This is a genomic window from Vibrio salinus (assembly GCF_021272385.1).
In the GTDB taxonomy this organism is placed as follows: Bacteria; Pseudomonadota; Gammaproteobacteria; order Enterobacterales; family Vibrionaceae; genus Vibrio; species Vibrio salinus.
The window spans coordinates 979,641-1,037,311 of sequence record NZ_JAJSDZ010000005.1 but is presented as its reverse complement, the minus strand read 5'-3'; the positions used below and the strand labels follow the sequence as shown (position 1 = coordinate 1,037,311).

Annotated in this window: 52 protein-coding genes (2 of these 52 cut by a window edge); 39 read left to right on the top strand and 13 right to left on the bottom strand. The window is 34.9% G+C overall.

The window, feature by feature from the left end:
- The 26 genes from ubiT to LRQ06_RS04775 form a co-directional block, all read left to right on the top strand.
- A protein-coding gene (gene ubiT / locus LRQ06_RS04900) for a ubiquinone anaerobic biosynthesis accessory factor UbiT (RefSeq protein ID WP_232765308.1) crosses the window boundary here: on the top strand, window positions 1–213 show its final stretch. 333 nt of this gene lie to the left of the window's left edge; only the last 213 of its 546 coding nucleotides appear in the window; the start codon falls outside the window, past its left edge; its stop codon occupies window positions 211–213.
- Window positions 197–673, top strand: a complete 477-nt coding sequence (locus tag LRQ06_RS04895; RefSeq protein WP_232765307.1) for a GNAT family N-acetyltransferase — start codon at window positions 197–199, stop codon at window positions 671–673. The genes ubiT and LRQ06_RS04895 overlap by 17 nt, the downstream gene beginning before the upstream one ends.
- Window positions 670–1,089, top strand: a complete 420-nt coding sequence (locus tag LRQ06_RS04890) for a DNA polymerase III subunit psi (protein ID WP_232765306.1) — start codon at window positions 670–672, stop codon at window positions 1,087–1,089. Before LRQ06_RS04895 ends, LRQ06_RS04890 begins: the two co-directional genes overlap by 4 nt.
- A gap of 183 nt (window positions 1,090–1,272) precedes the next feature.
- Window positions 1,273–2,439, top strand: coding sequence for a nucleotide sugar dehydrogenase (locus tag LRQ06_RS04885; protein ID WP_232765305.1), 1,167 nt, complete (start codon window positions 1,273–1,275; stop codon window positions 2,437–2,439).
- Window positions 2,440–2,602: 163 nt separating this feature from the next.
- Window positions 2,603–3,043, top strand: coding sequence for a ribosomal protein S18-alanine N-acetyltransferase (gene rimI, locus LRQ06_RS04880; protein WP_232765304.1), 441 nt, complete (start codon window positions 2,603–2,605; stop codon window positions 3,041–3,043).
- Window positions 3,044–3,558: 515 nt separating this feature from the next.
- Window positions 3,559–4,959, top strand: a complete 1,401-nt coding sequence (locus LRQ06_RS04875; RefSeq protein WP_232765303.1) for an undecaprenyl-phosphate glucose phosphotransferase — start codon at window positions 3,559–3,561, stop codon at window positions 4,957–4,959.
- 53 nt (window positions 4,960–5,012) lie between these two features.
- A complete protein-coding gene (locus tag LRQ06_RS04870; protein WP_232765302.1) occupies window positions 5,013–5,579 on the top strand; it encodes a polysaccharide biosynthesis/export family protein in 567 nt (188 codons plus the stop codon).
- Window positions 5,580–5,618: 39 nt separating this feature from the next.
- Window positions 5,619–7,820, top strand: coding sequence for a GumC family protein (locus LRQ06_RS04865; protein WP_232765301.1), 2,202 nt, complete (start codon window positions 5,619–5,621; stop codon window positions 7,818–7,820).
- A gap of 69 nt (window positions 7,821–7,889) precedes the next feature.
- On the top strand, window positions 7,890–8,534 hold the full coding sequence (locus LRQ06_RS04860; RefSeq protein ID WP_232765300.1) for a hypothetical protein: 645 nt from the start codon (window positions 7,890–7,892) through the stop codon (window positions 8,532–8,534).
- Window positions 8,531–8,932: a VanZ family protein gene (locus LRQ06_RS04855; protein WP_232765299.1), complete on the top strand. Its 402-nt coding sequence runs from the start codon at window positions 8,531–8,533 to the stop codon at window positions 8,930–8,932. The genes LRQ06_RS04860 and LRQ06_RS04855 overlap by 4 nt, the downstream gene beginning before the upstream one ends.
- Window positions 8,933–8,941: 9 nt before the next feature.
- Window positions 8,942–10,171, top strand: a complete 1,230-nt coding sequence (locus LRQ06_RS04850; RefSeq protein ID WP_232765298.1) for an O-antigen ligase family protein — start codon at window positions 8,942–8,944, stop codon at window positions 10,169–10,171.
- Complete coding sequence (locus tag LRQ06_RS04845) at window positions 10,164–11,504, top strand: oligosaccharide flippase family protein (protein ID WP_232765297.1); 1,341 nt, start codon at window positions 10,164–10,166, stop codon at window positions 11,502–11,504. Before LRQ06_RS04850 ends, LRQ06_RS04845 begins: the two co-directional genes overlap by 8 nt.
- Window positions 11,494–12,444 (top strand): glycosyltransferase family A protein, encoded by a 951-nt coding sequence (locus LRQ06_RS04840; RefSeq protein ID WP_232765296.1) that lies wholly within the window; start codon window positions 11,494–11,496, stop codon window positions 12,442–12,444. The genes LRQ06_RS04845 and LRQ06_RS04840 overlap by 11 nt, the downstream gene beginning before the upstream one ends.
- On the top strand, window positions 12,441–13,538 hold the full coding sequence (locus LRQ06_RS04835) for a glycosyltransferase (RefSeq protein ID WP_232765295.1): 1,098 nt from the start codon (window positions 12,441–12,443) through the stop codon (window positions 13,536–13,538). The genes LRQ06_RS04840 and LRQ06_RS04835 overlap by 4 nt, the downstream gene beginning before the upstream one ends.
- An 18-nt stretch (window positions 13,539–13,556) precedes the next feature.
- Entirely contained in the window at window positions 13,557–14,102 is a 546-nt protein-coding gene (locus tag LRQ06_RS04830) for a serine O-acetyltransferase (RefSeq protein WP_232765294.1), read from the top strand.
- A 143-nt stretch (window positions 14,103–14,245) separates the two neighbouring features.
- On the top strand, window positions 14,246–14,782 hold the full coding sequence (locus tag LRQ06_RS04825; protein WP_232765293.1) for a serine O-acetyltransferase: 537 nt from the start codon (window positions 14,246–14,248) through the stop codon (window positions 14,780–14,782).
- A 1-nt stretch (window position 14,783) separates the two neighbouring features.
- Window positions 14,784–15,806 (top strand): glycosyltransferase family 4 protein, encoded by a 1,023-nt coding sequence (locus tag LRQ06_RS04820; RefSeq protein ID WP_232765292.1) that lies wholly within the window; start codon window positions 14,784–14,786, stop codon window positions 15,804–15,806.
- 25 nt (window positions 15,807–15,831) lie between these two features.
- On the top strand, window positions 15,832–16,584 hold the full coding sequence (locus tag LRQ06_RS04815; protein WP_232765291.1) for a heparin lyase I family protein: 753 nt from the start codon (window positions 15,832–15,834) through the stop codon (window positions 16,582–16,584).
- Window positions 16,577–17,023, top strand: a complete 447-nt coding sequence (locus tag LRQ06_RS04810; RefSeq protein WP_232765290.1) for a glycosyltransferase family protein — start codon at window positions 16,577–16,579, stop codon at window positions 17,021–17,023. Before LRQ06_RS04815 ends, LRQ06_RS04810 begins: the two co-directional genes overlap by 8 nt.
- Before the next feature lie 2 nt (window positions 17,024–17,025).
- Window positions 17,026–17,493, top strand: coding sequence for a glycosyltransferase (locus LRQ06_RS04805; protein ID WP_232765289.1), 468 nt, complete (start codon window positions 17,026–17,028; stop codon window positions 17,491–17,493).
- A gap of 25 nt (window positions 17,494–17,518) precedes the next feature.
- Window positions 17,519–18,037: an acyltransferase gene (locus tag LRQ06_RS21095; RefSeq protein WP_308218813.1), complete on the top strand. Its 519-nt coding sequence runs from the start codon at window positions 17,519–17,521 to the stop codon at window positions 18,035–18,037.
- Window positions 18,034–18,795, top strand: a complete 762-nt coding sequence (locus LRQ06_RS04795) for a polysaccharide deacetylase family protein (RefSeq protein ID WP_373054806.1) — start codon at window positions 18,034–18,036, stop codon at window positions 18,793–18,795. Before LRQ06_RS21095 ends, LRQ06_RS04795 begins: the two co-directional genes overlap by 4 nt.
- A gap of 627 nt (window positions 18,796–19,422) precedes the next feature.
- Complete coding sequence (locus LRQ06_RS04790; RefSeq protein WP_232765287.1) at window positions 19,423–19,902, top strand: hypothetical protein; 480 nt, start codon at window positions 19,423–19,425, stop codon at window positions 19,900–19,902.
- 87 nt (window positions 19,903–19,989) lie between these two features.
- Window positions 19,990–21,375, top strand: a complete 1,386-nt coding sequence (locus LRQ06_RS04785; RefSeq protein ID WP_232765286.1) for an O-antigen ligase family protein — start codon at window positions 19,990–19,992, stop codon at window positions 21,373–21,375.
- Between the two features lie 160 nt (window positions 21,376–21,535).
- Window positions 21,536–22,510 (top strand): porin, encoded by a 975-nt coding sequence (locus LRQ06_RS04780; RefSeq protein ID WP_232765285.1) that lies wholly within the window; start codon window positions 21,536–21,538, stop codon window positions 22,508–22,510.
- A gap of 66 nt (window positions 22,511–22,576) precedes the next feature.
- On the top strand, window positions 22,577–23,197 hold the full coding sequence (locus LRQ06_RS04775; protein ID WP_232765284.1) for a DUF2057 family protein: 621 nt from the start codon (window positions 22,577–22,579) through the stop codon (window positions 23,195–23,197).
- Between the two features lie 58 nt (window positions 23,198–23,255).
- On the opposite strand, the gene LRQ06_RS04770 is transcribed toward LRQ06_RS04775, so the two are convergent.
- On the bottom strand, window positions 23,256–24,794 hold the full coding sequence (locus LRQ06_RS04770; RefSeq protein WP_232765283.1) for a polysaccharide deacetylase family protein: 1,539 nt from the start codon (window positions 24,792–24,794) through the stop codon (window positions 23,256–23,258).
- Window positions 24,795–25,035: 241 nt separating this feature from the next.
- On the opposite strand from LRQ06_RS04770, the gene LRQ06_RS04765 reads away from it, so the two are divergent.
- Entirely contained in the window at window positions 25,036–25,479 is a 444-nt protein-coding gene (locus LRQ06_RS04765) for a low molecular weight protein-tyrosine-phosphatase (protein WP_232765282.1), read from the top strand.
- Window positions 25,480–25,557: 78 nt separating this feature from the next.
- Here LRQ06_RS04765 and LRQ06_RS04760 read toward each other — a convergent pair whose 3' ends face one another.
- The gene (locus LRQ06_RS04760; protein ID WP_232765281.1) at window positions 25,558–26,529 is read right to left on the bottom strand and encodes an NAD-dependent epimerase; all 972 of its coding nucleotides are present in this window, start codon (window positions 26,527–26,529) and stop codon (window positions 25,558–25,560) included.
- Window positions 26,530–26,788: 259 nt separating this feature from the next.
- Here LRQ06_RS04760 and LRQ06_RS04755 point away from each other — a divergent pair, with 259 nt between their 5' ends.
- Window positions 26,789–28,270, top strand: a complete 1,482-nt coding sequence (locus LRQ06_RS04755; protein WP_232765280.1) for a NosD domain-containing protein — start codon at window positions 26,789–26,791, stop codon at window positions 28,268–28,270.
- A gap of 22 nt (window positions 28,271–28,292) precedes the next feature.
- Here LRQ06_RS04755 and LRQ06_RS04750 read toward each other — a convergent pair whose 3' ends face one another.
- The 6 genes from LRQ06_RS04750 to LRQ06_RS04725 all read right to left on the bottom strand — a co-directional run bounded on the left by LRQ06_RS04750 (window position 28,293) and on the right by LRQ06_RS04725 (window position 37,487).
- A complete protein-coding gene (locus tag LRQ06_RS04750; protein WP_232765279.1) occupies window positions 28,293–29,489 on the bottom strand; it encodes a hypothetical protein in 1,197 nt (398 codons plus the stop codon).
- 30 nt (window positions 29,490–29,519) lie between these two features.
- A complete protein-coding gene (locus tag LRQ06_RS04745; RefSeq protein WP_232765477.1) occupies window positions 29,520–30,299 on the bottom strand; it encodes an outer membrane lipoprotein-sorting protein in 780 nt (259 codons plus the stop codon).
- Window positions 30,300–30,393: 94 nt separating this feature from the next.
- Complete coding sequence (locus LRQ06_RS04740; RefSeq protein ID WP_232765278.1) at window positions 30,394–32,751, bottom strand: efflux RND transporter permease subunit; 2,358 nt, start codon at window positions 32,749–32,751, stop codon at window positions 30,394–30,396.
- Between the two features lie 131 nt (window positions 32,752–32,882).
- On the bottom strand, window positions 32,883–34,226 hold the full coding sequence (gene prsR, locus LRQ06_RS04735) for a PEP-CTERM-box response regulator transcription factor (protein WP_232765277.1): 1,344 nt from the start codon (window positions 34,224–34,226) through the stop codon (window positions 32,883–32,885).
- Between the two features lie 144 nt (window positions 34,227–34,370).
- A complete protein-coding gene (prsK, locus tag LRQ06_RS04730) occupies window positions 34,371–36,443 on the bottom strand; it encodes an XrtA/PEP-CTERM system histidine kinase PrsK (RefSeq protein WP_232765276.1) in 2,073 nt (690 codons plus the stop codon).
- A 147-nt stretch (window positions 36,444–36,590) separates the two neighbouring features.
- A complete protein-coding gene (locus LRQ06_RS04725; RefSeq protein ID WP_232765275.1) occupies window positions 36,591–37,487 on the bottom strand; it encodes a PEP-CTERM sorting domain-containing protein in 897 nt (298 codons plus the stop codon).
- Window positions 37,488–38,068: 581 nt separating this feature from the next.
- Between LRQ06_RS04725 and LRQ06_RS04720 the strand changes: the two genes are divergently transcribed.
- Entirely contained in the window at window positions 38,069–38,980 is a 912-nt protein-coding gene (locus tag LRQ06_RS04720; RefSeq protein WP_232765274.1) for an N-acyl amino acid synthase FeeM domain-containing protein, read from the top strand.
- A gap of 65 nt (window positions 38,981–39,045) precedes the next feature.
- Window positions 39,046–39,921: a ThiF family adenylyltransferase gene (locus tag LRQ06_RS04715; protein WP_232765273.1), complete on the top strand. Its 876-nt coding sequence runs from the start codon at window positions 39,046–39,048 to the stop codon at window positions 39,919–39,921.
- Window positions 39,922–39,983: 62 nt separating this feature from the next.
- Here LRQ06_RS04715 and LRQ06_RS21185 read toward each other — a convergent pair whose 3' ends face one another.
- From LRQ06_RS21185 to prsT, 3 genes are read right to left on the bottom strand one after another with little or no spacing between them, the layout of a single operon-like run.
- Window positions 39,984–40,394, bottom strand: a complete 411-nt coding sequence (locus LRQ06_RS21185; protein ID WP_373054805.1) for a VanZ family protein — start codon at window positions 40,392–40,394, stop codon at window positions 39,984–39,986.
- 3 nt (window positions 40,395–40,397) lie between these two features.
- A complete protein-coding gene (locus tag LRQ06_RS04710; RefSeq protein ID WP_232765272.1) occupies window positions 40,398–41,162 on the bottom strand; it encodes a S1 family peptidase in 765 nt (254 codons plus the stop codon).
- Window positions 41,163–41,201: 39 nt separating this feature from the next.
- Window positions 41,202–44,015: an XrtA/PEP-CTERM system TPR-repeat protein PrsT gene (gene prsT, locus LRQ06_RS04705; RefSeq protein WP_232765271.1), complete on the bottom strand. Its 2,814-nt coding sequence runs from the start codon at window positions 44,013–44,015 to the stop codon at window positions 41,202–41,204.
- A gap of 214 nt (window positions 44,016–44,229) precedes the next feature.
- On the opposite strand from prsT, the gene LRQ06_RS04700 reads away from it, so the two are divergent.
- The 7 genes from LRQ06_RS04700 (at window position 44,230) to LRQ06_RS04670 (ending at window position 53,012) form a co-directional block, all read left to right on the top strand.
- The gene (locus tag LRQ06_RS04700) at window positions 44,230–45,396 is read left to right on the top strand and encodes a GNAT family N-acetyltransferase (protein ID WP_232765270.1); all 1,167 of its coding nucleotides are present in this window, start codon (window positions 44,230–44,232) and stop codon (window positions 45,394–45,396) included.
- Between the two features lie 4 nt (window positions 45,397–45,400).
- Window positions 45,401–46,888 carry an oligosaccharide flippase family protein gene (locus LRQ06_RS04695; protein ID WP_232765269.1) on the top strand — a complete coding sequence of 496 codons (1,488 nt, stop codon included), beginning with the start codon at window positions 45,401–45,403 and terminating at the stop codon, window positions 46,886–46,888.
- A gap of 79 nt (window positions 46,889–46,967) precedes the next feature.
- Entirely contained in the window at window positions 46,968–48,755 is a 1,788-nt protein-coding gene (locus tag LRQ06_RS04690) for an arsenate reductase/protein-tyrosine-phosphatase family protein (RefSeq protein ID WP_232765268.1), read from the top strand.
- Window positions 48,737–49,702: a polysaccharide deacetylase family protein gene (locus LRQ06_RS04685; protein WP_232765267.1), complete on the top strand. Its 966-nt coding sequence runs from the start codon at window positions 48,737–48,739 to the stop codon at window positions 49,700–49,702. Before LRQ06_RS04690 ends, LRQ06_RS04685 begins: the two co-directional genes overlap by 19 nt.
- Window positions 49,702–50,691: a glycosyltransferase family 2 protein gene (locus LRQ06_RS04680; protein WP_232765476.1), complete on the top strand. Its 990-nt coding sequence runs from the start codon at window positions 49,702–49,704 to the stop codon at window positions 50,689–50,691. The genes LRQ06_RS04685 and LRQ06_RS04680 overlap by 1 nt, the downstream gene beginning before the upstream one ends.
- 58 nt (window positions 50,692–50,749) lie before the next feature.
- The gene (locus tag LRQ06_RS04675; protein WP_232765266.1) at window positions 50,750–51,517 is read left to right on the top strand and encodes a hypothetical protein; all 768 of its coding nucleotides are present in this window, start codon (window positions 50,750–50,752) and stop codon (window positions 51,515–51,517) included.
- A 16-nt stretch (window positions 51,518–51,533) separates the two neighbouring features.
- Window positions 51,534–53,012, top strand: a complete 1,479-nt coding sequence (locus LRQ06_RS04670; RefSeq protein WP_232765265.1) for an oligosaccharide flippase family protein — start codon at window positions 51,534–51,536, stop codon at window positions 53,010–53,012.
- Window positions 53,013–53,017: 5 nt separating this feature from the next.
- Here LRQ06_RS04670 and LRQ06_RS04665 read toward each other — a convergent pair whose 3' ends face one another.
- Entirely contained in the window at window positions 53,018–53,764 is a 747-nt protein-coding gene (locus LRQ06_RS04665) for a sulfotransferase (RefSeq protein WP_232765264.1), read from the bottom strand.
- A 32-nt stretch (window positions 53,765–53,796) separates the two neighbouring features.
- Entirely contained in the window at window positions 53,797–54,738 is a 942-nt protein-coding gene (locus LRQ06_RS04660) for a hypothetical protein (protein ID WP_232765263.1), read from the bottom strand.
- 436 nt (window positions 54,739–55,174) lie between these two features.
- On the opposite strand from LRQ06_RS04660, the gene LRQ06_RS04655 reads away from it, so the two are divergent.
- Window positions 55,175–56,299 (top strand): glycosyltransferase, encoded by a 1,125-nt coding sequence (locus LRQ06_RS04655; protein ID WP_232765262.1) that lies wholly within the window; start codon window positions 55,175–55,177, stop codon window positions 56,297–56,299.
- Between the two features lie 89 nt (window positions 56,300–56,388).
- Window positions 56,389–57,671: the 5' portion of a putative O-glycosylation ligase, exosortase A system-associated gene (locus LRQ06_RS04650; protein ID WP_232765261.1), read on the top strand. Its footprint extends 19 nt past the window's final position; the window shows 1,283 of its 1,302 coding nt (coding positions 1–1,283); the start codon lies at window positions 56,389–56,391; its stop codon lies beyond the right edge, outside the window.

The window sequence follows — 57,671 nt, the reverse complement described above, 5'->3', positions numbered from 1 at the left end:
ACTCTGTTTTTTCAGCGTAGGTTGGTCATTGAAGGGGATACAGAACTGGGGCTAGAAGTAAAAAATTTACTTGATAATGTGGATTTTGATGGATTACCAAAATTGATGCAAATATCAATAAAAGAATTGGCTGACTTCGTGTATAAAGGGCTTGAAAATTCATCATCACCGCAACCCGGTAAGGAACGAAAACCGAATGCTTATACGAACTGAAGCACCTGCTGATATTTTGCTTATTGATAGCTTGTTGAAAGAGCATGCGAATGACGATAGATTAGCCGGTGACATAATGACAATGAGGGAAAATGCTTCTTTGACTTTATCTCTTGTTGTCTGTAGTGATGAGGGGAAGGTTATCGGACATGTTGCTTTCAGGCCGGTTATATGTGACGGTGTGGAAAGTACCTGGCAAATTATGACGCCGATAACCGTGAGTTCTGAACATATCGGGGAAACAGATATTAAGATTTCGTTGATTCAGGAAGCCATGAATACTCTGGGGGAGTTAGGATATCCAGCGTGTTTTGGATCTGAAGGCGATGAGAAATACCAAGAGTTTGGCTTCAGTCCATATGGCAACGAGTTGTGGGGATATGAGTATTATCTGGGTGAAATAGAGTCCAAGCCGGACTGGTTTGGCTGGGTAGTCAATGGGATGATTGAACATAAATGAAAGACAATCTTTGCTATTTAGATGAAATGGGACTCGATAACTGGATTCTGTCATACCCTGAAAGACTGATAAATTACGATGTCCATAAGGTGAAACCGGATAGCCGAGTGGATGTGTTATTTATTTGTCCTGTTAAACCGGCAACCTCAGAAGAGATCACTTTACTGGAAAAAATAGCAGGTAGTTTTCAGGTTCAGTTGCAGAATATCCGGCATGTTTACCCGGAAAAGTTAAATTTGGTCGATTATGAGAGCCTTGAATGGATCTGGTTTTCAGGATGTCGTACTCAGAAGCCATTCATAGGTTCTCATAAAATTCTGGAATCGTCTTTATTGTCAGACATGAACCATAATACTCAGGCGAAGCGTTATCTTTGGCAGCAGATTCAGGTTAATTTGGGTAGGGATGGCGTTTAACTAATTGATTACAAAATGGAATTCAAAGTTGATTTTCAATGAAATTAGTCTCAGAACTTTTACACGTCGTAAATTTCCAGAATATTAGTACATTTTCCTCTTTTCTTATAGTATTGGCCCTCGGTACTATTGGTGTCTTATTTTTAATAATCACAACAACAGTTGTCAGGTAGTGAGGTTGATATGAAAATTGCTGTAGCAGGGACGGGTTACGTTGGCCTATCAAATGCGATGTTATTAGCACAACATAATAAAGTTGTTGCTTTGGATCTTATTGAGGAAAAAGTGACGATGTTAAATAACAAGCAGTCACCGATCGTCGATAGAGAAATCGAAATGTTTCTCTCTGAAAAAAATCTTGACTTCAAGGCCACGTTAGATAAAGAAGAAGCATATGTTGATGCTGATTATGTGATCATTGCTACCCCAACGGATTACGATCCCAAGACCAATTATTTTAATACCTCTTCTGTGGAAGCTGTTATTAATGATGTGATGTCTATTAATCCTAATGCTGTCATGGTAATTAAATCTACGGTTCCAGTTGGCTATACGCAAAAAATAAAAGAACAATTAAGTTGCGATAATCTGATCTTTTCACCTGAATTTTTGAGAGAAGGTAAGGCCCTGTACGACAACCTGTACCCTTCCCGTATTATTGTTGGTGAGCAAAGTCAGCGGGCTGAAAAATTTGCTCATTTGTTAATGCAAGGGGCTAAGAAAGAGAACATTGAAGTCTTGTTTACCAATTCGACCGAAGCGGAAGCGGTTAAGTTATTTTCAAATACCTATCTGGCGATGCGAGTGGCTTACTTTAATGAGTTGGATTCGTATGCGGAAGCGTATGGACTGGATAGTAAGCAGATCATTCAGGGAGTATGTTTAGATCCTCGTATAGGAAGTCATTATAATAATCCTTCATTTGGTTATGGTGGTTATTGTTTGCCGAAAGATACTAAGCAGTTGCTGGCCAATTATGATGCGGTACCAAATAATATTATCGGTGCTATTGTCGATGCAAACCGGACCCGTAAAGATTTTATTGCGGACAGTATTTTGAAACGTTCCCCTAAAGTGGTAGGGATTTATCGTTTAATTATGAAAGCTGGATCTGATAATTTCCGGGCTTCATCTATCCAGGGCATCATGAAACGGTTGAAAGCTAAAGGTGTTGAAGTTGTTGTTTATGAGCCTGTTATGAAAGACGATTTGTTCTTTAATTCCCGGGTGATTCGAGATATTGAAGAGTTTAAACAGATGTCTGATGTCATCGTCTCTAATCGTATGGCGGATGTGCTTTCCGAGGTAGAAGATAAAGTGTATACGCGTGATCTGTTTGGTGCCGATTAAGATTATTTGTTAATTACAGAGATAGTCATGGGCAAATGGATACCCATGGCTATTTTTTTGTTTGTGATAAGTAAAGAAAATTTCTGGAAGAATACTTTGCTTTAGTGAGAGTTTGTATTAAATCTTTTCTCTGATTTGACTGGTAGGTAGAGTACTCAATTATATGATTTCCATTATTCCAACCAAGCCGTGCCATCTTGACCGGATTTGGCAAATTGAACAGCTTGTTCATTCTCATCCATGGTCAAAAGCAAGTATTAACAATCTGAGTAGTCGAGGGGCGATCCACCATGTCATTCTGGAAGAGGATTTGGTGATTGGTTATTTTTATGCTCAGAACATTGTTGACGAAGTCAGTTTGCTTAACATTGCCATTGCCAAAGAGTGTCAGAACAGAGGATTTGGCCGACGACTACTTCAGTTTTTGACTGAATACAGTGAGCAGAAAAAAGCGGAAAGTATATGGCTTGAAGTTAGAGCCGGTAATCAGAATGCGGTTCACCTCTATGAATCTGTCGGGTTTAATGAAATTGACCGGAGAGAAAATTATTACCCATCAGATAAGGGAAGAGAAGACGCTATTATAATGACGCTTACACTTTAAATGCGAGATGGAATAAAACTTTCTTACACTTTTTTCTGATTTATTTTCATAAAAAAGAAAAAAAGCAACTATTTGACATTTATAAATTCGGTCATTGCCATGATTTTTTCCCACCTATCTCTCTATGATATCAAAGTCTTTAATTTCTTATATTAGAGACGTGTCAATTTTTTAACTTTTAGAAACTATCTGAATTACGTTCAGATAATGAATGAAATTGACCGTAATTGTCTCGATTTTAAAACATGCCATACTTTAAAGCCACTCTCCCTTGCACAATTCTTGAAAAGAATGTGACTGATCACTCATAATGGAGGCCAATAAATCGAGGCTAAATATAGTCAGATTTAAGACATGAAAAAATGACAAATAATTACAATTTCGTTAACAAGGTCAGCATTTGAAACGATTATGAATAGTCATTAAAAAATTCAAATTTTAAAAATAAGCTCGTGGGATGCTGTGAACCCGAGGGCGGTAGCGTGTTAAATCAGTTGAAGAGTTTGGTGTGAAAGATGGCATATGGTAGTCGAATAAAATATTATGGTGAAGAATCGTCAGTTGCTTTTAAGATTTTTGATCTTTTCTTAATTGCTAGTTGCCTTTTCGCTATTGCAGAAGGGTACGTCGGTCAGTTTAATTCTCATTACCAATCTATCCTGGGTATTTTCCTTATTTCTTACTTTTTAACGTCAGAAATTCTGGGGATTTACAGACCGTTACGCTATTCGTCGTTAAGGAAAACCTTTTCCCTCATTTGTACATCATGGCTGGCCAGTATCATTATTGGACTAATGATCGGATTTGTTCTGAAGGTGACCGATGAATATTCACGAGTCGTTTTATCCTGTTGGTTTGTTACTGTACCTTTTGTTTTATTGAGTTGGCGTTGGGGATGTACCGGGTTGTTGGGACTGCTAAAAACACCGAATAATTATAAAAAGAAAACGATAATAATAGGGGCGACTAAAGCAGGATTACAATTGGCTAATGAGCTTAAAAAGACAAAAGATAAACGGAATGTGTTAGTCGGAATTTATGATGACCGGTCAATTGACCGAATAGGGCTTATGTTACCTGCGGCAATGAGAGGTAATATTGATGATGCAATTAATTTAGCAAAAAGCCATACCATTCAAAATGTGTATATCGCTTTACCCATGGAAGCATCGAAAAGGATAAAACAAATCTTAAATGCTTTTTCTGACGCGAATGCTCATGTCCATGTCGTTCCAGATTTTTTTACCTTTGATTTGATGCAAAGTCGTTTTAAATCAGTAGGTAATGTTATGACTCTTAGTGTGTATGATACACCTTTCTATGGTTTCACGTCATTGGTGAAACGAATTGAAGACATCATTCTTGCTTCTATTATTACTCTTCTTATTAGTCCAGTTTTATTGTTTGTGGCTTTGGGCGTTAAACTTTCTTCTCCTGGCCCGGTTATTTTCAAGCAAGAGCGTTATGGATTGGATGGTAAAGCCATTAAAGTATGGAAATTTCGCTCTATGCGAGCGATGGATAATGGACCGGTCGTAAAACAAGCAACGAAAAATGATCCTCGTATAACGCCATTTGGTTCTTTTATTCGTCGAACATCACTGGACGAACTTCCTCAGTTTATTAATGTGATTACAGGGCAAATGTCGATAGTAGGTCCCAGACCTCATGCTGTTGCTCATAACGAGCAATATCGGGGGTTAATTGATAAATATATGCTTCGCCATCATGTCAAACCGGGAATTACCGGGTGGGCTCAGATTAATGGGTACCGGGGAGAAACGGATACATTGGATAAAATGGAAAAACGTGTTGAATATGATCTGGTTTATATCCAGAACTGGTCATTATGGCTTGATATTAAGATTGTATTTTTGACTGTGTTTAAAGGATTTGTAGGAAAAACAGCATATTGATACCAACGATAAAAACGTATTCACCCTTTTATTTATTTATTCGAGTTTCTGAGATGAAAAATCATATTTTTAAATTTTTACTGCTAATGGCGGGTTTAGTCTGTTCTGTTAGCTCATTTGCTGCGGGGTATCGTTTAGGTGCGGGTGACGAAATTAAAATATCCGTATATGGAGAACCTGATTTATCGTATGACCAGTTAATAATAGATAGTAGTGAAAAAATTGATTACCCATATTTAGGGACAATTGATCTGAAAGGAAAAACGTTAAGCCAGGTAAGAAATATGATTACCAAAGGACTAAAAGGAGATTACTTAGTTGATCCTAAGGTAACCATTAATATGGTGAAATATCGGAATATTTATGTGAATGGCGTTGTTAACGCACCTGGCGGATATGAATATCAGCCAGGATTAACAGTGCAGAAAGCAATTGCATTAGCTGGTGGATTTTTAGCTAAGTACAGAAAAACAAAGGGAATTTATTTGACCAGAGAAAATGAGACAGATGGTATGACTGATGAACAAATCAAAGAATTATTAAAAAATAAAGAAGAAGTTGATTTGAACGATATCGTACATCCTGGCGATACGATTTATGTAGTTAGTTCTTTCTGGTAATACGTTTCCATATGATGAATTTTGTATAAGGTAAAAGTGATGAAACTACCATCTGATGACAATAATAAATCAAGTGAGCTAATTGATATTAGCCATTATATAGATTTGATTAAACGTAAATGGCTGGCAATTATAATTTTTGCGATATTGGTAACTGGAATTACAGTGCTAATAGCATTATCAATGCCATCTAAATATACAGCGACAGCGACTTTGTTGATTGAAGCGCAGGAAAAAAAAGCGGTTTCCATTGATGATGTTGTCGGTATTGATGCTAATCAGAAAGATTATTTCCAAACTCAATTTGAAATTTTGCGTTCTAATCAAATCGCTCAGGCTGTCATTGATAAATTAGGTATTGATGATTTTAAAGAGTTTAACCCCAGTATTGACTCTGAGAAAAGTATTTTACAATCTTTAAAAGAGAATAAGTTTATTTCATCATTTTTTAAGTCTGAGTCAGATCAGAAAGCTGGCTCTGATGAAGCAACCAGACAGATAGTTTTAAAGTTATTTAAAAATAATTTGAGTATTGATCCTATCATAAAGACACAATTAGTTAATATTAGTTTTACTTCTGAAGATCCTCAACTAGCGGCAAAAGTAGCAAATGCAATTGGAGTTGCTTACATAGAAAGTAATTTAGATGCCCGGCTATCTGTTACTAAATATGCATCAAGTTGGATTACAAGCCGTCTTGGTGAACTAAGACAACAATTATCGGATTCTGAAAAAGCATTGTCAGATTTTTTAGTGAAAGAAAAATTAATTAATCCCACAGATAGTGGTATTGAAGCTTTGGCAAATCAGCAGCTTACCAGTTTAACCACCCGTCTTGCTCAGGTTCGGGATGGCCGGATTAGAATTGAATCCGCATATGATGCACTTACATCAGGTAATGTGACAGATGTTGCTTCGCTATCGGCGATACCCGCAATTTCTCAGCATCCACAAGTCATTGATATTCGAAATGCAGAGCTAGAAGCCCAAAATGATGTTAATGAACTCAGTAAGCGCTATGGTCCTAAGCATGACAAAATGATTGCTGCAAACGCGAAACTGAAATCCATAGAAAAACAGGCTGAGGAGATAACCCGTAAGCTGGTTAAAGGTTTTGGTAAGGAGTTGCAGGCGACTAAACAACAAGAAAGATTATTACAAGCTGAGATACAAAAACAAAAAGCCAAATTTCAGGAATTAACGGTTAAGAAAAGTAGATATGATGCCTTACAGCGCGAAGTAGATACAAACCGAGAAATTCTTAATCTTTTCCTGACTCGCCAGAAAGAAACCACAGCAACAAGTAATTATGATGCGGCTAATGCTCGTTTTACTGATCAGGCTCTTGTTCCTCAGTTGCCGAGTTCTCCAAAGCGAAAATTGATTGTTATCGGGGCGTTTATTGCAAGTATCTTTCTTGCTGTTACTTTTGTTTTTATCGTTGATTTATTAAAAAGCACTATTGAGTCTGTTAGTGATTTTGAGGATAAGTTTGGTTTGATTCCCATTGGTGGCATTCCTGTTGTGAAAGACAAGAAATACAAAAAGGTACCAATTGATAATAAACTTTTTTTTAGTGATAAAGAGATAGCATTTAGTGAATCAATCCGCTCTATACGTACATCTTTGATGGTTAGTCAGCTAAATGAAGGAGGAACAAAGCGTATTGCTGTTACTTCGTCTTTACCTGAAGAAGGAAAAACAACGGTGGCCGTTAATGTGGCCATGTCATTTGCTAAAGTCGAAAATGTGTTACTGGTTGATTTAGACCTCCGTAAGCCAGCGGTTGCTGAACGATTTGGTTTGAAAAAATATCATCAGGGGTTAACGAACCATTTATTGATGAATAAGCCTATTGATGAATGCATCTATGTAGATGAAACATCCGGTTTGAACGTTCTTCCTGCCGGTATGTTAACATCTAGTCCACAAGAATTATTAAGTTCAAAGAAAATAGTCGAATTGTTTGAATTACTTGATAATAAGTTTGAAAAAATCATTATAGATACCCCCCCCACATTACCTGTAAGTGATTCATTGATTATTGGTAAATTGGTTGATTCAATGGTTGTTGTTGTTAAAGCTAATTCTACTAAACAACCTATAATTAATAATACTATTTCTAAATTGACAAATCATGAAATAAAACTGGAAGGAATTGTGGTGAATAAAATTAGTTTCAAAGCAGCTCGTGAAAATTACTCATATGGTAATTATTATGGTGCTTATCAGGAAAGTTGAAATATATAATAATATTTTGGTTAATTAATAATGGTCTTTCGCCGAATAGTTTTTTCTGTAGCTATAGTAATGCTGTCTTTTTTTATTATTGGCTTTGCTTATTGTTCAATAATGGGAAATTTATATCATAATGTTTTGTCAAATGAATTACTTTCAATAAATAGTGAAAAATTAGGCATCAAAAATATTGAAGAGATAAAAAAGGCCTCTAACGGGATGTTATATTGGAAAAAAAACAATCCCGATTACTTAATTGATGCATCATATGTTAGCTATTTAGAATCTTTGACTATAGAATCAGAACATGAACGTAAGAATTTATTAAATTCTTCTATTCAGTATCTGGATTCTTCGATTCGTCTCCGGCCTTTGTTTCCTGATGCTTATTCTCAAAAGGCTGATCTTATGGATTACCGGGGCGACTCTTTAAAAGATGTTTATACAGTCTTAAGATCTGTTTATCAATTTGGCCCCTTTGAAAAGGATACAGCAGAAACGTCAATAAAAATTTTGTTTTCACATTGGGATAAACTGAACATTGAGCAAAAAAAAATAGCATTAAAATTCATTACTGAACACGATAAGTATGGAATTAAAAATTGGAGGTTGAATGAGATTTTTAAGTTCTCTCCGAATAAAGAGCGGATGTGTAGTGTCGCTATATTGGCCCATATTCCTCTTTGGACATGCGGAAACTATAAGTCTAAATCATGATAATAGCTGGTCAAAAAGTTAAGCAGGGTCATGTTTACTTTCTTTTGATCCTTCTTTTTATTGCGGCTTTATCAATAATGAAAAGTTTGGAAATTCGTACAACTGACATTTTAATCGTTGAATGCTACGTTGGTGGTGATAAACACCTACATTTTTATTTGGCTTTTATCCTTGGCTTTACTTCCATGGTGTCGAGTTATAGAAAAATCTGGGGATTATTTACTATTAGATTTATTTCATTGATTTGGGTGTTTGGCACCGATGAGCTTATACAATGTTTTTTTCAGTCTAGGAAGCCATCATTAATGGACTTTTTAGTTGATTGCTTTGGAATGGTTTGTTCTTTTATTTTATATCAAATTTTATTTCAATTATCAGAACGAAGAAAAAACAATTAAGTCTATTTTATGAAAATATCAAAACTGTTTATTCAAGAAAGTATCATTATATCGACGGTACTAATGCTAACACTTTCAAATGGCCTTTTAAAACGTCCAATTCTATTTTTCTTTTTTATTGTTTTAGGTTGCTTTTGTGCTAATAAAAAAATTAAAATTCAATTTTCATATGATTTAATTAAAAAATCACTACCTCTTTTGTTTGTTTTTTGTTGGTGTTTTATTTCTTCATTTTGGTCTCAATGGCCTGGAAAAACTCTCTATGAGCTGGTTTGGCAATTACTTCTTTATCTTTATGTTGTTTTTTTTATTGCGACTTTTTTAAGTGTTGATAATGTAAAATCGATAAGAATTTTAAGTGTTTTTTGGGTTGTTCTTACTTTTACTTTAGTTTTAAAAAATGATTTGGCTCATGGACGTATCTTAGAAATCTCTGGTGCATTTGCTAATAAAAATAATCTTGGTCCTATTATTGGAATGATGATTTTTTATTACATATTTTCCATTAATCGCTGGGATTTTATTCGTGTTTCTATGTTGTGTTGTGTTTTTTTTCTACTTCTTATGACTTTATCAAAAACGTCAATAGCAACAACAATATTAATACTTGGTGTGTCTTTTTTTCTGAATAATGGAAGCAAATATTTTTCTGATAAAGCCCGGCTGACTTTTTTTTTCCCTATACGTTTATTATTTTGGGTAGCCGCAATTATCTTACCAATTCTTATTATTACTAATCATGACTTTATTTTTAGTTTTTTGTATACACATTTACAGGATGACTGGTTGACAGGTAGGGGAAGATTATGGCTTGTTATGCTGAATCAGTCTTTCGGACATCTACTGTATGGAATGGGATATGCCTCTGTTTGGGGCTTAGGTGATAATAATTTAATTCAGGAAACTGAGTTGGCCAAATATTCGATAGAGTGGGTTGATAAGTTGGCTGCTTCAGATGGTGGATATGTTGATATATTTATAGCTATTGGGGCTGTAGGGTTTGGATTATTTGTTTTTGTGATTATTGATTTTTTTAAAACTTATATTCATATAATTACATTGGGGAAAGCTGATAAATATACTTGGCTGGGGTTTTGTGTTGGAACTTTTTCTGTAATTAATAATATTACAGAAACAACTTTTTTATTAGCCGCAAGCTTTAGTTGGTTTAACTTTATTTTTGCTTATCTATTATTGAAAGCAAAAGTTCTTATAGATATTGATAAAAAATATGAATAATATAAAAAAGATAATGTTATTTGCTTTAGATAATCTTGGAGGGATTGTCTTTGGTTTATTCAGTACTGTGTTTGTTGCTAGATTTTATGGTCCTGAAAATATGGGGCATCTTTCTTATGTTCAAGCTGTGGCTAGTGTTCTTTCCTTCATTTTTATATTAGGGATGGACAATGTAGTAATGCGAGATTTTATTAAAGATGATAATAAAAGATTAGTCTTTGTTGCTGTGTCATTTATTCGTGGTATTGGTGGGATTTTTTTTATTGTTTCGGTAACTTCATGGGTCTATTTTTTTAGTGATACACCTAGAGAATTGATTTTACCACTTATATTATCAGCTTGCTCTGCGGCTTATTTCGGGAAGTCTACCATAGTGCGGTTGTTTCTTCAGGCAACCGAGAATCCAAAATATTTATCATTATCAACACTGCTGTCGAGATTGGTTGCATTGGCTTATATTTTAGTTGTATTACATTTTAAACTTAACTTTTATTATGCAGCTTTATATCTCTTTATCTACTCTGCTGTGTCACAAGTGATTTTGCTGTTTGCTTTTTTTTCAATAAATAAAAAATACAATGATAATATTTATTTTAAAAATGTTTTATTAAAATGTGTTTATCTGTTTAAAGAATCTCGTTTTGTCTTGTTTTCTTCTATTTTGTTACCTTTGTTTATGTATTTTGATTCTATTATTATAGAGGAATTTTTATCCGCAAAAGATGTTGGTATTTATGGGGCGGCAGTAAAACTTGTTACTCAGGTTGTGTTTATTGGTCATATTTTTGTGTTTTCATTTTTCAATAAATTGAATCACGAGATTGATAAGAATGGCTTAGGTGGAAATGTCTTTCGAAATATTATTCGTTTAATGCTTATCTTCGGTATTTTGGGTGGTGTATTTACATACTTTTTTGGAGACTATGTCATTTCAATTTTGTATGGGAACAAATATATCGAATCTGGAATTATATTGAAAATAGTTGTTTGGAAGTTGCTCTTTGCTTATTTTGGCGCTTTTTTCTCAAGAGTTTTAATTATACAGGGCTGGTCGAATATTGAGTTAATTAAAACGATTATAGCTTCTTTTGTCTCTTTATCCTGTTCTGTTATTTTTATCCAATGCTATGGCCTTATTGCGATCGCTATTGTTTCCGTTGCCTCATATGCTATTGCTGATTTATTGTCTTATTTGCTGTTTCGAAATACTCGAATTTTTGTTTATGTAGTGATAGAGGAGCTATGGTCACTATTGACAAACCCTATAAGTTCTACTAAGAAAACTTTATTTTTTGTTTTGAATAAACCCGTTAAGGCCGTTCATGGAGATTAGTGTTATAATTCCGGCATACAATGCTGGTTCTAGCCTGTGTGCTACTGTTGATTCGATATTGTCTAGTGCAAATGGACATTATTATTATGAGATAGTTATTATTGATGATGGTTCTGATGAGCCTGTCAATGATATGATTGAATCTCATTTTTTACAAGAAATTGTTAGCGGAAAGATAAAATGCATTCGCCAAAAGAATGGTGGTGTAAGTATGGCCCGAAATACAGGATTAAACGCGGCATCGGGAAAATACATTACCTTTTGTGATGCTGATGATCTTGTATGTGATACTTATTTAGACTCGTTATTTGAACTTGCTCAAGATAATCCTCAAGCTGACATTATAGAGTATAAGTTTGAAGCTTATAAGAATAATGTCAACAATATTGTTGAGCATGGACAAGTAACAACTTCAAAGGAAGGGTTGTATTCATCGAAAGAGGCGCTCGATAATGCCTGTCAGGCTTTTGTTTGGCTGGTTATGTGTAGGTTGATTAAGTCTGACCTGGCTAGATCAATACAATTTCCTGTCGGTATTCGTTATTGTGAAGATCTTATTTATCTGTATGGTTTATATGAAAATGCAAAATATGTTTTTTCCTCAAAAAAAAGCTTGTACTTCTATCAGATCGGTGAAGTTAGTGCAATATCAAAAGTGACACTCAGCGATTGTAATCATATCAACACATTTCTAAGTAACAAAAATATTCCCAATTTACTTACCTTGCTTTGTATTAAAGCACATTTATTTTATATGTATCATTCTGCAGCTAAACGAAATCTAAATATAATTAAATTTAGTTGGATAATGTGGAAGAAAAAAATTGGATTATTCAATTGGGTAAAGTTGTTTCGAACAGGAAAAATTACAAAGAGAAAATTTTTGGTCGGCGTTTTACCTTTTATATACTATTTAGCATACAAGTTGAAAAAATCATGAAGATTATTTTTCGCATTTCCTATATGGGATTTGGTGGGGCTGAACAGGTTTTCATTTCATTAGCTAAGCAGTGGTTGAAAGAGCATCAGATCCTTTTTGTTACAGACAAAAGTGTGGGGGCAAGTTACGAAACTTTGCAGGAGTTAAATATTCCTGTGAAAAGTCTTGAATGTAACCGTACTTTTCTGAGTGTCCTGAAGTTTAAAAAAGTAATTCAGGGGTTTAATCCTGACTTAATTCTCTCTGCATATCCTGATACCAATGCAGCTTGTATTCTTTCGGCGAAGTTAGCACGTACAAAGGCAAAGGTTGTAGTGAGTGAGCATGCCTCAATTGTTGAGCATTTTTCCTCTAAATCTCAATTTACTAAGAAAAAAGTAACGGCTATCGTTAAGTATTTGTATCCGTTAGCTGACAAAGTTGTGGCTGTTTCTGAAGGTGTTATGAGTGATTTAATTCCTCTTGTTAAACAACCTGGAAAATGCACGTTTATTCATAATCCCATTCGCTTTCAGGCAAAAAACAGCTGTGATATTTCTAAAAAATCGGCAACTTCTTCCGAAAAATTTAAATTATTAGCTGTTGGGCGAGTTACTCCTCAAAAAGACTATACAACGTTACTTAAAGCTGTTGCAGAATTAAAAAATAGATCTGTCAGAGCTTCTTTGACCATATTGGGTGGAACCCATGATAAGACTGAAATGGCAAAACTATCTTGTTTAGTTAATGAGTTAGATATTTCTGATAGAGTAGATTTTGCAGGGTTCAGTAACAATGTTGTTAGTTTTTATTCTCAGGCGGACCTTTTTGTCTTGTCATCTGCATGGGAAGGATTTGGCAATGTAATTGTAGAAGCGTTAGCTTTTGGGTTACCTGTTGTCTCTACAGATTGCCGAAGTGGTCCAAGAGAAATTCTGGAATCCGGAAAATATGGGAGATTGGTTCCAGTGGGAGATCATATTTTGTTATCTGAGGCTATTTGTTCAGAAATAATTTCTCCTAGCTGCTCTAGATCAATAAGACTCAAACGAGCAGAAGATTTTTCGGAAAATATTGTAGCTGATAGATACTTTTCATTATTTTTAAAATTGTAAATATAAAATAGGTTTTTTATGTGGAGAGTTATAAAGTTAGATGTATATAGATGGAGAGCTAATACACGTCTGATTGATGTTTTTCTTGCCCTCGTTAGCTATCGAGGCTTTAGATTTGTTTTTTTTATGCGTTTGGCTAAAAGTACAAAAAAAATATTTTTTTTAAATTATATTTCACGAATTCTATATAAGATTTTTAAAATAATATATTCAAGTGATATTGATTTTCGAGCCAATATCGCTCCTGGAATTAAAATTCATCATGTTATAGGTACTGTTTGGGGACCTGATGTGATATCTGGAATAAATTTAACTCTAGCTCATAATGTTACAATTGGTAATATCGATGGAATGTGGCCGACCATTGGCGATAATGTATATTTAGGACCAGGCTCTACTCTTTTAGGAAATATATCAATAGGAAATAATGTTGTCATAGGTGCTAATTGTGTTGTAACAAAGGATATTCCAGATAATGCTATAGTTATTGGAAATCCAGCTAAGATCATCTCATATAAAGGGTCTTTCGAGCTAATTTCATATCCTATTAAAATAGATTTTTAAGTTTGGCTTCTGTCATCTATTTTAATAGATTGCCCTTTGTAAAAATAATGAAATTTTTAGGTTAATTTTTTTCATATCTCACTAATTAAAAACTCTTTACGATAAGATTGATAATCATTATTTAATCATTTGAAGGAAGAGTTATGTGGAAGTTGATTTATTCTGATGTTTATCGATGGGAAGGAAAAATAAGTTTTTTATCCTTTGTAAATTGTTTGATTAAAAACAAAGGGTTTAGATTTTCCTTTATTTTACGATTGTGTAAAGGAACTAATAGTGTTCCTTTGTTAAATGTTCTAACATTAATTCTCTATAAAATAGCGAAGGTTATTTATAATACAGATGTTAATTTTAAAAGTAATATAGGAGAGGGGTTTAGAATTCATCATGTATTTGGAACAACATGGGGTCCAAAAGTAAAACTAGGTTCCAATGTTACCATCGTCCATAATGTAACAATAGCAGGTAAATCAGGTGAATTTCCCACTGTAGGAAATAATGTTTATATTGGAAGCGGTGCATGTATATTGGGAGGTATTATTATAGGAAATAATGTTGTTGTTGGAGCTAATTCAGTTGTAACTAAAAATATTCCGGACAATGCTGTTGTTGCTGGAAACCCGGCAAAAATATTATCGTATAATGGTTCATCGAATCTTATTATTAATCCTAAGGTATAAAATGAAAATTATTGTTTTAGGTACTGGTCAACAAGGCGGTATTGACTCTGTTATTAAAAATATTGAGGTTAATGCTTCTGAGAATCATACATTTAAACGCTTTATCACCCATTCAGGAAAAGGGAAAACGAAAGATTTATTCTTGTCAGTGTGGGGCGTTTTTATTGTTTTATTTTATTCTCTCTTTTTTAGCAATATTTGTTTCCATTTACATATGTCATATCGCGGAAGTTTCTGGCGAAAGTATGTTTATTTAAAAATAGCTAAAGCATTTTCTAAAAAAGTTATTATTCACCTGCATGGTTCAGAGTTTAAAAAATTTTATCGAAGTCAGACTGATAGCGTTCAGAACAAAATTAGGAAACTGATATCGGGTTGTGATTATTTCGTTGTTTTGTCCAACTCTTGGCAGGCTTATATTGAGTCGATATTCGATGGGAAAAAACAGGATAATGTCTTGGTTATTCCTAATTTTGCTGTAATAGAACCTATCCCTGATATAAAAAAACAGCCGATGCAGTTGCTTTTTTTAGGAGCTTTAATTGAACGAAAGGGTATTTTTGATTTACTGAAAGTATTGAAGGAGATGCCAGATGTTACTTTGAATGTTGGCGGTGGCGGTGATGTCGATGCATTCTGGAAAGCTGTTGATGAGCAGGGCGTGCGTGAGCAGATTCAGTTTCATGGTTGGGTTGATAAAACCAGAAAAGCGGAGTTAATGGCACAAAGTCAGCTATTGATATTACCATCTTACAATGAAGGGTTACCTGTTGTGATTCTTGAAGCGATGGCATCTTGTCTACCCGTTATTTCAACACCGGTCGGAGGAATTCCTGAAGTCATCATAGACGATAATACCGGATTTATCGTTACGCCTGGCGATGTAGATTGTATAAAGCAAGTTGTGGATAAAGCATTACATAATGCTGACTTAACGTTGATATCAAGCAATGCTAAAGCGTTATATGATGCTGAGTATGATGTGTCTGCAATTATTCCGAAGATAGAGTTTATTTACAACTAAATGATTAGCTGAAAAGGTAATTACCATGATTAGTAGAAATAAGTTTCCGGTTATTGCTTATATTACTTTGTTTTTTTCTTTGTCTGTCTATGCTGATTGTTCCGATGAAGTGAAGGCTTCGAAAGTTAAAGATGCTCTTAGCTTTAATCAGTCGTACAGTGATATTTATATTGAATCTCAAAAAAGAGCAATTAATATCGGAGATAACAGTGTTCGAATCGTTTTAAATGGAGACAACTCCTATATTTTTAATGGAGAACGTTCTGAAATTGATTTTAATACTTCCTATGATGTTGGTGATACTGTTGAATACGATTTTGATTTGGCGTTGATGGATAGTAGTGGTTATTATCAGGCATGGGATGGAGATTGGGTTATTATAGCTCAATGGCATGACCAACCAAATCCAAATAAAGGTGAAACATGGTCTACTTTTGGTAAACATTCACCTCCATTGTCTTATCAGCTACGCTATGACAATGGTCTGAAATTGGTGCTTCACTCTGAAAATCAGGAGCATGTATTCGATGTAAACCCAGGTTCTGAAGTTCAGTGTAATAATACAATTCACTGGTTGTACGAGAGTGAAGGTTCGGTAAAAGGCAGCTGTACTATCGATGGAACTGTGCATAAGTTTAGCTTTTCCGATCAGATAATGCTAAATGATTATTTCCATTATTTTAAGATGGGAATATATCGAGATAAAACGATCGATACCAATATGGGTGTTGAATTAAGATCCTTAACAATTACAAATGTAACCGATAGCAATGAGTAAAATATTATTAGTGGCTTCTCCCGGGGGACATTTTGTCCAATTGAGTTTGATTGCGGAAAAAATGCTTGGTAACCAGCGTATCGTTGTTGGTACATATGACAAATCTCCATCATTTATGCATTGTGAAAAATATTATCAGATAAGAGATTTTAGTCGTACCGATGCGTATAAAGCTGGTTTTGTGTCTATTAGTGCTATAAAAATATTAATGTCTGAAAAGCCTGATTTAGTTGTAACAACGGGAGCGGCTCCAGGATTGATATTTGCATTTATGGCAAAAATAACTGGAACGAAATCCGTTTGGATCGATAGTATTGCAAATTCGAAGAAATTATCCTTATCAGGAAAAATTGCTCGTAAATTTGGAATAAAAGTATTATCTCAATGGAAAAATGTTGCAGAAAAAAATGGGCTGGAATATCAAGGAAGAGTGATTTAATTATGATTTTTTTAACAGTTGGAACTCAGTTGCCATTTTTACGTTTAACTAAGATCGTCGATTCTTTAGCAAAAGAATTACAACTGAATATTAAGGCTCAAATTGGAGATTGTACATATATTCCAGGAGCGATTTCATCTCAAAATTTTTACCCACCTGATGATTTAGATAATTTATTTAATCAAGCAGAGGTCGTTATTTCTCATGCTGGTATGGGAACAATTATCAATTGTTTAAGATTAAAAAAGACGATCATACTGTTTCCAAGAATGGCTAAATTCGGCGAACACCGAAATGACCATCAGTTAGACACCGTAAGCTCATTTGAAGGAGTTAAAGGATTATACATAGCAACAAATGAGCAGGAATTGAAGCAATTATTAGAAAATTATCGTAGCTTAGAAAGTCCTGTGGGGCTTGAAACTCCAGAGCGTGAACAATTAGTTGAGTATTTATCCGGACTTATTTAACAATTTAGTATAATAGGACTTTGGTATGCTTAAGCACTTAATGAGATATGTAAAAGATTTTATTCAGATCCAACTCAGACAGAAATTACTTAGTTATAAAGTAAAATACTTAAATGCTGTTTATGGAATGCATATTCATCCTTCAGCAAGAATTTCTCTGAAAGCAAAGCTTGATAAAAGAAATGGTCAGGGAATATATATAGGAGAAGGTTCTTATATTGCGTTTGAAGCTAAGCTGCTGGCACACGATATGTGTAGGAGAAAGACCAGTAAGGTTGTTGTAGGTAAAAATTGTCATATAGGATGCAATACACTGATTTTACCGGATGTGGAAATTGGTGATAGCTGTATTGTTGCTGCTGGTGCGGTCGTTACTAAATCTGTTCCCAGTAATTGTCTGGTTGCTGGAAATCCTGCAGTGATAAAAAAAAGAGGTATTCACTTAGGATATTTAGGTATTTTACCTCCAGTTCAGGAAATACCTGCTGATACCGTACCTCAAAGTGATTCTGATGTTATGATGAAAAGTGAAAACAGACTATGATATTCTCCCGTTTAAAGTGCTTTATTTGTTCGATACTTTTTATTATTCCAGCCCTATCTCATGCTATGGACGAAAGGCAGGTCAGTGTAAGTTTGTCTTATGATGATGGGCTTCAGTCACAATTGGATAATGCTATCCCGGCGTTAGATCATTATGGATTTAAGGCATCATTTTATATACTCCCTACATCAAAAACTGTTAGTGGGCCGGAAGTTGAAAAATGGCGCAATGCTGCTGCAGAAGGCCATGAACTTGGTAACCACACATTATTTCATGAATGCAGTGTATCTAAAGGCAGAACATGGGTAAAACCTTATGCAAATTTAGATAATAAAACGGTAGAGGAAATGGTTGCAGAGGTCAGAGTTGCAAACACTTTTCTTTACTTAATCGATGGTCAGAAACGACGTCGATCTTTAACACTACCTTGCGGTGACAGCCAAACATCTAATGGTAATTATGCTCAAGCAGTCGCTAAGAAATTATCAACGTATATTTATGGTCGAACGTTCAAAAAAGAGCATGTTGCTTATTTAGCCCCATCAGGTATGTCAGCTAAAAAAATTATCAGATATATAGAAAATAGTTACCAAAATAAGCATGTTAAGATAATTATATTGAAATTCCATGGGGTCGGAGGTGATTACTTATCAACATCTAAGAAAGATCATGATAAAATTTTAACTTATTTAAATGAAAATAGGGAACGATTCAAAGTTGATACATATTATAATATTATGCAACGTTTTTTTAATTGATATGGATTTTAGATTTTATTAAATAATAGAATTAGTTGTGAATGACGATTATTTTCATTGAATTTACATCAGTTGATTTTAGGGGACATTCATGACTCTTTGTGTTAAAGGTATTGTTGGTGGAAATCTTTATATTAACAATCTGTCCAGTTCAATGATTTTTAATGTAGCTGTATGGAGATATTTATTTTGATATTATATTTATTTCTTTGAATGTTTATTTTTATTTTAATTCTCTCTGGCTTTTCTTTTTGTCAGAAATCTCCCTTAAGTCTGATAAAGTTTCTAATATAACTTTCCATAAATATCTTTCTTTATTAGAAGTTCTTTTATTTGGTGTTTGACTTTTTCAGTAGAAATATTTTAACACTGTTCTGGCTAAAAAGCGCGCAATATATTTTAGTTATTCCTTATGTTAATAATGAGATTATTATCTCAATAATGATACAGATATCAATATAAATCTGGTTTTGAAAGAAATTTGCATGTCTTTAACATAAAATTGAACTTCAATAAGGTGAAAAATGTGGTTTTCGGGTGTTTATTACCCGATATAATTAAAATTATTATTTTATAACCGATTGATTTTCTAACTAAATGATTTTTATAGCTTATTTGGAGATGATAATGAGAAAGTTATTAGCAGTTGGTGTTGTAAGTTTGTTGGCATCGGTCATGTCACCTTATTCTTTTGCTGTAGACACTAAGTCGGATGCCACTATTAAAAGTGATATGACTGTCGCGTCAGTTGAGCAGCAAGTGAAGACGTTACTTAAAAAGTTTCAGCCACAGGAGGCCATGTCAAAATTTGCTTCCGATTTCCCTGCAAATGCTTCAGAAGGATTAAGAGCTATTTATAAAGAATCTTCTGGTTCTGATTTAGCTGCTTTGGTCGTTGCTGCGTTTCAATCTGCTCCTGAAAATGCGTTATCTATAGCAAATGTGGCTCTTGAATTGGGTTTAGATCCAACATTATTGCCTGAGTTAGCACTGGCAGCCAATATAGATCCTACTATTATTGCTCAGGCAACGGCTGCTGGTGGTCCTTTGGGACAGCAACCTATCATTAATCGCCGGGTAAGAGGTAGCGGTATATCACAAAGCTAATTCTGCCATCATCTTAGTTTTTTCATGTAAATATGGTCAGCTTAAGTAGCCCATTTATGGGCTACTTTTTATTTAAATTGGTTAAGAATGTCAAAATCTGAACTATTTTGTTTTTATTTATTACTTGGATTAATTTTTTGGTTACCAATACCTTTAGCTAGCCATCGAATATGGGCTTGGTCAATAGTTGAAGTTATCGTTGCTACTCAAACAATTATCCTGTTTAGCTTTAATTTTAAACATTTAGATTTAAGTCGTTTAATTAAGTTTACGTGGTTATTGCTGCCATTGAGTATTTTTCAGCTTTGGGTCTTTATCCAAATCATTCCTATTCCAATTGACTTGTTACATTGGGTATCTCCATACAGTGCTCAATTTTACCATGACTATCATCGTTTATATGGCACTATTTCGCTTGATTCTTATGCAACGCAAACCGGATTGTTAAAAGGTCTCACTTATACATTATTTGCAATGAATAGTGTTTTATTAATAAATAGCCTTAAAAGAGTACGTTTAATTCTGTACGTAATAGTTGCCAGTGGAACTTTTCAGGCGTTTTATGGTGCTATTATGGTCTTGCTTAGAATTGACCATAGCTTGATATTTGGTATTCCGGAAGGGAATCGAGTGACAGGCAGTTTTGTATATTATAATCATTTAGCGAACTACCTTATGATGTGTTTATGTCTGGGGACGGGATTAATTATTTCTCAGATGCATCAGTCTAAGTCTGGTTCGTGGCGTGTTCGTTTAGAAAGATGGTTTGACGCCGTTTTGTCACCCAAGATGCTGGTTCGTTTGTGTCTTATTATTATGGTCATAGCATTAGTCATGACTCGATCTCGTATGGGAAATACCGCTTTTTTCTCCGTCACTTTAATTGGTGGTGGTATTGCAATGCTGTTTTATAAAAATCGCCCCAGAGCTTTAACAGTCTTAGTTATTTCAATTATTTTGATTGATACCGTGATTGTTGGTTCATTATTTGGGTTAGAAAAAGTGAAAGAGCGATTGGAAGCCACATCGGCTACAACTGAGACCAGGGATCAAGTTGTGGAGTGGAGTATGGATATTTTAAAAGAAGCTCCTTTTACAGGCACAGGATTGGGTGCTTTTTATTCAACATTTCCGTCTTATTCCCATTATAATATTGGTTATTATAACTATGCACACAATGATTATATTCAATTTTCGACGGAAGTTGGTATTCCCGCTACTATTTTTTTGGGAGTGGTTATTATTTTTGCATTGTTTAAATCTTTTAATGCTCTGAGAACCCGACATAGTAAAACCTTAAAAGGTACAGCAATAGGCTGTTTGATGGCCATTATTGGTGAATTAATTCATATTTCAGTTGATTTTAATTTACAGGCAATGGCGAATGTTATGACCTTTATTTTAGTGTTGGTGTTAGCCGGTATTTCTTGTCAATTAAAAGTGTCTAACAAAGATTTTTTTAGTAATAGGTAATTTATGTTGTATTTGTATTACTAATGAGATTACAGCAAAGTTCAATATTTATTCCATTCAAAAATTTGAATGTTTTCACGTAAAGTGAAATTTATTGTTATGAGTACATAGATAGTAATGTGCTTAGTGGATTAATGCCTCTATTTTGGGAGAGGAAATAATGAAAAAAACGTTTATATCATTAGCAGTGGCTGGTATTGCCTCTTCGGTAAATGCAGCAGAAATTTACTCGATGGATGGGGTGACTCTGGATTTATCAGGTGAAGTTGATGTTCAGTATTTTAAAGATCAGGATAAATCAGTTCATTCACAATGGACTATTAATGAAGCTAATTTTGGGTTTGATTTGACCTATGAAATGACTGAAGATCTTCTTGTTGGTACACATATGGATATTGATGCCAACGACGGTGATAGCGATAATGATGGTAAAGATGATGTTAACCGTGGTGATGTTTACGGTAAAATTGTTATTGATCAAGTGCATACTATAACATTTGGTTCTCAGTCAACTATTTTGGATGAAGCTGGCATCGGTGATGACTATGAGTTTGGCTTTACTTCATTTGTTGAAAATGCAGATTATGAAGGCGATCAGGTTATTAAATATAAATATGATGGTGGTGAAATGTTTTATGGTGGCATTGCATATTTAGAAAACAGAAATTCGACTTCGACAACTACATTTTCTGATGACTATCAGGTTGATGGGAATATTGGCGCCAGAATAAACGACTTGGAATTGACATTATTTTTAGCCCGGGCTCAAGAACAGGATAGAGATATATCCACATATGATATTGAAGCTCGTTATACTGTTGGTGATTGGTTATTTGCGGGAACATATGGTACATCTCAAACTGAGCAAACGGATGGTACCGATAGAGATAAATATACTTATGGTGTAACTGCTAGTTGGGCTGATGGCGGGCGTTTTGAGTATGCTGCAGGGTGGGCTATAACGGATACCAAGAACAGTATCGAGAGTTCGGTTAAAAATGGTGATATAAACGATTTTTATGCCAACGTAACGTATTCTTTATCGACAGAAGTAGCATTATACGCTGAAATTGGTCTAACTGACGAAGATGATATGGAAACAGGATACGTTGTTGGTCTGGATGCCACATTCTGATAATTTTGGTTTTATGTCTCGATAGACCACCTGCGGGTGGTTTTATTTTGAATATTGGATTTCGTGATGAAAAAATATTGGATAATTTTTTTAGCTCTATGTTTTAGTGTTTTTACAAATGCTGCAACTCTTCGGTTTCCGGATACAGTTGAGCTAATGGCTGTTAATGGGCAGAAAATGAAAGTAGATGGGCATTTAGTTGAGTTGCATAAAGGGAATAATGAATTGGTTTTTCGTTATGTTGAAGTATTAAAACATGGCACGAAGAAAAAAAAGTATCAATCTGCTCCTCTGATTTCTGTTATTAACGTGTTTCAGGATCGTATATTGACTTTGAGTCATCGGGTTTTTAACACCTACGCAATGGCTGAAGTTGCTTTCAGAAAGGATAATGTTAATTGGAAGTTATCTTACTCTAATGGTGATGTTAAAGCACTGACACCAGATGTCTTACCGGGAAATGAGGGGTTATTCCCGTATGCTAATATAGAAAAATTAATAGAAAAGTATAACCTTTCTCATAATATTAATATCTCACCAACAACATTAAGTCAGGTTTCAAGACCGGAAAAAATTAATATTAATACTAATTCAGATGAGTTTATTAAAAAAATTAAAGCTTGGTATCTGAATGCCAGTGATATAGAGAAAAAAGCATTATTGAAGTGGATGATCGAGCAGAATTAATCCATTTTATAACGAATAAATGCCAAAGGGAAACATGAGATGTTTCCCTACATCAGTATTAATCACTTGGTACTGTAGCGTCTATGTCTCTTTCATACCATTCAGGTTTGGTCAATACAACCAATTCATTATCAGATGCACGGCTGTTTATATCATCTATAAAAGCTTTAAAGAATGATTCATACACATTAATGCCAGGATTAGGGGTATCTGTTGTCCAGCCATCATCTGGATCATCTACTATTCTGTGGAAGTAAACTTCCATTGTTGTTCCACGCAATACAACCTGATCTATTAATTTTTTAAATTGATTGTATGTCATATATGACACTCCCTGCCCTGGAGTTGTCATTTCTCGGTCACCAAATCCAAACCGTGTGTACATACCTCCACCGCCGGTAATTCGACCACTTTTCATTCCAGCCTTAGCTAATGCTGCGGGTAAGGAACCTAGGTAGAAATCTTCTGTTTCATCGTTAAACATAACCGGTACAGTTTGAGTGGGGATTGTTGACGATAGCTTAACTGAATAGACATCGTCACCACCATTATTTATAACATATGTATTTTCAGGGACATTGACTCCATATACACGCATGCCATTTTGAATATCATAGGCTTTGTCAAAAACAACAGTATTTGTTCCATCGGACGTCATGCCTGATACCTGGATAGGTTTAAGTTTAGGATTAAAATAAGCCCCATTCGGGTAACACATATGGTACATCGCATCGGAGTTAACACTGTGCTCTTCCAAGTCTTCCCACTGGCTTGTTGCGTTCTCTACAGCATCACTAAGACTGTCAGCTTCAATCATACTGGTATCATCAGGAGAGCCATCGATAGATATTGCCCAACCCGCATTGTAAAGAGTCGTGACTTGATCCCATGTGAGGGAATCTGTTGTACCTATTATTTGTGTTGGAAGGTAAACTGTTCCAAGCATGCTGTACTGTAGCATATAGGGATAGGCGATAGTTTCTATTGTATCCTCGGCATCGTCGAATCCAATCACTATGGTCGCCTGACCCTTAGCATTGGTGTAGAGAGCATCAATTGTATTATCGATAAAATAAGGAGCACTGGCTGATGGAGAAGATACCAGAACAGAATTGATTGAGTCGTAGGCAGATAATGAGCTGTCTTCTGAGGAGTCATAAGCTATCCAGTAGGTACCTAGCGGACGTGTTGAGCTGAGATTAGCGACATTAACATTGTAATTTACCTTTGAATATGAGCTGCCTTGTCCGAAGCGCAGGGTAACATTGGTTGTAACGCGGGGAAGATTTTTTTTAATTGCAAATGCAATAACCCCTAAATCAGCAGTATCTATCGATCCATTTAGTGTTTTTTTTGCTTTTGGTTGAGAATTTCTATTACCGTTTCCGGTAATTAGCATGGCCCCGCTTCCTTCTGCGATTGGGCATACCGTAGTGAATTCACCTCCTCCTGAAGTATTCCAGTCCTCTGTACTATCGAAGGACAGTACTTTATTGGGGGTTGGTAAATCTTCCGATGCTTGCACACTTAATGTGCAGAAAACAAATAAAAGAAATATCAGTATTGAGTAACCTGTTTGACATATTTTTTTATACAAAATCGTACCTGTGCTTTAGCTTGTGTTTGATTATGTTATAGTCGTCAATATTTTATTTATCAAAAATGCTTTGGTCATTTTTATATGAATTTTTAAAGTGTGTTATTTTTATCGTTTTCTAAATTAATCTTTGTCTTTACTATATGAAAAAACAAGTATTTTTATCATTTTGATTACTAATAAAAATAATTAAGAGATCTTTGTTCAAAAAAAACTGAAATAATAAAGGTATTTATAATAGATGTTTGATAAGATTTTAATTATATGTACAGGTAATATATGTCGATCACCATATGCAAAAGAAAAACTGCACAATTTATTACCTGATAAACAAGTTGACTCTGCAGGTATTGCTACTCTAAAAAGTGGATTGCAGGATCAAGCGGCAGAGCCTGTAGCGGTAAAAGTTGCTATTGAGTTTGGTATAGATATTTCTTTTCATCGGGCAAAGCAAGTGACTCTGGATCTTGTTATACAATATGATCTTATTTTAGCTATGGAACGTGAACAAATAGAAGCTCTTTGCGATCAAATACCGACGGCGAGACATAAGTCTTTTTTATTAGGCCATTGGATTGGACTTAGTAAGATCGAAGATCCTTATAATAAAAGTGAACATGAATTTCGCCAGGCCTTTATTAATATTGATAAAGCCTTAGAAGCATGGGCAAGAAAATTGCTATAAACATTACTGTTCCTGGTGAGCTTGTTTTCTCATTTTCCTCTAACCTCCTTTTTGATAGTATAAGGTTAGAGGTGAAAATTATTCGTATTTGTTATATTCCCTGAACCATTCTACAAATTTGTTAATTCCTTCTGATAATGGAGTATTTGGTGTATAGCCAGTGATTTGCTCTAATTTTCCACAGTCCGCATAGGTAGTTTCAACATCTCCGGGTTGCATCGGCATATAATTACAGTTTGCTTTAATACCTAAGCTGTCCTCTATGCATTCTATGAAGTGACTAAGCTCGACTGGATGACTGTTACCTATATTATACAGAGTGTTATAACCAGATTTTTTATTTGGTATAATATTCTGAATTCTAAATATACTCTCAACGATGTCATCTATATAAGTGAAGTCTCTTTGCATTTTCCCATAGTTAAACACATTGATGGTTTTACCATTGCTAATTGCATCAGTAAAAAGATAAGGTGCCATATCAGGTCTGCCCCACGGGCCATAGACAGTGAAAAAACGTAGTCCGGTTGCAGGTAATTGGTAAAGGTGGCTATACGTATGAGCCATTAGCTCGTTGGCTTTTTTCGTTGCAGCATAGAGAGAAACAGGATTGTCCACTCTGTCGTCTTCAGTAAAAGGAATTTTTTTATTCATACCATATACTGAGCTTGATGAAGCATAAATTAAATGTTCAACGGCATTATGACGACATCCTTCCAGTATAGTTGCCATCCCAACCAGATTTGAATCAACGTAAGCCATTGGATTATCAATTGAGTAACGAACTCCTGCCTGAGCTGCCAAATGAATTACACGGTTAAATTTTTGAGTCGCAAACAATTCAGCAATCGAAATTCTGTCTGAGAGATCCATTTTCATGAAGTGGAAATTTGACAGGTTTTTTAGTCTTTTCAGCCGAGCAAGCTTTAGTTGAGGATCATAGTAATCGTTTAAGTTATCAATGCCAACTACTTCATATCCTTCGTTGCAAAGTTTTTCTGCTACAAAGCTGCCAATAAATCCGGCAGCACCTGTGACTAGATACTTCATACTTATCCTTTGTTTTTATCTTTCACAGAGAGTAGACATTATTATGTCAATAGTTAACAGTTTACTATTGACTTTAAATTTCAATGTGTACGATCTGTTTACAGTGTTCTTATTCTTGAGACAATAAAACTGATAATATGTGCAATGTCTTTTTTGCTTGAAACCGCCAGATAATCAGGTGAATATTATGTATCTGCAAGTTCAGTTTTAAATAATACTACAAACAGCAGAATTCGTGAAATAATAAGGATAGAAGCTTATGATACCTGTGTTGATTAAAAAATATCTGATTCTGACTGGTATTGTATTTAATCTGGTATTGGGATATTCAGTTTATTCTTTTGGAAGGATTCTGTTTGAAGATCAATCTTTACCAACAGTTCTTTTTCATACCGCAAATAAGTTTGCCCGTCATTCTGTGACAAAACCCGTGGCTGATGTTCTAAATCAAGCTGGAAAGAGCTTGATTACACCTATGTATTACTGGAAGCCTTTTGACAGAAGTCAGTGGCCAACGGTGGGACCTGATTTTAAATCTCCTCCGGTGGTAGTAAAAAGCCCTTCTCAGCAAATTTATGTGTCTGACTCAAAACAATTCATGGAAGCACTTAAGAAAGTAGAGCCTGGTAGTACCATTGTCGTTGCTGATGGTGAGTACATATTAAATTCAAAGCGTTTTCCTACCAGCAATAAAATACCAACAAAATCGTTACCGGTGGTAGTGAAAGCTGAACACCCAGGGAAAGCCAGCTTATTAATGAATACACTGGAAGGAATTTTTCTGAATAAACCTTATTGGACAATTACGGGTTTTAAATTTATAGGAACGTGCAGTAATCATAACTCATGTGAACATGCTGTACATATTGTTGGAAATGCTCACGATATTGAAATTACAAACAATGATTTTGTGGATTTTAATGCAGCAATTAAAGTGAATAAAAGGGCTGGAGCATATCCGGATAGAGGGAAGGTAGAGTATAACCATTTTTATTATACTAAACCCAGAGACACTAAATTTTCTGTTACTCCTATTAATATTGACCATGCTAATGATTGGTTGGTTTCTTATAATATCATTCGTGACTTTATTAAAATTGGAGGAAATAAAATTAGCTATGGTGCTTTTATGAAAGGTGGTGCAAATAATGGTGTGTTTGAGAATAATCTGGTTATTTGTAATACCTCAGAGAAACAGTATCCAGGGGCCTCGGTAGGTCTGTCAATTGGCGGTGGTGGTATGCCAGATAGAAGAGGTGGAGTTGCATATCAGGCTAATCACACTACGATTAGAAATAATATCATTTTTCATTGTAGTGACGTCGGAATTTATGTTAATAGCGGGAAGAATAGTGTTATAAATAATAATACATTGTATAACACTTCTGGAATTGATATTCGATTCCCTCAGAGTAGTGCTCTGGTTGTTAATAATTTATTTAGTGGCAAATTAAGATCTCGGGATCAAGGAAAAATTATTTCGAATTCAGGAAATATAATTTTTCCCCGAGATTTTTTTACAAATAAAGACGCATTAACAGATATGTTTCAGTCACCTGAAACCGGAAACTTTAGTATTACGGATAAGAGCTTAGATATTAAGAAAAATGCCGTTTCATATCCAGTTAAAAATGATGAGTATCTGACCGATTTTTGTGGAAAAACAATCACGGGAAAAGACAAATTTATTGGAGCATTTATTAATAGACATGGCTGCTTTAATTCTTCTGGTGAGGAATGACGGAGTAAGACGTTTTATCTCTCTAAAAATAATATTCTATGGCCATCTGGATGAAGTCATCGTTTCTAATAGAATAAAGTGGGTCAGTCGTCGTGCGGTTTTCACTCGCCCATGCGTCAATACTAAGGCTGAGTTCGTTGGTCAACCTTGTCGATGCCTCCAACTTATATAGACGGACATCACTGTTATCCAGATCTTGTGTCATTCCAAATAGCATTTCAGTGCTATCTTCGTCATTTAGTGAGAGTCTGAAAGCGGCAAAGACATCGTTTTGTCCTATCGCTAAAGAGTCTTCCCCCCGTGAATCATATAAATATTCGGAGAGGAGTCCTAAATCCCAAACCGTATTGAAAACACCAACAAGAGTGTATTCAAATCCACTATCTGTCGACGTATAGTTTTTGTAGCTGTCTTTGTAAACCGCTTCAAGTTTCCACAGCCAGCTTCCCATGGTTCCTTGTATATCAACTCCGGCATGTTTCATCTGAGCATAGTATGGAATTAGTTCTGCTCCCTGAGAAATTAAGTATGGTTCTCTGTCTGTTCCATGAAGATAACTGACTCCTATATCCCATTCTCCAAGAGTATTTGAATACCTGGCTGCATAATCGATATGTTTTTGTTTGTCAGATGACTCATATTGTGCTTTGTCCGTATTAATAGGAATCGTGGTTCTCAACCGACCTTTTGAACCAGGAAATGTTCTTTCTCTGAAATACGGCAGTAGGTAGAATTCTGTGACACCCCAGTCTTTGATAGCGGTAAACTGGATCATTGGCTGACCCAGTTTATCTTCACCATCAACAGACTCAATTGAATCTGTTTGATTAATGACATCAACTAAATGCTCTGACTCGGTAACTCCCCAAAAAACTTTATTAATGCCAACTCTGAGCTCATAGTCATCCCAATAAGTAAGATATTTTAATTCTCGTATATCTGCATGAGTTCTTTCGCTGTCCATGTGATCATAGCGATAAAAAGGGGTGAAGGTAATACTGGAGTTGTCATCATTAAAGCTCCAGTATAATTCCGGTTTCATCACAGCCGATGGCTGCTCTTTATCCTGAGAGTCATTCCCTTCTTTGAAAAATTGTCGGTATTCAAAGTTTACCTGTCCACTAAGCTCCGGTTCTAAGACGGATTTTTCCTGAGCCTGACATAGAAATGAAATCCCGGTAATAGCGAAAACAGATACAATAGGATTGATAGAAAACATGTTCTTTCTTTCCATATACGTTATGTGCAGTTATCTTACTCGTTTGAGAATATTCTTATTAAAATCTCTTTCTTTTAAGCCCGTTTGAAACTCAATATTACTCGTTTTTAGAATCGTAATTTTTCCTGTCTGATGGTTGGTCATTTTCAGAGTTAATGCTCGCCAGTATTTATTAAGATATTGCTTATAATCTGTTAAAATCAATGTTTTTAATTTGGTATGTTTGCGGTCGAAGTATTCCACTTTCATCGGCACGTATTCCGATTTATTAACCCAGGTGATAAGTTTTGTATAACCAGACATTTTATCAAGGGGCTTTTCTTCAACCACAAAGCAAGGTTGACCGCTGATGGTTTCGTCTCGTAAATAATTGAAATGATATTTTCCGATTTCAAATGAACTCAGATCTTCATATGAAAACTCACTACCCATAAATGGTCCGGATTTATTTCGCGAAGAAATTCTTTTGACCCGTTTGAGAGCTGGAAGATAAAGCCATTGATCATCAGCTCCGGTGATATGTGAATAAGTCAGGAATGCTGTTCCCTGGACATCCCGTGGTTCATCGAAGATTGTCAGTCCTTTATCTCCATCATTTTCAACTTCCAGTGATTTCATTCTCATGACTCGTCTGCTTTCATCTCCTTCTGCATTTTTCAGAATCATAATGACGGATGCTGTACTATCCAGCCAACCTTTATCTCTGGCTTTTCTTTCTTTCGCAATCTTTAAACCTTTGGCCTGATCAGCAAAGACGGTAGGAGTAACAGTTAAAAGAAATATTGCACATATTATTTCAGTACATAACATTTTTCGACCAATCTTCATGTGCCATGATAAAAAAAAGAGTTTCATCTGTTCCTCCTAACTGTAAGTGAGTAGTCTTTGAAAGAAAAAGTATTGATTATACTGATACTTTTTTTTTCTTATCTTTATCGAACATCATTAATAAACATGGAAGAAAGAAAAAATCGATGATCAGAGCCAGAAAAATAATGATACTGCTAAGTTTACCCATATCAGAATTCAGTCTGAACGATGACATTGCAAGTACAGAAAAGCCAGCGACGAGTACGACAGAGGTTACCCATAGTGCTCGTCCCACACTATGAAATGAGTACCGAATAGCGTTTTCAGGAGATTCTCCTTTGATTCTGGCTATCCGATATTTGGTAAGAAAATGGACACAGTCATCAACGACAATTCCAAGTGTTAGAGAAGCAACCACAGAAAGTGCCAGATTGATTTCTCCTGAGATTAATGCCCATAATCCGAACCCAATAATAGCTGGAGCCATATTGGGGATAATACTAAACAGTCCCAGTTTGAAGGAGTTCAGTGCCAGTACTAATAATCCTGAAATGATGATGAGGCTAATAGGTAGTGATATCAGCATGCTTTTCATATTGGTTGCACCAATATGAGCAAACATCAATGATGGGCTGGATTCTTTAATTTCATGAACCTTTCCATTGATATTATTGTGATTAAACCAACTGTGAATTCGGTTTTCCAAGTCTATAAATTTATCGCTTCCTAAGTTTTCTGTTGTAACCTGAATTTTAAGTGCCGATTTATCTATGTTTATTTGGTTATTTAAATCAAGTCCGTAAGGGAGAGACATTTCGTACATTAATAAATATTGAGCAGCCAATTCCCGATTATCAGGTAAACGATAAAAAGAGCGATCATCGCCGTGCATATTTTTATTAAGTCTTTTGAGAATATCAGTTAGTGAAGAAACATGATCGACTTCCGGTTGCTTTCTTAGCCACCGGGTAAAGTTTTCCACCGTCTTTAAAAAATCAGGGTCAACGATACCATGCTCTCTGGAAGAGTTAATGACAACACTGATTGTTCCCATTCCACTAATATGATCTTGCATAAAATCAGCAACCTGACGAAAATCACTCCCTTTATTGAAATATTTTACCGAGTCATCATTTATCCTATTCTGAGGAATTAAAATTGCTGTTGAAATAATTACAATTACGGATACTGGCAGCAGAAATTTTCTGTATTTAATAATGAAATTACTTAAATAATCAATCCGGTTCGTTTTTTTGTTCTCTGCCGGCGATTCAGCTTTTATAGGTAGTAAACAAAGTAGTGTCGGGAGCAAGGTTAACGATAGTATACAAGCAAGCATGACACCTAATCCTGCCAAGGTGCCAAACGTTCTTAATACCGGAGAATCTGACATGTTCATCATCAAGAAACCAATAGCGGTTGTGACTGACGTGATTAATACCGGCATGACATCGATTTTCAGACTGTGAATGATGGCTTGGGATTTATTTTCACCATTAAGCATCTGATGTCGCATTGTCGAAATTATATGGACACAATCAGCTACCGATAACGTTAATATTAGTGTTGGAATGTTAACCGTTGCGACGTTTATCGACATTCCAAGCCAGCCAGATATGCCCAGTGTTGCTGATACTGATGTAATGATCACGACCAATGTAGCCAGAACGCTGAGAAAAGATCTGAGCAATAGAATCAGAAACATGAGAATGACGACCAACATCATCGGGACTAATTTTATGATGTCCTGATGGGCGGAATCCATTAACGAATAGTTCATGGCGACAAGGCCCGCCCGGTAAAACTCAGTATCCGGATATTGTTTCTGGTACTTGCTAAGTAAGTTAGTCACGTAATCGTAAACTTCAACTATTTCTGTGGTTTTGTTTTTTTCAGGTAGCTGGACCGTAATATTTACGACAGCAACGTCTCCTTTGGCAGAAACGATAGAATTTTTAGTGACGGGTTCTGATAGTGCTATTTGTTTGATTTTCTGTATTGCCTGCTCCGAAAAGCTGAATTCATCCGGGACGAGATCCTGAACGATAAGATCATCTTCATTTTCTTCCTCGTTCCTGACTGATTCTGTATGTTGGTAATTAGTAAGAGAGTCGACTCGGCTTGAATAGGGTGTTTGCCATGCATCATTTGTTATTTTTTGAATGATGGATAATGTTTGGGGAGTAAAAACATTTTTATTACGGGGAGCTATAATGATAGCCAGATTGTCTGTTTTAGAAAACTCAGCTTGTATGTGATTAAATTCAAGTAGTTGAGGATTCCCCTTATCAAAAAAGATATTGTAATCTCCTCTGAAGGTTAGATCCTTAGCACCTATACTGGCAAGGACAATCAGAGTTAAAATTAATATTATGGATAATATGGGGTACCTGACAGTTTTTACTATCCATGTATCCAGATAAGAGCTATGGTTTTTATCCTTAATATCCATCTTCACCCCCTGTTGGAGAGACTCTAAATAACAAAAACAACCTTTGAGTATATTAATCAAAGGTTGTTTTTGTATCATGTATAAGTATATACCCATTCACGATTTTATTGAGGAAGATATTCAGCTAATGGTTATTTTTTTAGTGAATATTTTTCCATTAAGGCGTAAAGGGTTGGTCTGGTAATACCGAGTAAGCAAGCCGTATTGGACATGTTCCCATTACTGATAGACAGAGCACGGTTAACTGCTTCTCTTTCTGCATTTTCTCTTACAGTTTTTAGGTTTAATTCTATATTGGATTTGTTGCTTTCGTCATTGATAAGCACCAGATCTTTTTCAGTAATTCTTTTATCGTCGGACATTATGCAGGCCGCTTTTATTTTGTTCTGGAGTTCTCTGACATTCCCTGGCCATGAATATTGGATTAATGCCTGAACGGCTTCGTCGGTAAATCCGTTAATCTGTTTGTTAATTTGTTGACAACTGGTATGTAAAATAGATCGGGCAAGCAGAATTATATCCTCTCCCCGTTCTCTGAGTGGGGGGATATTAATGGTTATTTCACTGATGCGATAAAAAAGATCTTCTCTGAATGTTTTTTCTGTAACCATTTGCTGCAAATTTTGGTGGGTTGCACAGATGATTCGCACATCGACAGGAATATCCTCGCGCCCTCCAACCCTGGTAATTACTTTTTCTTGCAAAAAACGAAGAATTTTTGCTTGAAGGGGAGCTGGCATATCTCCTATTTCATCAAGAAACAGTGTTCCGCCTTCGGCACATTCCACTTTACCTTTTGTCATTTTAACTGCACCGGTAAATGCGCCTCGCTCATAGCCAAACAACTCACTTTCGAGTAATGTTTCTGGTATTGATGCACAGTTGATTGCGACAAATGGTTTTTTCTCTCTTTCACTCAGATTGTGAATTGACTTGGCTAAGACCTCTTTACCCGTACCACTTTCTCCCAGTAATAATGTTGTTACATCTGTCGGAGCAATTCGTTCTATCAGGTGACAGACTTTTTGAATTTGCGGGCTATTACCAATAAATCCGTTTTTATCCAGAGAATATTTTTTTAAATTTTCATTTTCCAGTTCAATATTTGCTAAAAATAGAGCACGATTGATGCTGACATTCAGTATATCCTTATCAATTGATTTTGGATAAAAGTCATAAGCACCTATTTCTATGGCTTTAAGAGCGTTTTCTTTTTCATCATTCCCTGTAATAACAATGACTTTTGACTTTGGTGATAATGCAAGAATCTCTTTTAACGTTGCCAGTCCTTCGCTGGAATTATCAGGATCAGGAGGCAGGCCTAAATCGAGAGTGATGACTTTAGGTTCATGCCGTCGCAGCGCGTTGATCGCTTCTGTTCTATCGTATGCCTGAACAACATGATAATCAGAAAAAGTCCATTTTAGCTGTTTCTGTATACCGGGATCATCTTCTATTATAAGTAATGTTTCCATCACACAGTGGCCTTATTTTCCTTGTTCAACTATTTAATACACTCAATATAACTCATCTTCATTATTAAAAATAAGACATCTATGGTGTAAGGCTGATATTGGTGTTGTTAGCTTTATAGATTAGGTCTAACTATTTGTATTCCCTCACTTCGAAGAGTGCAGATATGTATTATTATCTGAGCATTCGGATAGAGGAATATGAATTGAAAAACGGGTGCCTTGGCCTTTTTTTGACTCTACGCTGATATGTCCGTTAAGTTGTTCAATCATTTTTTTTGCATCGTAGGCTCCGATTCCCATTCCTGAGTTTCCTTTTGTCGTATCAAAAGGTTTGAATAATCGGTTTTCGATAAAGTCTTCACTCATTCCAATCCCATTATCTTCTATACAAATAACGTAGTCGTTTTTGGATGTTGATGTCTTTACAGCCACAGTGCCCTCTGGTGTCGTTGCATCCTGGGCATTTTGTATTAAATGTGAAAGCATATTTCGGAAGCGTTCGCGATCTGTATTGAGTGAAAATGGTTTCTCACTGGTTGTTTCATAAGTAGGATTGGGTTGTCCTATTTCTCTTTCATGACATGCTTGTTGAATAATTTTTTCAACATCGAACACTTCTGCTGAATTGGATTGTGGATTTTTCTTTTTCAGGTGATCAACAACTTTATTCAGACGGATAACCGCTGAGTCTATTGTGTCAAAAGCATCATCAATAAATTCTGGATTATCTTTATGGTGTTTGGCGTTTTTTGATAATAATTGCAGTTGTGCCAGAATATTTTTCAGGTCGTGAGCAAGGAAAGCTGACATTCGGTTGAATGTATCAAATTGTTCATTTTCGGTTAATTTCTTGTTGGTATGGTACAGACTTAAATATACCGCTAGTTGCTTACTTATAGCCCACATGAGATCCCTGTCTTCCCAGTTTAAATGATGAGTAGAGTTTGGTGGAGAAAGAAAACACACGGCTTTTACGGTATTTTTATCTGTAATGGGAATGATATAACTGAATGTTGTTATGGATGCTATTTCATTTGAATCAAATTTAAATGGAACCTTAGTTGTTTCATTTTTTAAGTCCTGAATATCAATAATCCAGTGGTGCTCAATAGCATTAGCTGATAGTTGTTCCAGTATGTTATCGGACTCAGGGTATTTTTCTGTTTGATTATAAAATGCTTTCTTTTTTAATTTGCCATTTTCCATAATAGCAAGCATCCCCCGTTCACAGTCAAAAGGACGTATCATTGCGTTGAGAGATACCTGATATGGTGAGTCGGCGTCTTCCTCAAGTGTTGATGCAAATTTTGTCCACTCTTCTCGATACTCATATTTATTGGCGTAGAAATGTTTGGTTATAAATACTTTTAGCTGTCTTCTTAATGACTCGGACATAAATAAGCTGGCCAGAATTAATCCGCTGAGAGCGAAGAAGATATTCTGAACCATATTTCCCCAATCACCGCCAATATATCGTATGTAATAACCGGTAAATGCCATGATAAGTAAATATATTCCGGCGACGGTTAACAGTGTACTGCTATACACAATATCCCGGGAAATATAGATTCGGGTTGACCATTCTTTAACTCGTCGTGCTGTCATGATAATCAACGGTAGAGTAATGATAGTGACCCATCCTCGCCCGTAGAAAAACATCGTGTCGATTCTGTTAGTTAATACCCCGTTGGCATAAAGAGCGAAGTCATAGGCAAATGTAACGCCCAGACCAAGGCAGATTGGCTTTATCATCCAGCGATCTTGTTTCGTGGTTCTTCGGTATAACTGTTCGATTAGCCACAGTCCAACGGAGGATTGAACCAGGTGTAACAGGATAATATAGCGATAGGGTAACCAGGCTATCCAGGAGTATGAGCTTTCCAGAAAAAAGCAAGAGGTTAGAAATAGTATGATTTGTCGGGTTACCTTATCTGTCGAGATAAGAGTTTTGATGTTAGGTTTTCTGGAAAGTGAACTGAGAAGTAATAGAAACCAGCTTAAATTCCGGATAGTTTCCACGGGTAAAAGCGATAGGACAGAAAAGTGATGGTAAAAATAAACCGATGAATTAAGAGCCCAGACGGAATTAGAGAGAGAAGCAAAGATGAGTAAAGAACGTTGAAAACTTTGTTGTCTGGTGGTGAGTAGCAGTAAAAAAAGAAACAAAAAGCCAACGGTGGATATGACATATCCAGTGGTTCCAAATGCGATGTTCAAGATCCAAATCCTTGCACTTTATTTTGTATTTCAGTTCCTCTTCGATAATAGCACTAGTTTGATTTCGCTTTGGCTCATGAATAAAAAAAACTGCTTCATTTTTAAGAAAATGAAGCAGTGAGTATGATGAAATTAAATCTTTATTTATTAGCCTTCTGAGTTTTTTGTTTTACGTCTATACTGGAAGCCAGCTAACCCTAAAAATGCAAGCCCCATTAAACTTAACATTCCAGGTTCAGGGACAACTCCCAAATCTAAGTTGCCGTCATTGTAGGTAACGAAATAGCCACTGGCCAAATCATTACCAATCGCACTCTCTATATCAGATTCACTCAGGCCTGTCAGAGCAGCCAATTGTTCGATGTATTCATCGGTAATATTATCCAGCGAGATATTGTCCGTCTGGGTAGTACTTGCGACTTCAGCGATTACTTTACCGTCATACATATCATAGTATGAAGAGGTCTCATCGAGCAGTTCGTATAAATCTACCCAGTTACCATCAATTTTTATATAAAAGTAGCCTTCTTCAACAGAGGTAACCTGAAGCTCTAAAGCAAGTTGACCAAACTGAGTAATTGTAGAGCCTTCTGAATTAATCTGAACATTAATACTACCTGTGTTAAGTTCTAACTCCATGACACTTTGAGTACCTGAATAGAGAGTCATCAAAGAGCCAGTATCGAAAGTAACTTTTGTCAAATAGTCGCTTCCGAAATTATAAAATGTACCAAAAGAACCGGTCCAGTTGGAAAACGACGCCGTCATGTCTCCAAAATCACTTACATTTGACTTAAGGTAACTGTAATCGGTGAAGCTGTCATTTTCCGTTATTGATCCGCTGCCATCATTGTCGGAAAATTGAACGAATGTGGCTCCGATGTAGTCGAAATTTGACACTTCAGTTATATTAGAAGTATCGCCGTCATGGTCGGTATCGATTCCCCATGTTACTCCAACTAAGTTGAGTGTTTGTGCGTTTACCTGACTGCATAAAACAAACGCAAAACATACTAAAAGAGGTTTCAAAATCTTGCTTAACATAAATCGTTTCCTCATACGGGTTTAATTTCATCATGTTTTGTTTATGCATTAATAGTGCCATTCTTTTTATTTCTTATTTATCAAATGGTTATGATTTTTTTTTGTGTTTTTTAAACTATAAAAAATAAAATTGTAAAAAATACTGTCATTAACTTGTGCTTACTTTTGATAATAATATTTATTCATATATTTTTAAGTAAATTAATTATCTTTTTTTTATTAAAAAACAATAGTTTATTTTTAAATCTTTGATTGTGTTTACAATAAATTTACCATTGTAAAACTTTTTGACAGTTGTTCTTATTGATAAATTAATTGTAAAATTTATAAGACAGCGTCGAGTTGCAGAAATTAGATTTTGCTCCATTATTAATAACTTTTGTGTGAAATGTAATCTCATAAATGAGATTTTTCTTTTGTGTAACACCCTGAAATTAATAAAATTATTTTTTCCCTTTCTATCAACAAAAAAATACATTTCTGTCGCTTTTCCACGTTGTGAACTTATCTTACTTTTATGTGCTAGAACTATATTAGACGGAGTGCAATTGTACTTGATGACGTCTGGTTGGAGGTGTCCTGTGAATAAAGAAAAGGTTATCAAGCCTGAATTAAACGGAAAGACTGTGCCATTTGAGAGACGTAATGAAGTTCGTATTTCCAAAGGTGACGAGGGTAGGCAAGAATCTCAGGCTGTGACTTATAAAATTGCAGTGGGAAAACAAGAAATTGAGGATGCTTTCAGACTGGTATGGAATAACTACGTTGAAGCGGGATTGCAGGAAAACAATCACGAAGGAATTCGTTTTACTAAATATCATTTATTACCTAATACAAAAGTTTTTATTGCTAATTACCATGAAGAATTAGCGGCAGGAAAACCAGAAGAATTTAAGAAAGGTAACGGTAAAATTGTTGGTACTGTGAGCTTAGTTCTTGATAGTCCGATGGGACTGCCGATGGAAGAGTTTTGTGGTGAAGAAATCGCGAAAATGCGTTCTCAGGGAAAGAGATTGGCAGAAGTTGTTGCATTTGCGCTTAATCCTGAATATTCAAAATATAAAGTTTTCCTACATATGTTTAAGCTGATGTTTCAATATGCTGCTATGAAAAATGTTACCGATTTATGCTGCTCTGTGACTCAGCGGCATATCAGATTTTACCGGAAAGTATGCCTTTTCGAGCCTATTGGGGATTTAGTACCTTACTCAGCGGCTTATAAATTAAAGGTTCAGGGGCACAGACTTAATATCGAAGAAGCAAATAAAAAAGCGGAGTTGTTTTATGCAGGAAAAGAATTTGATGCTGACTTACATCGTTTTTTCTTTACCGAAAGCTATAACCGTAGCAAAGGCGAAGGTAAGCCATTGTCTGAGGATTTACTGACGTATTTTATTTCTGAGAAAACACATTTTGTCGATACTTTGGAAGATAAAGACTTATCTTGTTTAAGAGCTCAGTATCAAGAAATAGGCGTCCGTTTCCCATTTTGATCTGATTTTTTAAAGATGTAATCGGATCACTGGCTAGGTTACATAAAAAATCAAAGGTGAAACTGATGGATACTCAAGAATATTACAGACTTGCTGTCACTCGTAACATAGGACTTATTAGCGAGGAAGAGCAAAATATACTCAAAGATGCCCGGGTCGCTGTTGCGGGTTGTGGGGGATTAGGCGGTCGGGAGCTGATCGATCTTGTCAGAATGGGGATCGGCTCCTTCAATATTGCTGATTTTGACGAGTTTAGCATTAAGAATATCAATCGTCAGGTTGGCGCGATGTCCTCTACTGTTGATCGGCCAAAGGTTGAAGTGATGGCCGGGATGGCTAAGGATATTCATCCGGGAGTTGATATCACTCAATTTCCCAAGGGTATTCAACCCGATAATGTCGAGGATTTTGTTAGAAATGCCGATGTAATCGTTGATGCGATAGATTTTTTTTCTATGCCGGCTCGTTTGCTTCTTTACCGTTCAGCCAGAAAGCATGGCAAGCCGGTTGTTTTTTCTGCACCATTAGGATTTTCAGGAACATTAAATGTTTTTATGCCGGATGGCATGAAATTTGAGGACTATTTTGACATAACAGACGATATGGCGTTGTTCGATCAGCTGATAGCTTTTGCGGTCGGAATTGCTCCAAGGGGAACTCACTGGGGTTATATGGATACCAGTAAAGTTGATTCATCGGATCATGCGGGACCTTCTCTGTCCTGTGCCTGTGATATTGCCACAGGGTTACTGACATCAGAAGTGTTAATTATATTGCTAAATAAACGACCACCAATGGCTGCGCCTCATTATATGCAGTTTGACGCCTATAGGTGTTTATATCGGAAAGGCAGGTTGCTTTGGGGAAATAAAGGTCCGTTGCAACGCATTAAACGTATGTTAGCGGCACGAAAATTTGCCGATCAACGTGATTTACTATAAATAAAGGAATAATTTTTTGATATATCCCGTTAATAACGATAGCTCTTGTTTGTTTTGCAGAGCTATCGTTTTTTTATGTTTCTAGATGATATTTGATGTGTATAAACATACATTATTCGTTTTTTCAGAAGATAATTAAGTATTATTCCAGTGAGTATTCCCAGTATATTGGCAGATAAATCAGAGAAAGAGGCTTGTCGGAGGGGCATGGGAATCTGTAACAGTTCCAGGGCTAAGCTGTAGAAAAAAAGCCCCAGATAATACAGATTCAGACTTCTCTTTTTATGGAAGATAAGAGCACCCAAACAGGTAAATATAAGATAAGCCAGCAGATGTAGGATCTTATCTAAGTGGTTAATTCCATAACTATTCATGCTTGGTATATGAATGTTTGGTGTGGTTCCACCGCTTAGGGATACGTATCCAATAAGAGACGCAAATATAACCAGCAGAATTAATTTTATGATTTTCATGTGCTAGTGGGATAACGAAACTTTTTTTAGTATGTGTTTTAAGTATATGACCGGTATGGCATAAGTGATAGCACTTGGATCTGATAATAGTGCTTCTTTCGTTGATTTCACTAAAACTTTATTAATGATCGCTATTACTTTTCCCGTTTCTGGTTCGTAAACAGGGCTTCCACTATTCCCAGGGTAAGCTGTTGCATCAAGCTGGTAGACAAGGTAAGGATTTTTGAGTCTGATTAGCTGTTTTACGGTCAGTTCTTTTGTCGTTCTGACAGGAACGGCAATTGGAGTAATGCATGAAATGATTCCATGATGTGTAACGGGATAAAGACCAAGAATGGCGCCAATAGGAAATCCGGTAAATGCTATCGATTCGCCTTCTCTGACTTTTCTGTTTGAAAGTGTTACAGGTTTTAGAGCCTTACCTGATATTTTTAGAATTGCAATATCATAGGTCAGGTCTATGGTGACAATTTCAGCATCTCGTATGTTGGGATTTTTCCCTCTTCCTGCAAATATCACGATTTTTTCTTTCTGATTACTATGCAGAAGTGTGGGTATTACATGGGCATTTGTAACGATAAATTTTCCATTTAATACCGCGAACCCTGTTCCTAAAAAGCGGGTATGCTGAGCAAGAGTTCTGCTGTAAGTACCTATGCCAACAACAGATGGTTGTATTGACTGAATCGTTTCTGGTAATCCGGCCGACACAGGCTTTGCGATTAAAAATAGCCATAAAACAGACCAGAATCGAAATTTATTCCACATACTTATCATTATTTGGTTAAATTATAACAGGTAAAATTGCTACTGATTGTTTATTGCTGCTTCATTTAAATCCTGCTTAAGGGTTATGAGTTTAGGATCCTTTGTTGTCACTCCCATCAATACATTTTGAGCTTGTTCCGTTTTATTTTCTTTAATCAGGCTTTCAGCGTAATGTAAGGCGATTTCAGAATTGGATTTTGCTAATTGGTAGGCTCTTTCTAATAATGAAGTCGCTTCATCTACGTTACCCGATTTAAGAAGGCAGTAGCCATGAGTATCTGCTATTTCTGGTTGTTTCCCCGCTAATTCAAATGCTTTTTTTGAATATTGACATGCTTTAGTATATTGATTTTTATCCATATAAAGCCATGACAGATTATTTAGTGCAATAATATTCTTAGGCTCTTTTTTTATGATAGTTTCATACAGTTTAATAGCATTTTCCGGATCAGTTTTACTTTGTATATCAGCCAAAAGAATATTTAATGGACGCCCTTTTATTGGGTGGTCCTTTATCACTTTTGATAAAAAGATAATAGCTTTTTGGCTTTCCCCGTTTAAAACATATGCAGAAGCCAGATCCTTGGCGGTTTCAAGCCCGGGATTATGTTTAAATATTTTTTTCTGAAATGCTACGGCTTCAGAAAAATCTTTCTGAAGGGCGTAAATTAATCCTTGTAGTCTGGCTGAGTAAGGCGTTTCTTTAATTCTTTCTGGTAACGTATTTAAAAGACGCTGTGCCTGACCCAGCTTTTTAGATTTGATTAACAAGCCCACTTTCATAAGAGGAAAACGGACATCATTTGGAAATATTTCCGTGGCTTTTTTAATTAGGTTTATTCCGGCGCCAAATTTTGTCGTTTTTTCACTGATGCTGATGTTACGAATATAGGCCTGAGCATCTGTTGGTGCCATCTCTAACCATTTTTTGTATGCTCTTTGTGCATTAAACCATTGTTTTTCAATGTAATAAATATCACCAATTAAAGACCATGTTTTGGCATTTTTTGTTTCATCGGGTAAGTCTTCAAGAAGTTTGGCCGCACCTTGAGGGTTGTTATCGATCACCAAGGCTTCGGCTTTTTGATGTATTAGCGCTAAATTTGTAGGATCATTATCAATCTGCTTGTTTATAAGACTTAAAGCCTGTTTCATTTTATTTAAGCGTTTAGCGCTAAGAATTAATACCTGAGTTGCCGACTCATCACCAGGGAGCATTTTTTTTGCTTCAAATGCTTGTTGATATGACTCTGGGAATTTGCCTTGATTTGCTAATACTTGTGCGAGGGCTATTTTAGCCTGAACAAAGTCTGGTTGTACTTTTAGGGCTTTTTTCAGTTCTTTTTCGGCAAGGTTAAATTGTTTTTTTAACTGATAAATTTTCCCTTTTAATGTTAGAGCATCAATATCATCTGCATTTTGCTTGAGCCATTTATTTGCAACGGCTTCTGCCTGAGTAATTTTTCCCAGTTTGATATAGTAATAAGCAATTCCTATTTCTGCTTTTCTTTTGTCGGGTTGCTCTGATATGGCAGACTGAAGTTCTTTTATGCCGGTCGCATCATTATCTGCCAGTTTTACCAGTCCTAACATGAGCTCATTTGAACTGCTCTTGTCGCTATCATAAGCCTTCGAGGCCAGAGTTAATGCATCTTCATCACGACCTAATTTGGATAGCTCTATGCTCATTTGCGAAATAAAGCGGTTATTATCTTTTGAATCAACATTCAGTTTGTCCATACTTTGAATTGCCTGATTGATATAGCCAAGTTTCATCAGAGTGACAATGTAAAGTCTTCTGGCAAAATGGTCTTCCGGAAGATGGGGGAGCACTTGTTTCAGTCTTCTGTTTGCTTGTTCATATAAGTTTAATTTATAGGCTGAAATGGCCGATATTAGCGTCGTTGCTATATTTTTTGAACCGTTATTCAATGCTTTATCAGCATGTTCTTTCGCATCATCATACTTTCCTTCAGAATAAAGTATGGTTGCTTTTAATTCGTTAGCAAGAGGATGATTTGGACTTATTTTCAGCACCTTATCTATATAAGGAGAAGCTTTCTCAAAGTGTTTTGAATAGACAAGAGATCGGGCAATAAAGAGACTGTAATGTAGAGCGTCTGGAGAAATTTTATAGGCTTTTTGGTATGTTTCTGTTGCTTTGTTAAATTGTTGTTGCGCAAATTCAAGATGACCTTTTAATACCCATATATCGCTGTTTTCCGGCGCTATTTTTAATGCCTGATTGATCAATTTTATAGCTTTTACTGGATTTTCTCCTGCTACCAGTCTGGCCTGAGCAAGGAGAGGATATGTGGATTGTTGTTTGAGGTCTTTTTTAATGTTTTTTAATACAGCTCTGGCACTATCTGCGTTCCCTAGATTAATTTCAGATAAGGCTTTAAGTCCAAGTAATTCGGCTTTCGATATGGAATTTGATATAGAGGATTCATCCACTAATTCAATAACATCTTCGTGTTTACCCTGATCTGAAAGTGCTCTGGCCAAGAGAGGTAATACTTCCGGTTTATTGGCACCTAAATGTAAGGCTCTTGATAACTCTTTTTCGGCTGAAGCATAATTGCCCCGTTGTAAATACAGCTTACCCAGAACCAATCTGGGTTGGGCGTCTTTAGGCGTATTTTGAATAGCATTTTTTAGTTCGATGATAGCGGCATTAACTTCATTATTGCTCAGGTATTTTTCTGCACTTTCTAAATAATTGTCCGCATAAGCTAAGCCTGTAAAAAGTATGACAGTTGCAGTTAAACCGACAAGTGAAAGACGTTTGGTCGTTTTTTTATTTTGCTTGTGCTGAGACATAACATTCCCTGATGCAAGTTGATGAACCATAAACACTTCCATGATAGACACTTTTTATCTTGGGTATTAAGACATCATTCAATCTTTTTGTTCTTGTCTCAATATTAAGAATGTCATGTGTTTACAATAGTGTAAAACAGGTGGATGGCTGATGAGACCGGTTAGAACTCACTTTACAGTAAGCTTCAAGTTTATACCTTGATTACTCAGGTATATAGTAATACAGGATATTAAGGATATACATATGTCGTCGTCCAGAGAAAGAAAAGGGATTCAATGTGAATGGTTTGAAAACCCTGATAAGCAATGGTTAGAGAAAGTATGGACAGACCTTGAAAACAGGGCTGATTCTAACTTTTTTTTAAGTTGGTTATGGATTAGATCTTGGCTGGATTGCTTTGTTGACCACTTTTTTTTACTTGAAGCAAAACGCTTAGGAAAAACAGTTGGGTTGGGAATTGTCGTTACTAAATCTGGTTTTTTAGGAACTAAAGGGATAAGAGTTAAACATTATTTGCATCGTACGGGCATCTCCGAAGAAGATCAGATCTGGATAGAATACAATGACTTCTTAATTTCGGATCAGAACACTGCCGAAATCCGACATGCTATGTGTGCAAGTGTTTATTATTGGTTAGGCCCGAGTGATGCCTTTATTGCAGGAGCCAGTAAGCCTGAGAAATTCTCTGATCTTAATGCTCTGGGATTATTTGAGCGTAAAATATGGGAAACAACCAATTATTTTCTGGAGCTCAATTGGCTGCGAGAGAATAATCAATCAGTTCTGGAATCTATTTCACGTAATTCTCGTTATCAAATTACCCGGAGTTTAAGAGAATATGAAAATATTGGTGAAATTTCAGTAAAACAAATGCAGACAAGAGCAGAAGCTCTGGAGCTTCTCGAACTTGCTAAACCATATCATTTAGCTCGTTGGGGAAACGGTCAGTCCGGTAGTGGATTAGCTAATCCTAAATTCATTTCCTTTCATGAAATGCTGATATCCCGAGGGCTTAGCAGCGGGTGTATTGAATTAAATCACATAAAAGCCGGCGATGAAACTATCGGGATTGTTTATAATTTTCGGTATAAAAAAGTACTCTATTTTTATTTTTGTTCAATGAACTATAGCCATGAAAGCTCTCATTTTAAACCGGGATTGGTTTCTCATTACCTTCTTATTAAGAAAGCGTTAGATGATGGTATCGATATTTACGATTTTATGGGAGGTGAGGCTCGTTATAAGTCTACGTTTGCAAATAAACAGGGTAAATTGGTTGTGTGTCAGTATGAACATCCCAGGTGTTTACTTTCTGTCGAAAATTTTGCCAGAGAAGTAAAACACAAGCTGTCTGAATCACCTTTAGGTGAAACTTTAAAAGAAAAAATTCATAGTAAAATGGGTTTATAAAAAGATGGCAGATAGTCTGAATAAGAAAATAGCTATTGGGTATTTGTGGAATTTGGTAGCAAAGTGGATTACACGTTCAATTGGTATAATCAGCACTCTTATTCTTATTAGACTTTTGAAGCCCGAAGATTTTGGTATTGCAACGCTGGCTAGTATTACCATTGCATTATTTATGGTGTTATCTCATGTCGGAGTTGAAAAATATCTTATAAAGTCAAAAGAATGTAATAACGATTTGCTTAATAGTGCATGGTCTTTAAATATCGTTCTTAAAGTATTATCTGGTGTTATTATCGCCGGTTTCTCAGGTTCTATTGCGCTCTTCACTCATGAACCGGAATTAAAAAATGTTTTATTGCTATGCAGTGTAATTCCGGTTATTGGGGCAATGAGTAATATTGGCCTTATCCATTATGAGAGAGAACTAAATTATAAACCCTTAGCCCGGTTGTCAGTTGTTGCTAAACTGATTGTTTTTCCTGTTACTGTTGGGTTAGCGGTTTGGTTAAAGAATTATTGGGCATTGATTATTGGCTCATTGACAAGTGAGTGTATAAACGCAGTCGGTTCGTATTTTATTCATCCCTACCGACCAGTTTGGTCTGTGAAACAGTGGGGGCGCTTATGGGATTTTTCAAAGTGGATGCTGCTTTCAACCATTACCGGGTACATTCGTTCCAGAATCGATGCTTTTCTGTTGGGGCGTTTTCTTCCTAGTGATGCTGTAGGTACTTTTCGAATTAGTCAGGAGTTTGCCTGGTTACCATTCTCAGAGCTTATTTCACCAGCAACCTCTTCCTTTTATTCCGGAATTTCAAAAATTTCTCATAATCGAGAAGAATTGTACGATAAAATTGTTAAATATCAGGCAATCGCTTATTTGCTGGTTATCCCTTCCGTCTTAGGCATCTATGCATTGAAAGACTTGATTGTTGTGGTTGTCATGGGAGAACAATGGCTTTCAGCTACACCTATCATCGGTTTGCTGAGCTTTTTAATGCTTTCAATGCCGTTAAATATGGTATTGCAAACAGTGCTTATAAGCTTATCTAAAGTGAAATATCTGGTATTTATTGACCTAATTATGATTACGTCAATAGTGTTGGTTTTTTTTCTTCTTCATCAAGAAAACGTTCACAGTTTACAGGTTTTTACTTTAGCACGGGTGATACTTGTTATTGCATTTATTTCCTTGCTTTTGGCCGCATATAAAATATTACTTAAATTAAATTTAAAAAGACTTTCCATTGTTTGCATTATGCCTGTTTTACCTGGAATGATAATGCTGTGGAGTATTGAACGTATGGAAGTCTTGCTGAATTTCTCACAAGCTGTGAATTTGATCATTCTGGTATTTTTGGGAATATTGATATTTATGGGGTCGATGTTTTTGTTGATTGTATTGGTAAAAACGGTGTTACCAGATTATCTGTATATTTATAAATTTATTATTAGAGCATGTTATTCAATAAAACAAAAATTTGCTTTTTGATTGAATCGTCTGACATTTTTTGGAAGATAATGATTGGTCTAAAAAGTTTTTAATAACAATTTGTTAGGAAAGATTAAAAATGGCTGATCACATTGAATCAGAAGTAATTACAGAAAGAAATAAAAAGGTACTGGTTCTGGGGGAAGATACCCGTAGTTTTCTCTCTGTAATTCGTTCTTTGGGTGAAGCCGGTTATTCAGTTCATGTTGTTTGCTATGATCGAACTAGCCCTGCATTAAGGAGCCGGTATATAGAAACAGCTAAGTTTTATAATTATCAAGCTTTTAGTGAGAGTGAATGGCTGGATAATGTTATTTCACTTATTGATAAATATCAGTTTGATCTTGTCATCCCTTGTGATGAGCGAGCTATTTACCCGCTGTGGTCTGTTCGAGATAATTTACCAGAACAGACTCAACTGGCAATTGCAAATCAGGAAGCTTTGGATACGTTATTTGATAAATGGGAAACGAAAAAGGTAGCAATAGCCTGCAATGTTCCTGTAGCCAAAGGAAGATTGGTTGATATATCAAAAGCAAATTACTCCGATTTGCAAAGTGAATTTGGTAATAAATTTGTTATTAAGCCTTTGCAGTCATTCGAACAATCAAATTTGAGTCAGAGACAAAAGGTAATCATTGTTAACAAGGAAGATGACTTTGCAAGACGCAAGAATTTTAATGAGAAAGAATCTGTTTTTCTGATTGAATCCTTTTTTAGTGGAAAAGGGGAAGGTGTATCTGTTTTTTCTGTTGAGGGGGAGGTTTGTGCTGCTTTCGCTCACAAAAGAGTTGCTGAGCCAAATAGTGGCGGAGGAAGTTCTTATAGAAAAACGATTGAGATAGATAATGATTTATTTCATGCGACTAAATCTATGTGCCGGTTTACTAAATTAACTGGCGTTGCTATGTTCGAATTTCGTCGGAATCAAGAGACCGGAGAATGGATATTGGTTGAAGTCAACGCCCGGTTTTGGGGATCTTTGCCGCTAGCTATTTTTTCAGGTGTTAATTTTCCCAAATTGTATGCTGATTATTTGATTTTTCGTAGAAAACCAGACCACCCGATCCTGAAATATAAAAATGTTTATGCTCGTTCGTTGCTTGCTGATATTTATGAGATTAAACGTGAATTTGAAATTGCGAGTATTCAGGAAGGAAGATTAAAAGCGTCAATTTCACTTGTTTGTCGGTTACTCCAGATTTTTAGAATATTCGGACCTGATGAAACCATAGATAGTTTTTCTGGCAAAGACCCTATTCCATTTCTTTCTGAAGCTAAGTTTTTAGTCATGTCTTTAATTATTTCTGCATTTCGAAAAAATAAGTTTTTTCTATTTGTACGTCGTCACAGAACGAAAAAGGCAATCCGTAAATTATTTTTGCTTAACATTAATCGCAGAATTATTTTTGTATGCTATGGAAATATCATGCGAAGCCCATTGGCTTCTTCCTGTATGAATAAACTGGCCGGCATGGATGGGGAATTGGAGTTTGATTCATATGGGTTTCACCTAAATGAGCAGCGTCGTAGCCCAAAAGAAGCACTTAAGGCCGCCAGATGTATTGGATTGGATTTATCTGAGCATAAGTCTAAATGGTTAACTCAGATTGACCTTAAGGAAACTGATATCATTATTTATTTTGATAGTAAGAATCGTGAAAAATTATCGGCATATTATAGAGCAAATCATATATTTTGTGCGTCTGACTTATTAGATAACACGTTTTCACTATCTCCTGAAATTGAAGATCCTTACGACCAAAGCTTGAATGGCGTGATAACTTGCTATAACCAAATAAAAAACTCAGTAGCAGGCTTAATTGCCATATATAAGGAGGTTAAGCTGTGCCAGAGTCAAAGTTAGTTATTGTTATTCATGCAGAAGAAGAGTTCGATTGGAATTCTGGTTTTTACCGCTCGAATAGAAATGTAACTCATTCTGATAATCTTATTGCCACTATAGATCAGATTATTGGATTTGGAGGTAAAGTTACATTAGCTATGGATTATCCATTTGTTACCAGCGAAGGTGGTCAAACAGTAATAAATTATTATAAGAATCAGCACGGTAAAAATGTTGAGTTTGCAACACACCTTCATCCGTGGGTAAATCCACCATATGAAACGAATGACGATAGTGTTTCTAATGAATTGTCTTATCCCGGAAATTTGTCAGAAGAGCTGGAATATCAAAAATTAAAGGTATTGACCGAAGAAATTGAAAAAACGTGTGGATTCAGACCGAAAACCTACCTTGCCGGTCGGTATGGCATAGGAAAAAATACTCAAAGCATAATCAAAAGACTTGGTTATGAAATGGATCTAAGTATTAGTGCATATTGTGATTTTTCTCATCAGCAGGGACCAGATTTTTCAAATTTTACTAATACCAGATTTCAGCGTAATCAAGTGACTTATTTGCCCCATACAAGCGCAATATTATCTGTAGTGCCATGGATCAGGAATTATATGAATCGTAATCCAGAATATTTTTCTTTGATGCAGGAAAATAAAGTTTTCAGAATAATCGGGAAATTCCTCAGATTGAAGAGATATCGCCTTTCTCCTGAGGGATTCACATTTAGGCAAATGAAACAGGTAACGGAAAGTTTACTCAAAGTTGAGCAAAATGAATTTATTATGTCCTTCCATTCTCCAAGCACTAAACAAGGTTTAACCCCTTATGTTTCTTCTTTAGATGATGTTAACCATTTCCGTGAAACAATTTCTGAATATATTAAGTGGTTTAATGAGATTGAAAATAGTCGATTTGTTATAGCGCAAGAATTGTTGAAGGAGGGTAGACAGTGATGATAGATGATGGGAATGTATTTTTTTCAGTAATTATTCCAACAAGAAACAGACCTGAATTATTTAAAGCTGCTCTAAGTTCAGTGTTATGTCAACAGTTTGATAAATTAGAAATTATTGTTGTTAATGATGGTTCAACGGATGCATTTCTGCAAGGATATAACGAAATAAGAACTGAGTTTGCAGACGAAGAAAAAGTGCAATTTTATGACTTAATTCATCGACCCAATGGCCATGGGCAGAGTTATTCAATGAATTATGGCGTAAGTAAGGCAAGGGGGAAATATATCTGTTTTTTAGATGACGATGATTATTGGGTCGATAGTTTACATTTATCGAGAGCATTTAAATCTATAACAGAATATTCCGGAAATGTTGACGTTTATTATACCAACCAGGATGCTTTTTATTCAGATGGAACCAAACAAAAAAATAATGTCTGGATTGAAGATCTTAAACATTGTTCTACTGTTCAAATTAAAGATAACGAAGGAAGTTTTCCTGTTGATATTCAATTTCTATTAAAGAGTGAAGGTTTTGCACACTTAAACTGTTCTATTATCAGTAAAAATTTATATAATAGTATTGGAGGAATGGATGAAAATATTCGTTACGAATGTGATCGGGATATTTATATAAGAACAATTGATTCAGCCAAAAGTATTCTTTACAATCCTGAAGTTATTTCTCGTCATAATATCCCAGATAAAAAAAAGAAAGATAATATGTCAACCTTAGTAGATTTTACTGAAAAATTAATATATCAGCTAAGGGTTTATGATAAAGGTATTGCCACATCATCTTCTGAAGCTTTAGTTGAATATTGTTCTAATGGTAAGATGTATATTTTAAAACATTTATCAGAAGGATTCTTTAAGAAAAAAGATATTAAGCGTAGTTTGATTTTTGCCAAAGAGGCTTTAGGTATTAAATTTTCGTTTAGATGGTTTGCTTTTGTTCTTTATTTATATTTTTCATTATTGAGATAGAAGTATATAATTTTAATTGATAGTTTTATGAAAATAAATTTCTATTTAGGTGAAAAAAATGATTGGTGAAATTATAAATAAACCATTAATACTAATACCTAGTAAGCATATTTTTCTTATAAGTCATATGAGAGCAAATACAAGTTTATTTGGACATTTGATCGGCTCGTCTAATGAAGTGTCCGGTTATTATGAAATGCATATAGGCTATTATAGTTGGAAAAGTTTATATAGGCAAAAATTACTATACCATTCTATACATAAAAAAGAGCCTGTTACTAAATATTATTTTGATAAAATACTGCATAGTGAACACGAAATAAATATTGAATTGGTTAATAATTATAATTTTAATATTATTTTCATGTTAAGAGAGCCTGAAAGAACAATAAAAAGTATTTGTAAATTGTATCGAAGAGTAGATTCTAAAAATAAATTATCTTCAGTAGAAGGAGCAGCAGATTATTATATTAATAGATTGCTAGATATTGAATTATTTGCTGATAAAATAGACGATTATCAAAGATGTGTCTACTTAGATGCTGAATGTTTGATAAATAATACAGATGAATCATTATTCTTTTTAAAAGAAACACTAAATTTAAAAGAAAAATTATCATCTGAATATAAGCAGTTTGAATTGACGGGTAAAAAGAAGTTTGGAGATTCATCATTAAATATAAATGCGGGACATGTTATTCATCCTGATAAAAATAAGTATGGTGATATAATTATAGACCCAAACCTAACGAAGAAATGTGAAGATGTTTATTTTAATGTAAGAAATAAGCTTGTTAATAAATGTCAGTATCACTTAATTAAGTGAGTATTTGGTAGATATCATGAGTAGTAAGACGAACAAAATATTAAAAGCTTCTTTTGTATTATTAGTCATGTCTTGGTGTGCAAGAGTTTTTTCTGTATTGACAATGATTGTACTTGCAAGAAATCTTAATGAGCATGATTTTGGTATAGTATCAGGATGTTATGTCGTTCAAAGTTTTTTTAATGCGATGGTTAATACTGGTGGAGGAAGTTATTTACTGAGAAAAAAAATAATCACTGACTCAGATATTAATGCCGCTTGGACAATAAACTTATTTTCAAAATTATTTATGGGGATAGCTGTTTTTGTACTTTCTGATTATGCTGCTATTTTTTTGAAAATACCTGAATTATCGATAGTTCTAAAAGTGATGTCTTTATCTGCCATATTCCAAGGCTTTTATAATATGGCAATAAATATTCAGATAAAAGAATTAAATTATTCGAAAGTATCACTACTGACTGTTGGTTGTCAGCTTGTTTCAAGCTCTACTTCTATGACAATTGCCATTCTTTATCACAGTTATTGGGCTGTTATAATCGCTGAAGTATTATATTATTTTTTACGATCTCTTGGAAGTCATATTATTGTACAACATAAAGTTAAGTTAGTTAAGAAAAATGTTTTTACTCAGTGGCAATTTTCTAAGTGGATTATGCTTAAAGGGATAGTGAGTTACATCAAAGTATCATGCGATAAAATATTGATAAGTAGAAATTATAATATAGAGCAGTTAGGTTTATATAATTTTTCCATGGAATCTGCCTCTTCAGCATCTAATTTAATTATAAATCCAATAAAAGAGGTGTTATACCCAGGATTGTCTGAATATTCTGGAAATAAATCTGTTTTTGTTGACAAAATTAATAAGTCTCTTTTAGTTCTTGGGTGTATTTATATGCCTATGGTTTTTGGTGGTGTTTTTTTATCTGATGTTCTAGTCCCGACCATTTTTGGGTACAAATGGACACATGCTATTCCTTTATTTAATTTATTTTTACCAATGACATTCGCTGGTGTATTAGTGAGTGTGTTGACTAATATTTTCACATTGACAGGAAAAGTAAAAAGACAATTTATATATGAATCTATAACCTCAATTATTTTTTTGTCAGTAATGTATATTTCTATTCAATTTAATGATTTATATTATTTTTCTATTTTACGTATGATTATGCCTTATGTCATGCTTCTATTAATAATATTAACCTTACGTAGCATCATACCTATAAGTTTTTATAGAATTTGTTTTTTACTTTTTCCAATAATTTTTTCTTCTTGTATAATGATCATTTTTTTAAAGTTGTTTTATTTTTTAAATGGCTATCTTAATAATGTGTTATTTTTAATTTTTGAAATTTCATTGGGTGCAATTAGTTATTTTTTATTGATTTTAGTTACTAGTTATTTTATTAAGCCAAAAGTTTATGAATATGATTTTTTATATAAAACATTTTTATTACCTATAGTTATAAAAATCAAATCTATAGTATGACCATTTTAAATGAATTCTTTTATGGCTTGCTGATATTTCTCACATATCTTTTCCATATTTAATTTTTCTGATAGTTCTTTTCCTTTTTTATCCATAGGTGTTGATTTTAATATTTTTCCTGATTTAATATTGCTTGAAGGATCTCCAACGCCGCCTTTCCCAGTATCATTATATATTTTATAGTGTTCAGTTAATGGTTCTGATAAGCAAAGAAAATTAGAAAGTGAACGTAGTTGTTCTTGTGTTTTTTCAACAAGTTCTTCAGATGAAATGTATATCTTGTCTCCTTTCAAATTATTCCAGTTTTCTATCATATTATCTATTCTGCTTAAGTAGTAGTTTTCGAGTTTATAAATATCTTCTTCAAGGTTATGATCTCTTAAGTGCATTTTAATCATACTACTCATTGTCCGTTCAGGATCTCTAAGTAGAAATATATATTTTGGTTTAGTCTTGAAAATTTTCTCACTTATAACAAGTCTATTATGTAATAACTTGTCAGCAAGATAAGTTGAATTTTCAAAACTTTCTTTTTCTGAGTATAAAGCGGCTCTCGTTTTTATCAGATGATATTGTTTTGTGTAAGAAGAATGTAGCTCTCTATGTCCACATATCTGTTTATGTGATGATAAAATATGGCTTAGCAATGAGCTTGTTGAGCGCATATGGCTTAGTATGAAAATATTCTGTTTAGGTGCAAATGATTCTTTGTAGTTAATAAGTAAATTGAAATATCGTTGTGCTTTAGTCATGATTTATTCCTTCAATTTTATAAATCCGGTAACTATATGTTTTTCTTGATATTATTTAAAGAGGTTATAATATTTTTTACCGTTTTTTTATAGGCCCCTTTATCGTAGCGGTTCGTGCCCATAAAATGTATAAGACAGGAGCATTCTATCGGTTCATTGGATTTGGGGTGTAAAAAATTTTGATATTTTGGCCATTTTAAAATATGAGAACCAGAACAGGTTGAGATAAGAAAGTTTGAAGCAACTTGCTCGCTTCCCCATTCAGACCACTTCTCTTTCCCAATCGCTTTTTCCATTTGAATCGAAAACTTAGCTAATGTCTCTTTATTTACCGAACCTTTTGGAAAACCAGAAAAACCAGCACAGCCTCTTGTTATTTTGAAGTCCGTGTTTTTGAACATGGGTAAAGATGGCATAGCAACTTCTGAATAAGTTTGAACATGTGTGGAATTCCATTTTTTGGCTATGTCAGAAATGTATTGAATTGAAGCCGTTTCTGACCATCGAGGATTTCCTATTGTAAATGAATGTTTTTGTTCAATATATTGAGATATTTCAGTCATGGGACCGGTAACAACGATATCTGAGTCAAGTTGAATCACATAACTTTTTTGAAGAAGATCCAGCAATTTTATCAGTCTTTCCCAGCATCCACCGTGTGGCATATCTCCTACATCTACGTCGGCGATATGGCTGATAGCGATTCCTGGAATATGATAGGATAGAATATTGTAATCTTCCTCATCAAGCGTTCCATCATTTAGAATGTGAACATTTACGTTATTAAACCAATAGAGAAAAGATTTAATTGCTACTAAGTATGCTGCTAAATACTTCTTACCAATCATCGAAAATATAATAACATCATCAGATTTTTGATATGATGATGGAGGTGTATCTAATACTTTTTTGATTTGTTTTTCACAATCATATTTTTCTAATTTTCTTTTTATTTTCGTGAATGTCGATATCATTTTTTTCTCCAATTAGGAATAATAACAGTCTCATCTAATAACAAATTGGAAAGTCTTTTCTGTGATAATAGATGAGTTTTATATATTTCCATATCAAAAATTAATGTGTAAAGAAATTCCCTATGTTTGTCTGTTTTTGCGATTTGGGCATGTACCGCATAAAATTTAACCTTGCTAACATGAATCGATGACCTCTAAAACTGCCATTTTCTTTGTGTTACCAGTAGGCAATGCTGAAGATTGAAGTGAGTTAGATGTTTTGGTCTCACATTAAGTCTGACTAACCTGTCTCATTCTTAACTGAACGGTTAAAAAGTTATGTTATTGACTAGTTCGAAATTACGTTTAATTTTATAGTATACCAAGGTCTATAACACCAAATATTAGGGTGAACTCTATACTATTGGTTTGTTTTCTTAAAAATGAAAATAATGATATGGAAAAAAAAATTTGTGTATGTCATGTGGTTTATTGTTATGACGTCGGAGGATTGGAGCGGATTGTTGCCAATTGCATAAATAACCTCAATAGCAAAAAATATCATCATGTCATCATATCGTTGACTAAGATTGGAGATTTTTTTTCTGAAATCTCAGTACCGGCTGAACATTACTCTTTGCATAAAAAACCGGGTAACGATTTCTCTGTTCATGTTCGGTTATACAAATTATTAAAACAGTTAAAACCAGATGTTATGCATTCATATAACTTAGGCACTATTGAATATCAGTGGGTAGCATTTTTAGCTGGTGTTCCTTTAAGAGTTCATGCTGAACATGGTCGTGACAGCTATGATCCTGATGGTACAGTAAAAAAATATCAATTAATAAGACGTCTGTGCAGCTTGGTTATACACCGTTTCGTAGCAGTATCTGATGACCTTAAAAAATGGTTATCTGATGATGTGGGAATACCTGAGAAAAAATTACGATTGATTGTCAATGGTATTGATACCCATTATTTTGATCCTGAGAATACAGAAGATAGTGCTCGAGATAACTTAAAAAATAGCCATTTTGTTTTTGGGCATGTTGCTCGGTTACATAAGATAAAGAACCAGATATTTTTATTAAAAGCATTCAGTCAGGCTTGTATGGAAAGAACGGATTTTGCCCAAAATTGTGTTCTTTGGATCGTTGGTGATGGTCCGGACCGAGCTTGCTTAGAGCAGTTTGTTTTCGATAACTCTGTTCTAAGAAAAAGAGTAAAGTTTGTGGGTTCTAAAACCAATGTTAAAGATTACTACCAGCAATTCGATGTGTTTACTATGTCTTCTGTAGCAGAAGGTATTCCAATGACACTGCTTGAATCGATGTCTATGTCTGTACCCCACATTGTAACTAGGGTCGGGGGAATTAACGAGGTTATTATTGATAGGGAAACCGGTTTATCAGTGAATTCCGAGGATCTTTCTGGTTTTATGAAAGGAATGCTTGAAATTTATACGGACTCGGATTCCAGATATAAAATGTCGATAATGGCAAGAAAGCGTGTACAAAGTAAATTTAGCCAAGATACCATGATTTCTTCTTATGAAAAAATATATAGTGGAGAAGCTTAATGATTGAAGGGTTGTTATTTTTAGGATGTTTAGTTGTTTTGATATATATAGTATATCAGGCGATTAAAATAGATAACCAAGGTAAGTAAATGCGTGGTATTGTATTTTTAGCAGCCTTTATTATTCTTGTTATATTTGCTATTAGGCGACCATTTGCATCTGTAAGCTTATGGTTGTGGAGTGGTTTATTTGTTCCCTTCTATTGGATTTATGGTTTTGCATCGACAATAAGTTATAACAGTATTTTTGCTGGTATCACTATTTTGGGGTATTTTATTTATAGAAGAAAACCTAAATTTAGAATGGATAAAATATTCTTTTTTGTGATTTTATTTTTAATACATACTACGATAACAAGCTATTTTTCCTTAGCCCCATCAGTTATTGTATGGATGTCATGGAATAATTTTTTTAAAGCGATTTTATTATTTATTTTTACAATGCTAATAATTAGGAAAAGACATCATTTTAATTTGTTTTTATGGATGATAGTTCTTTCTATTGGATTTTTAGGTTTTGTTGAAGGGTTGAAATTTATAGCTTCTGGTGGTGGTCATCATATAAAAGGGCCATCAGGAAATATATTATCGGATAATAATCACATGGCTTTAGCCTTATGTATGACAATGCCTTTTATTATTTATCTTATTCAGGAAACCGAAGAGAAATTTTTAAAAATTGGGTTGAGAGTTTTAGCTGCCATATGTGTATTAGCTATTTTAGGTACTTTCTCTCGAGGTGGTTTGATTGGGCTGATCATCGTCTTAGGATATTTTTGGTTAAAAAGTCAGCATAAAATAAAAAGCATTGTCGTTATCATTTTAGTCGGAATGATTTCATATAATTATTTACCAGAGAGTTGGTACCATCGTATGGATACAATTGATACTGCTATGCAAGACAGTTCATTCGTAACTCGGGTTAATTCATGGAAAATTCATACTCTTATGGCTTTGGATCGTCCTCTTGTTGGTGGAGGATTTAAAGGGCCACAAATGGGGTATGTCTGGCAACGATTAGCTGTGAATATCGATAAGTTTGATTTTATTCCAACTCCACCACCGGGAGATAAGGGGTGGGCGGCACATAGTATTTATTTTGAAGTCTTAGGTGATCAGGGGTTTCCAGGACTATTTTTGTTTCTTTCTATTATTTTTCTTAGTTTTAAAAAATTGGCATCCATTGAAAAATTTTATTTTGATTTAGAATCCAAAAATTGTTGGCAATATCGTTTGTCTAAGATGATAAAAATTTCAATTATGGCTTATTGTGTTGCAGGGGCTGCAGTTTCATTAGCTTATTTAGAGTTGTTTTATGCAATAGTTTCTATTGTAGTTTGTTTGGATATGGTAATGAAAGATGATATTAATAA

Coding starts and splice junctions, on each gene's coding strand:
- LRQ06_RS04680 (WP_232765476.1), top strand. CDS start 49,702: ATGATAGATGATGGGAATGTATTTTTTTCAGTAATTATTCCAACAAGA.
- prsR (WP_232765277.1), bottom strand. CDS start 34,226: ATGGAAACATTACTTATAATAGAAGATGATCCCGGTATACAGAAACAG.
- LRQ06_RS04710 (WP_232765272.1), bottom strand. CDS start 41,162: ATGTGGAATAAATTTCGATTCTGGTCTGTTTTATGGCTATTTTTAATC.
- LRQ06_RS04785 (WP_232765286.1), top strand. CDS start 19,990: ATGTCAAAATCTGAACTATTTTGTTTTTATTTATTACTTGGATTAATT.
- LRQ06_RS04830 (WP_232765294.1), top strand. CDS start 13,557: ATGTGGAGAGTTATAAAGTTAGATGTATATAGATGGAGAGCTAATACA.
- LRQ06_RS04795 (WP_373054806.1), top strand. CDS start 18,034: ATGATATTCTCCCGTTTAAAGTGCTTTATTTGTTCGATACTTTTTATT.
- LRQ06_RS04810 (WP_232765290.1), top strand. CDS start 16,577: ATGAGTAAAATATTATTAGTGGCTTCTCCCGGGGGACATTTTGTCCAA.
- LRQ06_RS04855 (WP_232765299.1), top strand. CDS start 8,531: ATGATAATAGCTGGTCAAAAAGTTAAGCAGGGTCATGTTTACTTTCTT.
- LRQ06_RS04665 (WP_232765264.1), bottom strand. CDS start 53,764: ATGACTAAAGCACAACGATATTTCAATTTACTTATTAACTACAAAGAA.
- LRQ06_RS04885 (WP_232765305.1), top strand. CDS start 1,273: ATGAAAATTGCTGTAGCAGGGACGGGTTACGTTGGCCTATCAAATGCG.
- LRQ06_RS04655 (WP_232765262.1), top strand. CDS start 55,175: ATGGAAAAAAAAATTTGTGTATGTCATGTGGTTTATTGTTATGACGTC.
- LRQ06_RS04820 (WP_232765292.1), top strand. CDS start 14,784: ATGAAAATTATTGTTTTAGGTACTGGTCAACAAGGCGGTATTGACTCT.
- LRQ06_RS04750 (WP_232765279.1), bottom strand. CDS start 29,489: ATGTTTTCTATCAATCCTATTGTATCTGTTTTCGCTATTACCGGGATT.
- LRQ06_RS04780 (WP_232765285.1), top strand. CDS start 21,536: ATGAAAAAAACGTTTATATCATTAGCAGTGGCTGGTATTGCCTCTTCG.
- LRQ06_RS04675 (WP_232765266.1), top strand. CDS start 50,750: ATGATTGGTGAAATTATAAATAAACCATTAATACTAATACCTAGTAAG.
- LRQ06_RS04825 (WP_232765293.1), top strand. CDS start 14,246: ATGTGGAAGTTGATTTATTCTGATGTTTATCGATGGGAAGGAAAAATA.
- LRQ06_RS04815 (WP_232765291.1), top strand. CDS start 15,832: ATGATTAGTAGAAATAAGTTTCCGGTTATTGCTTATATTACTTTGTTT.
- rimI (WP_232765304.1), top strand. CDS start 2,603: ATGATTTCCATTATTCCAACCAAGCCGTGCCATCTTGACCGGATTTGG.
- LRQ06_RS04745 (WP_232765477.1), bottom strand. CDS start 30,299: ATGTTATGTACTGAAATAATATGTGCAATATTTCTTTTAACTGTTACT.
- LRQ06_RS04840 (WP_232765296.1), top strand. CDS start 11,494: ATGGAGATTAGTGTTATAATTCCGGCATACAATGCTGGTTCTAGCCTG.
- LRQ06_RS04660 (WP_232765263.1), bottom strand. CDS start 54,738: ATGATATCGACATTCACGAAAATAAAAAGAAAATTAGAAAAATATGAT.
- LRQ06_RS04755 (WP_232765280.1), top strand. CDS start 26,789: ATGATACCTGTGTTGATTAAAAAATATCTGATTCTGACTGGTATTGTA.
- LRQ06_RS04890 (WP_232765306.1), top strand. CDS start 670: ATGAAAGACAATCTTTGCTATTTAGATGAAATGGGACTCGATAACTGG.
- LRQ06_RS04715 (WP_232765273.1), top strand. CDS start 39,046: ATGGATACTCAAGAATATTACAGACTTGCTGTCACTCGTAACATAGGA.
- LRQ06_RS04790 (WP_232765287.1), top strand. CDS start 19,423: ATGAGAAAGTTATTAGCAGTTGGTGTTGTAAGTTTGTTGGCATCGGTC.
- LRQ06_RS04670 (WP_232765265.1), top strand. CDS start 51,534: ATGAGTAGTAAGACGAACAAAATATTAAAAGCTTCTTTTGTATTATTA.
- LRQ06_RS04725 (WP_232765275.1), bottom strand. CDS start 37,487: ATGTTAAGCAAGATTTTGAAACCTCTTTTAGTATGTTTTGCGTTTGTT.
- LRQ06_RS04805 (WP_232765289.1), top strand. CDS start 17,026: ATGATTTTTTTAACAGTTGGAACTCAGTTGCCATTTTTACGTTTAACT.
- LRQ06_RS21095 (WP_308218813.1), top strand. CDS start 17,519: ATGCTTAAGCACTTAATGAGATATGTAAAAGATTTTATTCAGATCCAA.
- LRQ06_RS04850 (WP_232765298.1), top strand. CDS start 8,942: ATGAAAATATCAAAACTGTTTATTCAAGAAAGTATCATTATATCGACG.
- LRQ06_RS04760 (WP_232765281.1), bottom strand. CDS start 26,529: ATGAAGTATCTAGTCACAGGTGCTGCCGGATTTATTGGCAGCTTTGTA.
- LRQ06_RS04860 (WP_232765300.1), top strand. CDS start 7,890: ATGCTGTCTTTTTTTATTATTGGCTTTGCTTATTGTTCAATAATGGGA.
- LRQ06_RS04775 (WP_232765284.1), top strand. CDS start 22,577: ATGAAAAAATATTGGATAATTTTTTTAGCTCTATGTTTTAGTGTTTTT.
- LRQ06_RS04700 (WP_232765270.1), top strand. CDS start 44,230: ATGTCGTCGTCCAGAGAAAGAAAAGGGATTCAATGTGAATGGTTTGAA.
- LRQ06_RS04695 (WP_232765269.1), top strand. CDS start 45,401: ATGGCAGATAGTCTGAATAAGAAAATAGCTATTGGGTATTTGTGGAAT.
- LRQ06_RS04690 (WP_232765268.1), top strand. CDS start 46,968: ATGGCTGATCACATTGAATCAGAAGTAATTACAGAAAGAAATAAAAAG.
- LRQ06_RS21185 (WP_373054805.1), bottom strand. CDS start 40,394: ATGAAAATCATAAAATTAATTCTGCTGGTTATATTTGCGTCTCTTATT.
- LRQ06_RS04765 (WP_232765282.1), top strand. CDS start 25,036: ATGTTTGATAAGATTTTAATTATATGTACAGGTAATATATGTCGATCA.
- prsT (WP_232765271.1), bottom strand. CDS start 44,015: ATGGTTCATCAACTTGCATCAGGGAATGTTATGTCTCAGCACAAGCAA.
- LRQ06_RS04870 (WP_232765302.1), top strand. CDS start 5,013: ATGAAAAATCATATTTTTAAATTTTTACTGCTAATGGCGGGTTTAGTC.
- LRQ06_RS04845 (WP_232765297.1), top strand. CDS start 10,164: ATGAATAATATAAAAAAGATAATGTTATTTGCTTTAGATAATCTTGGA.
- LRQ06_RS04835 (WP_232765295.1), top strand. CDS start 12,441: ATGAAGATTATTTTTCGCATTTCCTATATGGGATTTGGTGGGGCTGAA.
- LRQ06_RS04865 (WP_232765301.1), top strand. CDS start 5,619: ATGAAACTACCATCTGATGACAATAATAAATCAAGTGAGCTAATTGAT.
- LRQ06_RS04875 (WP_232765303.1), top strand. CDS start 3,559: ATGGCATATGGTAGTCGAATAAAATATTATGGTGAAGAATCGTCAGTT.
- LRQ06_RS04895 (WP_232765307.1), top strand. CDS start 197: ATGCTTATACGAACTGAAGCACCTGCTGATATTTTGCTTATTGATAGC.
- LRQ06_RS04740 (WP_232765278.1), bottom strand. CDS start 32,751: ATGGATATTAAGGATAAAAACCATAGCTCTTATCTGGATACATGGATA.